Source organism: Myxococcaceae bacterium JPH2, assembly GCA_016458225.1.
Classification (GTDB): Bacteria; Myxococcota; Myxococcia; order Myxococcales; family Myxococcaceae; genus Citreicoccus.
Map to the genome: position 1 here is coordinate 57672 of JAEMGR010000005.1, position 56798 is coordinate 114469.

The following is a 56798-nucleotide window of genomic DNA, read 5'->3' on the forward strand; positions in this document are numbered from 1 at the left end:
GCAAGGTCGACCGCAAGGCCCTGCCCGCCCCCGTCGCGGAGCGCGCGAGCACGCGTCCGTATGAGGCCCCGAGCACACCCACCGAGGAGTTGCTCTCGGGCCTCTGGAGACAGGTGTTGGGCTTGGAGCGCGCGGGACTCCAGGACCACTTCTTCGAGCTGGGTGGTCACTCCTTGATGGCCACCCAGGTGGCCTCCCGACTGCGCGCGTCGCTGCATGTCGAGCTGCCCCTGAGCGCCTTCTTTGAAGCACCCACGCTCGGGGCTCTCGCGCGGCGAGTGGAGGCGGTTCGGGAGCAAGGCGACGCGCGCCCCATCGTGCCGCCCCTGCTTCCCGTGCCGCGTGGCTCCAGGGTGCCGCTGTCCTTCGCGCAGCAGCGCCTGTGGCTGCTCGACCAGCTCGAACCTGGCAGCACCGCCTACACCATCCTCGCGGCGCTGCGCCTGCGAGGTCCTCTCAATCCCCGCGCGCTCGTCCGTGCCTTCCAGGCCCTCCTCCAGCGACATGAGAGCCTGCGGACCCGGTTCCTCGCGGACGAGGCGGGGCCGCATCAGGTCATTCACGAAGACGCTGCACCGGACATGCGGCTCATCGACCTGCACGACCTGCCTGAGTCGGAACAGGAGCGCGAGTCGCTTGCCCTGGCGAGCGACGAGGCGGAGCGGCCCTTCGACCTCACGCGCGGCCCGCTCGTGCGTGGACTGCTCATCCGTCGCGACGACACACATCACCTGCTCGTCGTGACGATGCACCACATCATCTCCGACGGCTGGTCCTCCGCCGTGCTCATCCGCGAGCTGTCCTCGCTGTACGCGGCGTTCACCGCCGGGCAGGACGCACGCCTGCCTGCGCTGTCGTCGCAATATGCGGACTACGCACTGTGGCAGCGCCAATGGTTGCGCGGCGACGTGCTGGACTCCCAAGTCGACTACTGGCGCCGGCAGCTCGCGGGAGCCCCCACGGCCCTGAACCTTCCCACCGACAAGCCCCGGCCCGCCGTCCAGACCTTCCGAGGCGGACGCGTGCCGGTGAAGTTGGGCGCAGAACTCACGCGAGGCATCTCGGCGCTGTGCGCACGCGAGGGCGTCACGCCGTTCATGGCGTTGCTGACGGGACTCCAGGCATTGCTCTCACGCCTCTCGGGACAGCCCGACGTGGTGGTCGGGTCTCCCATCGCGGGGCGCGGAGACGCGGAGCTGGAGGGCCTGATTGGCTGCTTCGTGAACACGCTCGCGCTGCGCACTCGGATGGACGTCGCGCTCGACTTCCGCGCGCTGCTGAAGCGGGTGCGCGACGTCACGCTGGGCGCGTACGCGCACCAAGACGTCCCCTTCGAGCGCGTCGTGGAGGCCGTGTTGCCCATGCGCGACGCGAGCCGCTCTCCCCTCTTCCAGGTGCTCTTCGTCCTGGAGAACGCCCCGGTGTCACAGCCCATGGGCCCGGGGCTCTCGCTCGACTTCGTGGACGTGGAGCGCCACTCGGCGAAGTTCGACCTGACGCTCGCGCTGTGGGACGAGCCCGGCGGCCTCACCGGCGTGCTCGAATACAACAGCGACCTCTTCGCACCGTCCTCGGCATCACGCATGGCGGAGCAACTGCGCGCGCTGCTGGCCTGGGGCGTGGCGAATCCCGAGCAGCCGCTCTCGGCGTTCCACCTTGGCGCGGTGCAGTCCGAGGTGCTCGTTCCCCTGCGCCCGCAAGGCTCGAAGCCGCCACGCTTCTTCGTCCATGCCATCGGAGGCACCGTGCTGGGCTACACGGAGCTGGCGCGTCAGCTCGAGCCCGAGCGTCCCTTCTACGCGCTGCAAGCCCGCGGGCTCGAAGGGGGGCATCCGCCGCTCGACACGGTCGAGGCCATGGCAGCGCACTACGTGCAGGCCCTCCAAGCCGTGCAGCCCGTGGGGCCCTACCACCTGGGAGGCTGGTCCATGGGCGCCATCGTTGCCTTCGAGATGGCTCGATTGCTCCAGGCCCGAGGTGAGCGCGTGGAACCCCTCCTCTTCATCGAGCCGAGTCCAAGCGCCTACGCGCAAGGCATCCGCATCGAGGACGCGGCGACGCTGGGCAGCCTCTTCGCGGCCAACCTCGCGCAGACCACCGGACTCTCGTTGGAGCTCCCCGCCCACGTCTCGCCCGAGGACTCCGACGCGCTGCTCACACACTTGCTGGAGGATGGACGCCGCACGGGCGTCTTCGGCCCCGACGAGGGAATCGACCATCTTCGGACGCTCCAGCGAGCCTTCACGACTTGCGCAACCGCGCTCTATCAGCACACCCTTCGTCCGCTGAACCTCCCCGTCACCCTGCTCCGAGGGACCGAAGCAGACGTGGACGAGGGAGCGGACCGAACCCGGGGGTGGAGCAAGCTCGCCTCCCAAGTCGAGGTGGTGGACGTGCCTGGAGATCATTTCAGCATCCTGCGGTCCCCCCAGGTGGAAGCGGTGGCGCGAGCCCTGGCGTCCCGCTCGCGTGCAGGTGACCTCACGTGACGGCGGCATCGACCTCCGGCACGCGCGGCATCACCCACCCCTCGAGCGTCTTCTTCATCACCTGGGCGGGGCTCGCGGTGTCGTGGTTCGGCTCGGGGCTGATGAGCTTCGCCATCGGCACCGTCGTCTACCAGCGCACGGGCTCCATCACCGAGTACTCCCTCTTCAGCTTCTTCTACTTCGTGCCCCTGGCGCTCGTATCCCCCATCGCCGGAGCACTGGTCGACCGGTGGGACCGGCGCAGCGCCATCCTGTTGAGCGACGTGGGCGCGGGGCTCTCCTCCGCGCTCATCTGGGCGATGCTCGTGGCCAGCGACGCGGGGCACTGGAAGTTGGAGACCTGGCACTTCTACGTCCTCATCGCGCTGAGTTCCGCCTTCGTCGCCCTGCACGGCCCGGCGTATTACGCGACGACGTCGCTGCTCGTTCCGAAGAACCAGCTCGGCCGCGCGAACGGCCTCATCGAGCTGGCGTTCGGCGCCGGGCAGATCCTCTCGCCCATCGTCGCGGGCTCGTTGGTAGGGCGCATCGGGTTGAAGGGCATCGTGTTCATGGACGTGATGTCCTTCGCGTTCTCCATCGCCACCCTGCTCATCGTCCGCCTGCCTCGGCCTCCCCCGCTCGCTTCGGATCAGGTCGGTACGCACAGCCTCCGACGTGACATCGGCGAGGGCTGGCACTTCATCCGGCAGCGGCGCGGCCTGTTCCAGCTCGTGGTGTTCGTCCTCTTCCTCAACCTCAACGTGGGGATGGTCGCCTCGCTCATCACGCCGCTCGTGCTGGCCTTCTCCGACGTCTCGACCTTGGGTCGCGTCATGTCCTTCTCCGGCCTGGGCATGGTCGCGGGTGGAATCGCCATGAGCGTGTGGGGAGGCCCCAAGCGCCGCATCCACGGCATCCTGGGCTTCTACCTGTTGTCTTCGTTCGTGCTGCTCGCCGCCGCCATGCCGCCCACGGCGGTCGTCATCGCGACCGCGGCGTTCTTCTATCTGTCCTGCTCGCCCATCATCGTGGGGTGCCTGTCCTCGCTCTGGCAGAGCAAGGTGCCGCCCGCGCTCCAGGGGCGCGTGTTCTCTGTCCGGCGGATGATCAGCCTCAGCGCGCCGCCTCTCGCCGCGCTGCTGGGAGGCCCCATCGCGGACAAGCTGTTCGAGCCCTGGCTCGCGCCCACGGGCTTGCTGGCGAACAGCGTGGGGCGGGTGATTGGCACCGGCCCCGGCCGTGGCATCGCCCTGCTCTTCCTGTTGATGAGTCTGGGGATGATGGTGCAGAGCGTGCTGTCGTACCTGTCGCCGCACATCCGGAACCTCGAGGACGAACTCCCCGATGCCCTCCCGGAGACGGTGAGCGAGGCGACACCCGCGCAGGTGACGCCAGCCGCTTGAGGTCGCGACTCAGACCTCGCGCTGCCACAGGTGGCGCAGGTCCTCAGGGAGCTGGGCCATCACGTCCTCGGCCTCGCCTTCGCTGATTTGATGTCGCAGCGAGTCCAGCACTGCGCGGACCACGGGCTCCACCGCATCAGGATTCAGGGCGAGATCCTCCCCCACCCAGCGCAGCATCTCTTCGCGACCGAACTTCGCCGGACGCGCCTCGCCCTCATGGCGCTCGCAGCGATGGAGCAACTCCGTCAGGCGGCGCGGGAGCTGCGCCTCCAGGTCGCTCGCCTCTTCGCTGTAGATGCGCTGTTCGAGCGCGCACAACACGGACACCGCCGCCTGCTGGGCCACGCTGGGGGACATGCCACCGCGCTCGCACAAGCGCTTGAGGAAGGCGGCGTACGTCTGGCTCGACCGCATCTGACTGCGACGCGCTCGGCGCTCCTCCAGAGTCGGCTCGCGCCGCGTCTCCGTGCGCTCCTCGCCCGATTCGATGTCCGGACGTGAATCCTCGCGATGGTCGGCCATGGAATCCGCTCCTGTGTTTGCCCTCTGTGGGCATCAGGTTGCCCATGGCCTCCCCCGAGGGCACGTCGGGCCGAGCCGCCCGCCAGGCCCTCGGAGTCCCGCCCGCTACGCGGCCACGCGCACGTACGTTTCGTAGAGCGCACCGAAGAAGAAGCTCCCGAAGCGAGCCACCGCCGCCAACCGCTGCGACGTGTCCCGCGCGTTCGTCACGCGCAGGGTGGTGAGCTGGCGGGCGAACTCCTCCGCCGTGAGCCGCAGATAGCCCTTACCGATGCAAGGCGCCGAGGGCCCTTCGCCGCGATGAAGCGTGACGAACAGCGTCGTGGTGTCCGACCACAGGTCGAGGCCCGGGTCGTCGTGCACGTCCTTGAAGCCCTGGAGGTAGTAGCGCGCGCCCGCCTCGGACTGCAGATGCAGCAGGTACACCATGCGCCGTCCGCCGGGCTGCGCATCCTCGCGCGTCATCAATTGCAGCTCGCCGCCCGTCACCATGAGCGGACGGGAGTCCAGGCCCGGAGCGCTGACGGTGCCCGCGAGTCGCAATGCGTGGCGCGGCTCGCGCAACGTCGCGTCCAGGTCGTCGGTGCGCACCGTGAGGATGAACCGGAACGGCGCCGCGTCCGAGCGCTCGGGGTCTCCCGCCTCGCGGTAGTCCGCGGAGATGGCTGGAGACACATAGCCGTGCATGGTCTCCGTGAACTGCACGCCCACGGGCAGGACCCTCGCCGGTGCCGGGGCCTCGGCCAGCGGCGTGTAGTCGATGTGCCAGCCATTGCGCCGAGCCATCAGCGCGCACGCGCGCTCAGCGACCGCGGAGATGGTGAGCAGCGGATTCGTCCCCAACGCGCGGGGAATCACCGAGCCGTCGCACACATAGAGCCCCTCGTGGACGCCGACACCGGAGTCGCCGGAGAACAAGCGCCCCTCGTGGTCCACCACGCCCTCTTCCGCGCGGTCCGCCATCACGCAGCCGCCCAGCGGATGGGTGCACAACAGCTCATTGCCAGTCAGCTTGGACCAGAGCGGATAGCGCACGAACGTCCCACCGAGCGCCTCCGTGGCGCGCCGCAGCCGCTCGTCCACGCGCGTGAAGACAGGCTGCTCGCCCACGCGCGGCCAGTGCACACGAACCTTGTCTCCCTCCAAACGCAGCTCGCCCGAGCCGTCATCGTGCGACATGACCAACAACGTCTGCGTGTTCTCCACCGCGCCGTGGTCCGCGCCGCGAACCAGGCTGTCCACCTGGCGCAGCCGCTCCTTCACCCAGTCCACCATGCCGCTGTCGGTGTCCTCGCCCACCAGCGCGGCCACTCCCGCGAGCAGCCCAGGCATGAGCGACGCGAACGCACCGGGGATGACGCCATCCTCGATGACCATCCCGTCTTCCTGCCGCACCGTGTCCCGCTGGTCGATGATGCCCGCGATGCAAGGGCCCACGGGCTCGCGCGTCGAGGGGTCGCGCGCGCCATGCCCCACGGCGTGCACGCGCTCGTCGAGGTTGTAGCCAAACCCCATCACGTCGCCGTTCGCGCTGAAGTGCTGCCCCAGGCGCTTGGACATGCCCAGGCCCAGCGCATGGGAGCGCAGGAGGATCTCCGCCGTGCCCATGGTCCCCGCCGAGAGGACCACCCGGTCCGCGGTGAGCGACAGGTCCGGCGCGCCGAACTTCTCTCGCCCCGCATTCAAGGGGCGGTAGTAGATGCGCCAGCGCTCGCCATCCCGCGCGACGTAGCGGACCGCCACCTCGGTGAAGATGCGAGCCCCGTGGCGCTGAGCGTCCGGGAGATAGTTCATCAACACCGTGTTCTTCGCGCCGGTGTTGCAGCCCGTCGAGCAGTCCCCGCACAGGTTGCACGCGGCCTGCCTCACGCCCGCGGGATTCACTCCCTCCTCGAAGGTCACGGCCAGGGGCGGACGCACGAGCCGGCCGCCCAGATGCTCCGCCGACCGAGCCAATGTCCGCAGCTTGGGCAGCGCGGGCGCGTCATGCGGATACGGCGTGGGCCGGAGCATCTGCTCGGCATGGTGGAACCCATCCTCCAGCAGCCCCGACACATCCGCGCGCACCGCGGCAGGCCACTTCGCGTCCTCGAAGACGCGAGGATCCGGCCGCAGCACCACGTTCGCGTTGATGAGGGACGTGCCACCCAGACCGCAGCCCGTGATGACAGACAAGTCACCGTTGCGGTGCAGCTCGAACATCCCGGTCGGAGACCCCACGTCCATGTCCCCCGAACCCGGAGGCAGGTGGAGCTGGAACTCGCCCAGCGCCTGCGTGGCCGTGGTCGGGTAGTCGCCCGGACGAAGCTCCTTGCCTCGCTCCAGCACGCAGACCTGCTGACCGGCGCGCGACAGGCGGCTGGCCGCGATGGCGCCGCCATAACCGGACCCCACCACCACCACCGGGTAGTGCGGTTCCAGTTCATTCCACGGTGAAGACAACTTCTGCATCGCGCGTTACTCCTGTTTCTAGTCCACCAGCCGCAGGCCACGTGGCGCCGCTGGCGCGGGAGGATGCTGCGCGTCCCGCGGAAGGAGATCCACTTCATGAAGCGGGGAAGGCTCCCGAGGCGCCGTCGGCTCCGGGAAGCGCCGCGCCTCGTACCGAGCGCATGCCACGTCCAGCTCGGCACCCACGCCCGCCGTGCGCTCCGCCACCTGGGACGCCAGCCCCTCGCCGGACTGGAACACCAGCTCGCAATAGCGCCGTGAGGAGTCGCCCTGCCCCAACATGCCCGAGCGAACGGGCAGCACCGTCACGCGCAAGACCGAGTCCCCCCGGTCCGCGCAAGCCCGCCGCAGCAGGGGAAAGACCGCCGACAACAGCTCGCCATAACGCTCCGCGGGCACGAGGAGCCCCACGCCATCACACGCCCCCACGGGCACCTGCTCCACGTCATGAATGGATGCCAGCCAGGGATGTAGCAACCCACCCGCGAGCCACAGGCCCGCGCGAACCCGCCCCTCCCCGCGCGAGCCCCAACCCGCGAGGCGACGGGCTCCCGTCCACGCGCGTTGAGCCCAGGCACGCGTCAGCAACCCCAAGGAGCGCGGCGGCACGTCTCGGTACGTCGAGAAGCGGCCCCACCCCCAGCGGCGCGTCGCGGTGCCGCCCTCCGCGTACACGCCCAGGGCCATGCGCGCGTCACCTGGCTCTTGGACTCGCGCGAGCGTTCCGCGTACGAAAGCCTCCAGGCCGCGCGCGCTCACAGAGGTTCGCAGCAACCGCGCCTCCTGCTTGTCCCCAGGCTGGATGTCGAGCATCAGCCGGACGAGCACGCCGTAACGACCCGCTCCGCCCAGGAGCCGCTGGAACACGCGGGGCTCGTGTGCACGCCCGCAGCGACGCAGGACCCCTTCCCACGTCACGTATTCAAGCTCGCGCACGTTGTCGATGAACAACCCCTGGCGCAGCGAAGCCGGGCCCGCTCCGCCCATCGACGCCCAGCCCCCCGCGGTGGTTTGCGCATCCCCACTTCCGATGGGCAGCCCGAAGCCACGCGCCAGCAAGTAGGCGTCCACGCGCTCCAGCCGCGCGCCCGCCTCCACCGTCACGGTGCGCGCCCCTTCATCGAGCGCCACGACGCGCTCCAGACCTGCCAGGGACAGCACGGCCCCACCCGGAGGAACACGTTCCTCCCCATTCGACTCGCCCCCCCGGAGGGTCAGAGGCTGCGCCAGGGAATGGGCCTCGCGCACCGCCGCCACCACCTCATCGAGGGTGCGTGGCCGGTAGACCTTGCACCGGGCGGCCACGGCGTGGGCAGGCCCACGGGAGCGAGAGTGAAAGGACGTCATCTGAGCCAGGCCCCGCGAGGGCGGGATCTCCATCGCTCAGGCAGAACGTCCGGATTCCGAATCCTTGAGTCCGACCCCGGGGTGGGCCAGCACACCCCGAGGGCAGGGGCTAGATCCGCCGGAGAGGAGGACACGTGAGATCCACGGGAGGACTGCTCGTGGTCGCAGGCGCGGTGCTGATGCTCATCGGCCTGCTGGTAGGTACCGGTGCGCTGTCATGGTTCGGGCGCCTGCCCGGCGACCTGCGGTTCGAGACCGAGCACACGCGGGTATACATCCCGCTTACATCCATGCTGCTGCTCTCCCTGGTCTTCAGCCTCGTCGCCTACGTGGTGCGTCGGTTGCTGTAGTGGGCCCGGAGGCGCCCGACTTCCGCCCAGAAGGCTCCGCCTCGGCCGCCTCCCCGCGCGCACGGCGGAACGCATTGACCAGGCGATGGGCGTGGCGTGTCGTCTCCGGCTCGCGATAGCGCGGACTCAGCTTCAACACCCACTCCACTGCGGTCTCCAGGTCCATCAAGTGACCGGGGGAGACATAGACCGGCTGGACGGACGCGCGGGTGCGCACGGCCGTGCCCACGACCTCGCCCTTGTGGGTGATGGGCGAGGTTGCGCCCCGAGACTCCTTCAACTTCCCGAAGCTGCCCACCAGCAAGGACTTGGCGCAGCCGATGGAAGGGATGTCGAAGAGCAGCCCGCCATGGCAAGCAAGGCCCACGCGGCGCGGATGGGCCGTCCCTTGCCCATCGAACACGAGCAGCTCTGGCTTCGGGTCGAGCCTTGCCCACGCTTCCGCCACGATGGGCAGCTCACGAAAGGACAACAGCCCTGGCACATACGGGAAGCGCAGCGGGACCGCGGCACACGATTGAGTCACGGGCTCCAGGGATGGCACCTCCAACACGACGACTCCGCCATAGCCCGTGTCGTTTCCCTTCTCGGTCGAGATGTCCGCGCCGCCCACACGCTGGACGCGCAGGCCGGGAGGAGGATGCAGGACGAGCCGCTCGCGGAGCTTGCGCTGAAGCTCCACCGCTTCGGTGGGAGTCACATCCCAGCGGAACAGCTCGTGTGTGGAGGGAGTCATCCCCATCCTCCGTGGCGCGACGCGGCGACGCGGAAACAAGTGTGCACCGGGTGCGAGCCAGGGACCTCGCGCGTCGCATGCGAGACAAGCCTCCGTCGGGCACACGACGCTCTGGGTAGGGCGATGCCGGGCCCCGACCTGAATTCTCGCGGGGGCGGGAGTAGAGTCTCGCGGCCCAGGCAGCAGTGTCGATTCACGCTCGAGCCCGCGCCACCATGGCCGCGCCTGGGAGTCTTCGCGGAAGGGGCCGGGACCCGAGCGGTGCCCGTTGGGGGGAGGTCGTGATGCGTCGTGTCCTTGCAGGCTGTCTCGCGGTATCCGCGCTGGGGTTCGCGGCGCCCGCTGCCGCATCCGAGTGCGGCTCCACCAGCGCGGGTTGGAACGCACCCAACGGCGCCGTCGTGCTCTCTCGGAGCGACGGGCCCATCAAGGACGTGCTCAACGCCGTCGGCGAGTACCGCACACACTCCATGCTCTCGCATGGCGCCAACGGCGGCGTGACGCACGCGACGATGAAGGATCCCGCGCAGAACGGGTGGCCCACGGTCTGTGGAACGCCGCTCAATGCCACACAACTCCAGTATGGCTATCCGGGCCTGGAGCAGATCAACCAGGGTGGCATCTATCATTATCTCTATGACCCGGACGGCTCTGGCCCCGAGTTCATCGCCTGGCAGTTGGGTGATGCCACGGGTGCCGCCACCGTGGCGGACACGATGTGGTTCAACCACCCCTACACGAGCGATGCCTCACAGGTGGATTCCAGTCAGATCATCGACCGGCCGCTCCGCAATGGCGATCGCGTCAGCTACTCCCTCTATCAATACCGAGACCTGGAGTCGGTCGCGTCCCTGCCCGGAAACTCGGTGAACAACGGCATGGTGTGCTCGACGTTCCTCGCCTATGCCCACAACTACGCGGGGCGCGGCTTCGTGAGCGCGTATACCTATCCCCACGACCGCATCGCCTCCGCGGCGGATTCGCTCTACACGGGCATCTACAACCACTGCAAAGAGTCGCTGGGCTGGTTCGAGAACGCGGCGCTGACGGTCATCTGCCCTGTCTTCTGGAACGTCTGCGGTAACGCCGGCAACCAGGTGGCCAACTGCATGACGAGCAACCGCTGCGACACCAGCACCAGCGTCATCTGGCGCGCGACGAAGAACGACGGCAACGCCACCGCCACGTCCATCAGCCCGGACCGAATCGGCGGATGGGGCGTGCACCCCGTCAACACCACGCTCTGGGCCACGGACTATTCGCACCAGGTCCAGTGGAACTCCGGCGGCAACGTGTACGGCTGCTGGCAGTAGGCCCACCCCCAGGGAAAGTCACGCATGTCCGAGACGGACCGAACCCGGCGCCGAGCCCGCCTCGGCGGCCTCGTGGTGGGATTCCTCGCGGTGGTTCTGGGGTTGGGATGGCTCTATGCCTCCGGCCCCGAGTCGCCCCACACCGCGCCGCCACCTGTCGCGGCGCTCACGCGTGAGCCCGCGCGAAGCGACGCGCCACCACCGGGTGCGCAAGCCGCACTTCCCACCGGTGCGCCGGTCGCCACGCCTGCGGCACCCGAGGCGGAGATTCCGCCACCCGTCATCGACTCGGTGAGCGTGGAGAAGTCCGAGGTCTGCTCCGGCGAAGACAATCTCATCAGCGTGAAGGCCCACTCCCCGGATGGGAATGACGCCTACCTGCACAGCACCATCGGCAACGGATCGGGCGCGCGAGTGCCCTTGCGCGTGTGGCTCAATCCCGACGGCACGTTTGAACCCCAGCACGTGACCGTGTTTGGAAAGAACAACGTCGCCACCTCGGTGGAGGTGCCGCACTACACCGTCAAGGACTGTCAGCCCCAGCGCATCGTGGAGGTGTTCTCGAGGCAGCTCCCCAACAGCGAGGAGGACTACGAGTTCCTCGCGAGGCTCATCGAGCTTCCCGGAAGCGAGACCCAGGGCGCGCGCAAGCCCTTCGTCCCGGCTCGGTTTGTCTGGACGTTTGATGATGCGGAGACGGTGACGACGACCGTGCCGGTGGTGTCCCATCCGCTCACGTCCGTGCCGGGTCGCCCCTGGGCCATGTATGAGCAGCACCTGGTGCGCGTGGAAGTCTCGGACGGGGCGGGACGCAAACTGATGGGACGCTCGTCCCTCCAACTGCTCAACCCCGCCTTCGAGAACTTCGACAAGAAGGGCATCGTCACGGTGTTCGCCACCGGGACGCCCCGATTCCCCGTGCAAGGCGATGACGGCGTGGTGCGGCAGACCTTCCGCCTGTTTCACCGCTGGAAGGGCTCGGTGCGGGTGGACAAGGTCACCGCGCTGCGCGCCCTCGCCGCGCCCGGAGACGCGCCTCCCCTCCCAGAGCAGTCGGACGAAGTCTCGCTGGGAGTCAGCTCCATCCCCGAGGGGCGCGGAGTCGAGGTCCCCGTGAAGCTCGACACGAAGGCGGACCCTCAGGTGGTGTCCGTCACGTATGTGCTGGAAGGCACGAGCGCGGATGGACGCCCGGCTCGCGGCACCTTCTCCGTGATGCGACCGCCGCCACGCCCCACGAAAGACAACAGCACTCCGGTCACGGATCCCCTGCTGCTGGCGAAGATCAAGCGAGCGCGGGAGCTGCTCCATCAGGAGTTCGTCACCGACGAGGACCTCTGGCGCCTGGAGCGCGAGGGCCGCTTCGCGGACCTTCAGGTGAAGCGCTGACCTCCCACACGGGGGCACGCCGCCTTCGGTCAGGATGAGGTCGGGGCTCGCGTCCCGCCCCGGGCCCTACCGCCCTGCCCTCACGGCGGATGGTGGGAATCCCGCACAAGGAGACGCGAACCATGGCCATCCTCAACATCACCTATGACGGCATGTCCGCGGACGTGTCGCTGGAGCTGGACCGACCGGTATCCGACGGCGACCTGCGGCGCATCGCGGTGGAGTTGGTCCGCTCTGGCGAGGTCCCGGGAATGCAGCTCACCCAGATGCGCCCGGACGCGTTCCAGCACTACGTGGTCGACCGCTTCCGCGGTCCCCGTGGCGAGGAGCGCATCTATCTCCGTCCGAAGGTTCCCTTCGGCGCGCGCTGAGGTCTCGCATGCGAATCATCTTCTGTGGCGTGGGCGCCATCGGCTCCACGACTGCCGTGCTCTGCCGCAACCTCGAGGGCTCGCTCGTGTTCGTGGACTTCGACCGCGTCGAGTCCAAGAACCTGCTGGCACAAGCCTACGTGAAGCCTTCGGTGGGAAAGAACAAGGCCGAGGCGCTGAAGCTCCAGTTCCTCAATCTCCATGGCGTGAAGACCGAGTCCTTCGGCGTCCGACTCACGCGCGACAACGTCGCGACGCTCTGCGGGGGCGCGGACCTGCTGGTCGACGCGTTCGACAACCAGGACAGCCGCCGATTGCTGAGCGACTTCGCGCGCCAGGCGAACAAGCCGCTCGTCCATGGCGCCGTGGCCGCGGACGGAACCTTCGGGCTGGTGCGCTGGGATGAGCACTTCGTCCCGGACGCGGAGGACACTCCCGGGCAGCCCACCTGTGAAGGGGGCGTGCATCTGCCGTTGCTCGGCCTGCTCTCCGCCACGCTCGCCCGCGCCATTCAAGACTTCCTGAAGCATGGCGTGAAGCGAGACTCCTTCGTCACGTTGGGCGCGGTGACGCCGACGCCCTACGCCGCCAGCTCGACTTGATCCAAGCCCGCCTCGGACATGAGCGCGGCCAACTCGGCCTTGAGCTTGTCCTTGGCGCGAATCTCGAGCTGGCGGGCGCGCTCCCGCGAGAACCCGAAGTGGTCCCCCAACTCGCTGAGGGTCATCTCGGAGTCGCTCATCACGCGCTGCTCGATGATGAAGCGCTCGCGCGGATCCAACCGCATCAGCGCCTGCTGAACGAGCGCGCGGGTGAGGTCCGCCTGCTGGCGGTCCGCCACCTCATCCGCCTGGGACGCGGCCTGTGACTCCACGAAGTCCAGGTGGGTGGCATCGCCGTCCTCGCCCATGGGGGCATCCAGGGACAAGTCCCGGCCGCCCATGCGCTGCTCCATCTCCCGCACCTCGGACGCCTTCACGTTCAGCTTGCGGGCAATCTCCTCCGCGTTGACGAGGCTCGCGTCTCCCGCGCCCAGCTTCTCCAGCTCGCGCCGCGTGCGCGACAGGCTGAAGAACAACCGGCGCTGGGCCTGCGTCGTGCCCAGCTTCACGAGGCTCCAGCTGCGCAGGATGTAGTTCTGGATGTACGCGCGGATCCACCAGACCGCGTACGAGATGAGGCGAATGCCCTTGTCCGGATCGAACTTCTGCACCGCCTTCATCAGGCCGATGTTCGCCTCCTGGATGAGGTCGGACATCTTGAGCCCGTAGGAGCGGTACTCGTAGGCAACCTTCACGACGAAGCGAAGGTTGCACGTCACCAGCTGGTGCCCCGCCGCGAGGTCACCCTGCCGATAGAGCCGTGACAGGGATTGCTCCTCCTGCTGCGTCAGCAGGGGGTGCTGGTTGATCTCCGACAGGTAGGTGGAGAGGGAATCAGCAGAAGAGAACGAAGAGGAAGCCGGCATGGTGGTTCTCGGGGGAAGAGGACGCTGGGACCACGGAGGCGGTATGCCTGGGACCATTAGCAACCCGCACGCCAACCCCGAGAACTGGCATTTCCAAGTGACTCCGGAGACTTGCGCCGAACCCCACTCATGCCTAAGGGAGAAAGTCGGTCGTTTTTACAGACACGATTTCGAAGACTCTTCCGATGCTTCCTCGCTTGCAGTGAGTTCAACGTAAGCGCATTTCCTGAGCCAAAGTGTGTCTGAGTGGGGCTTTGGCAAACAGGGTGCGAGTGGTCGTCCACTCAGCGGACACATAGGGTGCCAGCCCATGTCCACTGGAAGACTCTCCCCCCGTCCTCGCGTCGGCCTCTCCCTTCTCCCCGCGCTGCTGAGCCTGCTCGCGAGTTCCGCCGCGTGGGGCCAGGCCTCACGCACTTGGGTCTCCAGCGGTGGAGATGACATCAACCCCTGCAGCCGCAGCGCGCCCTGCAAGACCTTCGCGGGGACCTTCGTCAAGACGGCCACGGGCGGAGAGATGGACGTGCTCGATCCCGGTGGCTTCGGCGGGCTGAACGTCACCCGGTCCATCACAGTGGATGGCGGCCCCAACGCGGGTGGCATCCTGAGCGCGGGGGTTCACGGCATCTTCGTGAATGCTCCCGGTGCAGTCGTCATCCTGCGCAACCTGGTCATCCAGGGCGCGGGCACGGGGCTCGATGGCATCCGCATCTTTGCCGCGAGCCAGGTGCACGTGGAGAACTGCACGCTCATGGGCTTCACCGGCTCGGGCATCCACGTGCTGCCGGATGCGGGGGCCGTGCAGCTCTTCGTGCGGAACAGCTCCATCAACGGCGCCTCTTCCAAGCCGCCCGCCGCCCCCACGGACATGACGGCGGGAATCCATATCGAGAGTGGATCAGCGGTCATCGACCATGTGCAGGCCGCCTCGGCCATCACCGGTGTGGGCGTGCTGGGCACCGCGCAGGTAACCGCACATGACCTGACGCTGGCGGGCAACACCGGCGAGGGCATTCACGCGACGGGCAGCGCGAAGGTCACCCTCGAGCGTGGCGTGGTCGCTCAGAACGGCACAGGCATCAAGGCAGATGCCCCCGCGCTCGTGCGCATCTCGGATGTGATGGTGGGACACAACCAGGGCAAGGGCCTGGATGGCAACGTGGCGTCCTATGGGAACAACCGCGTCGCCGCCGGGAACGGGACCGACGGCTCGCCCGCCACCCTCCTGCCGCAGAACTGAGGCGAGCGATGTCCGCTGCCTTGCACCGACTCATTCTCACCGCTTTCATGTTCGCCTCGGCTCCCGCGCTCGCCCAGGCGAGTCGCACCTGGGTCTCGGGCCTGGGCGATGACGCGAACCCATGCGTCCGCACCGCGCCCTGCAAGACGTTCGCGGGCGCGTACGCCAAGACCGCCCCGGGTGGAGAAATCGACGCGCTCGACCCTGGGGGCTTTGGCCCGCTCACCATCACCCACGCCATCACGATTGACGGTGGCCCGCAGACGGGCGGAGTGCTCGCCTCGAGCACCGCGGGCATCACCGTGAACGCCGGCCCGCTGGACGTCGTGATTCTTCGCCGGCTGAACCTCAACGGCGGAGTCACGGGCGCTTCTGGAGCCACGGGCATCCAATTCAACAGTGGCCGCGCGCTCTACGTGGAGCGCTCTCGAATCCACGGCTTCGCCCAGGATGGCATCCGCTTCTCACCCGTGGAGGGAGGCCAGCTCTACCTCGACCAGTCCTCGATCTTCGCCAACGGTGGCGCGGGGCTGTCCCTGGGCTCGACAACGTCGAGAGCCTCCGCTGTGCTCTCTCGCAGCACCCTGTCGCGGAACCAGCGCGGCCTCGCAATGAGCGGAGGTGCGTTCGCCACCCTCTATGACGACACGGTCTCCGGAAACACGGAGGCAGGGCTCTGGGTTCGCGCCGAGACGGGCACCGCCGCGGAGCTCAACGTGGAGAGCCTCCAGTTGACGGGCAATGGCGTGGGAATCCATGTGGCCTCGCTCGGCACGGACAGCCGCGCCCTCGTCCGCTTGTCGAAAGCCGTGGTGCAGGCCAATACCAATGCCAGCACGCGCCTCCTCGGCACGGGGGCCATCCTCTCGTTCGGAAACAACCGGATGGAGGGCACCACCACCCCGGCCTGCGCGGCGGGCACCTTGTCGCTGGAGCCCTCCTCACTGGCGCCCCCCCTGCGAGGCAGCCCCTTCGCGCCCGTGGAGTTCGCGACGCTCGGCGCCCTGGGCAGCGCGCGCGTCTCCGTGACGGGGGCGCTCCCAAGAGGCCTCACGCTGACGGGAGGCGTGCTCTCCGGGACCCCCGAGGAGGGCGGTGACTTTCCCCTGACGCTCAGCGCCACCGACGGCAACGGATGCACCGTGTCCCGCGCCAGCACCCTCACGGTCACCTGCCCGCCCATGACCCTCACTCCGGACACGCTGCCCGAGGCCACGACGGGACAGCCTTACACGGTCCCCGTACTCACCCTCTCCGGCGGCGTTGGCACCAGCACCTTCAGCCTCGAGGGGAAGCTCCCCGTGGGCCTGGCGTTCAAGAACGGCACGCTCACGGGCATGCCCACGCAGTTCGGCGAGTATCCGCTCACGGTGAGCGCGACGGATGAGGGCCGCTGCTCGGCGAGCCTCGCCTACACGCTGAAGGTCATCCGGTCGGCCGACTTCCAGGAGACGCAGGCGCAGCTCACGGCCTCCGCCAACCCCGTCCATGAGGACGAGTCGCTGACCTTCACCGTCCAGGTCCAGGGCGGCACCGGAGAGCCCACTGGAACACCACCCTGATGATGGGCAATCAGGTGCTCTCCACGGTCGCGCTCCAGGGGCGCCAGGCACGCCACACCGTCACGGGGCTCCAGCCTGGGCACTCCGCGTTCACCAGCATCTACAGCGGAGACACGCGCTTCGGCGGGAGCGTGAGCCCCACCGTGGAGATGGAGGTCCTCAAGAAGGCGCCCGCGGCACCCGGTGTCCCAAGCACGACGCAGGACAAGGGCTGTGGCTGCAATGAGTCCGGTGCGTCGGGAGGCGTCGCGTTGTTGCTGCTCGGCGCCCTCCTCGGCAGGCGTCGCCACGCCGCCTGAGTTGTGCCACCAGCCCCACGCGGAGGTGCTGCCTCAGCCTCTCCGCGTGTCAGGGCGGAAATTCCAGGTTCGTCGCTCTCGCGCGAAAGGAGCGGCGACCATGAAGTCCTCGACAGCACAGAGCCCGATGAATCCAACCCATCCACCGTACGCTGACACTGGCATCGGCACGCAGCGACTGCAGCGGTCCGCCGCTCCTCATGGGTGTGGCTGGGATTCCGTCCCCCTGCCTGACCCTCCGCCCGGTTCCTGACGATTCACGTCCCGTCGAGTGGCGGGCGTGCTTCGCCAGAGGCCGGGCTCCCGCGCGGAGACCCGGCCTCTGTCGTTCCAGGGTCTCCCGCCTCCTCCGCGCAGTTCCCCACCTGGGTGTAGCTCAGCTTGGCTAGAGCGCACGGTTCGGATCCGTGAGGGCGCAGGTTCAATTCCTGCCACCCAGACTCCGGCGCATGTGGACACCCTCCCTTGCGCCAAGGACGTCGTGACATGGAGACCTTGGTCCTCAGTTCATCCTACGAGCCCGTTGCCCGAGTCCCCTGGCAACGCGCTGTGATGCTCATCTTCCAGGGGAAGGTCGAAGTGGTCGAAGAGTACGAGGACCGCGTCGTCCGCTCGGTGACCGTGGCCATCCGCATGCCGTCGGTCATCCGCTTCGTGCGGGGCCTGCGCCGGGGCCCCCGAGGCATCAAGTTCAGCCGCGAGAACGTCTACATGCGCGACGGCTGCAAGTGCCAGTACTGCGGCCGTCGTGTCTCCCGCGCCGAGGCCACGTATGACCACGTGGTGCCGCGCGCGCAGGGTGGGCGCACGAACTGGGAGAACATCGTCATCGCGTGCGTGCGCTGCAATCAGCGCAAGGGGAACCGGACGCCCACGCAGGCCGATATGGCGCTGCGAACGGTGCCGGGCAAGCCGAGGAAGCTGCCGGACTCGGTGCACCTGACGTTCCTCTACGAGAAGGGTGTGCCCGTCTCGTGGCGCAAGTTCCTCCGGGACATCGAGTACTGGCACATCGAGCTGCTGGCGGACTGACGTCGCGTGGGACGCCCAAGGTGTTCCACGCGACGGCAGCCCCGTCCCTCGAAGCGGAATGGTTCGCGTGCACGGAATCCTTAGCGTCTGGCGAGCCGGGCCCTTGCGGACTCGGCGCTGAGAAAGGCCACACGCATGCCGCTGTTCCGCACCCGTCCTCGTGCCCTCGCGGGCTTCCTCCTCCTCGCCTCCCTCGTCCCGCTGGGCGTCGGCTGCGGCGCGTCGGACCCCGACCCCGACCCGGCGACGCATCCCCAGGACGTCCCCCTCCCGACAGACGCGGAGCGAGAGCGCATCGAGAAGGGCCTCGCCGTGGCACCGGTCACCGTCAACCTGACCGGGTTGGATCGCGACCTGGTGGGCCTGGGCAGCTACATCGTCAACGCCCAGGGGGGCTGCAATGACTGCCACACCAATCCGCCCTATGTGGCCGGTGGCGATCCCTTTCACGGCGAGCCCACGCAAATCAATGCCGCGAACTACCTCGCGGGCGGAATGGTCTTCCCGGGTGGCATCACGTCGAGAAACATCACGCCGGACAGCATGGGGATGCCGGCGGGGCTCACCGTGGATGAGTTCCTGGGCGTCCTGCGCACCGGCAAGGTGGGAGGCACCCTGCTGCAAGTGATGCCCTGGCCCATCTTCTCCAACATGAGCGAGCACGACATGCGCGCCATCTACGAGTACCTGCGCGCCATTCCTCACGCCGAGCCAGGCGCCAGCACCATGCCCTGACACACACCTTCCTCGTCGACGGTCCTGGCAGCGCTCGAAGGTTCTCGGGATTGCCAGCTCACCACCACGGTTCAGTGGGGGTAGAGTATCGCGGCGCTTGGGGGCGCCCTGACCGACATGGCGACGAGGAAGAGCGAGGACCAGGAGAGACTCATCGACCGCGACCTCACCGCGCAGGCGCGCGACGGCAAGCTGCCGGCCGCGCACGGCGTGGATGCGGCCGTGACGGAAGTGCTCGCCCTGCTCACCCGGGGCGGCAAGCATCCCCTGCTCGCGGGTGAGGCCGGGGTCGGAAAGAGCGCGCTCGTGCAGGAAGTGGCCCGGCGCATCGCCGAGGGGCGCGTGGACGCCGAGCTGACCCAGGCTCGGCTGGTGGAGGTCTCCGTCGCCAACATCCTGGCGCGGAGCACCCAGCGTCAGGCGGCCGAGAGCTTCGAGGAGCTGCTCTCACACCTGGGCCGGCACCCCTGCCCCATCGTCTACATCCGCGACCTGCCCGCCGCGCTGGGTGGCCCCTTGGCGCCCGTCGCGGTCCGCGCCCTGCGCACCGGCGGACTGCGCTTCATCTTCGAGACCGAGCCCAAGCGCGTCCAGGAGCTGCTGCGCGCCGATGAGGCCTTGGCCGAGCGCCTCCACCTGTTGCCCATGCACGAACCACCGCTCGAGAAGGCGCGGTGGGTGGTGGGACGCGTGGCGGAGGAGCTGGAGCGAGAGCTGCGGCTGCCCATCGATCCCGCCGCGTGCGACATGGCACTGCGCCTGTCCGCCAAGTTCCTCCTGGCCCAGCGCATGCCGCGCAAGGCCATTGAGCTGCTCAAGGAGACCGCCGCGGAGGCGGCCGGCGCCGCGCGCGACCACGTCGGGCCCGAGGACGTGCTCACGCGCTTCTGCGCCGCCACGCGCCTGCCTCGCTTCGTGGTGGATGACGCCCTGCCGCTGGACCTGGAGGAGACGGAGCGCTTCTTCGGGGAGCGGCTGCTGGGCCAGACCGATGCGGTGGGCGCGGTGCTGCGCTCGGTGGCGTTGCTCAAGGCCGGACTGAACGACCCGCGCCGACCGCTCGGCGTGTTCCTGTTCGCGGGCCCCACCGGCGTGGGCAAGACGCAGTTGGCCAAGCTGCTCGCCGAGTACCTGTTCGGTTCGGCGGACCGCCTCGTGCGCCTCAACATGGCGGACTACCCCAACGACGGCGACGAGAGCGTTCCCTTCGGCGCGGCGTGGGCGCCGGCGCTGGAGACGCGGCGAGGGGAGCTGTCCGCGCTGCTCGACGGCAAGGTGTTCTCCGTGCTGCTGCTCGACGAGTTCGAGAAGGCCGCGCGCAGCGTGCACGACCGCTTCCTCCAGCTCTTCGACGAGGGCACCTTCGTCAATGGCGCGGGCGAGACGGTGTCGTGCAACAACACGCTCATCGTGGCCACGTCCAACGTGGGCGCGGAGGTCTACCGAGAACCCGGTCTGGGCTTCTCCAGCCCCAAGCGCGCCGAGGAGCAGGTCCACGAGGTGGATCGACGCATCGCCGAGGCGTTCCGCCCTGAGTTCCTCAACCGCTTCGACGCCCTCTGCCACTTCCGTCCGCTCTCCAAGGTGGACATCCGGAAGATTGCCCAGCGCGAAGTGGGACGCGTGCTGGAGCGCGAGGGCATCCGAGCACGCGCCCTGGACGTCGAGGTGACACCCGAGGTCGTCGACCTGCTGGTGGAGCGTGGCTACTCGCCGCAGTTCGGTGCTCGCTACCTGCAGCGAGAGATTGAGAAGACGCTCACCGCCGCGCTCGCGGTGGAGATTGCGCGCCGTCCCCTGCCGCCCGGAACGCCCGTGCGCGTGGAGGCCCGGGTCCAGGGCAAGGTGGTCGCGGTGGCCGAGCCCATCCCCGCCCCCCGCGAAGTGACGGCGCAATTGCTCCTGCCCACCGCCAAGGCCGCGGCGGTCAAGCGCCGCCTGGACCGCAAGTCCGTCCTCAGCGAGATGGACCGGATGGTGGGCCGCGCGCGCGAACTCGCGACGTCCTCGGGGCGACCGGAGCTGGAGGTTCGTCGCTCGGCCCTCCTCGCGGAGACGCAGGCCCCGGACCTCTGGGACGACCCCACGCACGCGGCCGAGGTCATCCGCGCCTTCCGCGCGGTGGAAGCGCAGATCAACGAACTGGAGCGCCTGGAGGCCGCGTGTCTCTTCGCGCGGCGACTGGTGCGCGAGGCGAAGAACGAGGTGCAGCTCGCCTCCGCCGCGAAGCAGGTGGAGGACGTGGCGCGCGAGGTCCAGATGGCCGAGGCCATGCACGCCTCGGGCGCCACCGCGCGCGACAACGAGGCGCTGGTGGACATCTGCGCCAGTGACTCGGCGGAGGCGCAGGAGCTGTGGGTGCAGGAGCTGGCCAGCATGTACCTGGGCTGGGCCCAGCGCCGAGGCTACGAGGCCATGGCGGTGGCCGAGGCAGAGGCCCCCGCGCGCGTGGTGGTGCGCATCGCCGGTCCGGGCGCGTTCGGGTTCCTGTCCGGCGAGGCCGGCATGCACCGGCGCATCGAGGAGGAGAAGCGGCAGCGCGCCTATGTCCGCGTGCACCGCGGCGGTCCCTTGGAGGCCGAGGAGGAGGAGCTGCTCGACTTGGGAGGGCGCCCCATCAAGAGCCACGAAGGGGCCTATCTCCAGCGCGTGCGCACCGAAGTGACAGCGCGCGATGAGTCCACCGGCCGGGTCATCACGCTGGCGGGCTCCAGTGAGTTGGATGAACTCAAGGGCATCGCGGCCCGCGTCGTGTCGGGCCAGGGCGGCAGCACCGAAGAGGTGCGGCGCTACTACCTCGGCCGAGGCGCGCGGGTGGAAGACCCTCGCACGGGTGCCGGCACGCCTCGGGTGAAGGATGTCCTGCGCGGCGAGCTGGACGTGTTCATCGCGGCTTGGATCTCCCGCCCTCCCGCCGAGCCGCCCGCCACGGGGAGCTGACGGCTTCGCGCTCGCTCAGGGCATCAGTCCCTGGGCGAGCCCCAGCCGCATCACCTCCGCCAGCAAGTCCAGGCCTTGCGCCGTGTTGACGCGGGAGTGCGAAGTGCCGCCGCTCGTCACCTGCACCGAGCCACCCATGACGAACGGCACGGGCCGCTTGCCCAACCGCATGAGGCGCTCGTCGTGGAAGGCCTGAGGCGCGCGCTCCCGCAACATGCGCGTGAGCATCACCATGTTCGCGGTGCGCACCGGTTGGAGCGCGGAACCCAGGCACGAAAAGTCCAACGCGTGCTCGCGCAACACCGCGCCACGTCCGTCCCGAGCGAAGACGAAGATGACCTGGGACGTGTCCTCCTCCGTCGAGCGGACCTGGGTCTGCGCGGTCCGAGTCATCTTCAAGCCGCCCGTGACGAGCGCCGTGCCGAGAGCGAGCTGACGCGACTTCTCCGTGTGCTCGCTCTGCGTCCGGACCAGACTGAGTCCGCGGAAGATGGCGACCACGTCCTCCCATGCCATCTCCAGCGAAGGACCCGAGCGAGGAGAGAACGTCACCGAGGCGTCCGCGAAGGTCACGGTGCGCACCAGCGTGCGTCCTTCCTCGACCGAGTGCTCGTCCACGGAGAGGGCCGCGAGCCCCGCCCCGCGCAGCTTCGCGACCAGCGTGTCCGCGGCGTCGGGGGCGAGGCGGGCCAACAGGGCGGGCGGCTCGGGAGCCAGTCGCATGCGGGCCTCGGCGGGCGCCATGCCCGCGGCGGAGGCGAGCAATGCCGCCGCGGAAGAGACATCACTCACGGGACGGACGAGCGCGACGATCTTCATGGCATCCCACCCCTTCGTGCGACCGCGCCCGCATTCTCGCTGAAAACACGGGCGTTCGCGCGCGCCCTGCGCTCGCTCAATCCAACAGGTGGGGATTGCGCAGGATGAGGAGCCCGGCCTGCACGGTGCTGACGTAGTCGTTGAACCGACCGGTGCGCGCCAGCTCGCTCGCGTCGCGCGTCCCGGACTTGGCCAGCACGCCGTCCACCAGCGCCTCGCCCTGGTTGTAGGCCGCCAGGGCCAGCCGCCAGTCGCCATACCGCGCATGGAGGCTGGTGAAGAGGGCCGCAGCGGCCTCTGTCTCGCGCTCCACGTCCAGTCGCTCATCCTTCGTCGCGTCCACCGTGAGGCCGTACTGGCGCGCGGTCTCGGCGATGAACATCCACACGCCGGCTCCGCGCGGTCCGCGGGCCATCGACGGCTCGCGGGACGTCTCGGGCAGGTTGCTCACCGCGGACTCGACCATCGCCACCGCCACGAGCCCCTCGGGCAGCGAATGCTGGCGCAGTGTGCGGGTGAGCGTCTCCCGGCGCGGGCCCAGGTTGGTCAGCGCCTTGCGCATGAAGTCGCGCCCCTTGGGCACCGTCACGAAGGCATTGAGCTTCTCCAATACCTGCTCGTCCACCACCACCGGCAGGTCTCCCTCACGCGCGGAGGACTTCGCGAGCGCTCGAGCCTCTTCCAGGTTCAGGGCTCGGCCACGCGAGGCGCTCTGTGCCCACAGCGCCAGCGGCGTGAGCACCAGGGCCACGCTCGCGACGAGCGCGGTGGCGCGGAAGGGACGAACGGGACGCGACTGGAACAGCATGTGAATCCTCCTGACGGTGGGGTGAGACATTCCGGTGACACCCGCGGCGAGCGGGCGCGAGTGAGGGATGCGGAGCGAGGCCTGCAACAGGCACTCGGCATAGGGGCCGGGTTGCGCCTTGCCTGTCGTCACGAGCGCCTCGTCGCAGGCCATTTCCTGCAGCGAGGCCAGCCACCGGCTCGCGGCGAGCATGGCGGGGTTCCAGAAGAAGACGCTGTCGAGCACGACGCGGGCATAGGCAAACACCGTGTCACGCTGTCGATGGTGTTGAAGCTCGTGCAGCACCGTCATCCGGAGCGACTCCGGCTGCACGAGCAGGCTCGCGGGCACCACCACCCAGGCCCCGGGTTGAGTTCCACGAAAGGGAAACCAGACGGAGTACGCGGAGCCATCCGAGTCATCCACCGCGATGGCCACGCGGCCCACCCTGCGCGCGAGAGGCAACGACCCCAGTCGTCGCAACAGCCGGCGCTGCTGCGCCAGACGCCAGACCAGACACCCCGCCACGCCAATCCCTACCGTGAGCCCCGCCAGAGCACCCCAGGGGAGCACCGGCGTGGAGTCTTGCGCTTGAGCAATGCGACCGCCGCCAACAGGCTCGCGCGAGGGCTCAGGCAATCTCGCGGTGTGCCGCACGACGGACCGCTCAAAGGAAAACAGCGGTCCCACGGGCACGAGCCCTCGTAATGCCAGACATGCCAGCGGCAAGCCCACCGCCACTGCCAAGGTCAGCCGCCCCGCTCGCAAGGCCTGCCGTGAGGAGAGCGGCAACCGGCCTCGCTCGCTCAACCACAGTCCAGCGCGCAGCAGTCCGAGCCCCAACGTGACGAGCAGCGCCACGATGGCGTAGGTCGCGAACAGCTCACGCCACAGCGCGCTCACGACTTCGTCCCCTTGCGACCCAGCAGCTTGCGCAGCTGCTCCACTTCCTCGGCCGACATCGGCACGGCTTCCACCAGGCGCGCCACGAGCGCGGACGCCGTGCCGTCAAAGAGCGTGTCCACGAGGTGGCGCACGCTGTGCGCCTCGTACGACTCTCGAGGCAGGAGCGCCGAGTACAGGTGGCCGCGCCCCTCCTTGCGGCTGCGCACCACCTCCTTCTGCTCCAGGATGCGCAGCACCGTGGACACCGAGGTGTACGCCAGCTTGCGCTCCGGAGGCAGCGCCGCCAGGACGTCCGCGACACTCACCTCGCCCAACCTCCAGACGATGTGCATCAGCTCCAGCTCCACGGGCGTGAGCTGCCGCGACTCCTCGGCGGGCAATGACTTGGACACGGGTGAGACCTCCTGGCCGCGAACAACTAAGAATTTAGTTCTCACAGAACTAAACCCTTAGTTGAACCGCGTCAAGTCGCCCACGCGTACCGGGTCCGAGCACCCGTCAGCTGACAGGATGGGCTGTAGGCCTTCGCCGCACCCACGGCGGGCGGGCGGGCGCGAGGGTGCAGGGCCGCTCGCCGGACGTACCAGGAGGGTGAACTTTCTCACGCACCCCACGGGCTGAGTCCCTAGACTGCCCCCACATGCTCCACGTCATACCCCTGGGTGGCCTCGGCGAGATTGGCCTCAACGCCATGGTGCTCGCTTGTCGCGGGGAGATGCTGCTCATCGACGCCGGACTGATGTTCCCCTCGGAGGGGATGCCGGGCGTCGACATCATCATTCCGGACTTCACCCACCTGAAGCAGAACGCCTCGCAGCTCAAGGGCATCCTGCTCACGCACGGCCATGAGGACCACGTCGGCGCGCTCCCCTTCCTGCTGGGAGAGGTGCCCGTACCCGTCTACGGCACGCGCTTCACCCTGGCCATGGCGCGCCAGCGGCTCAACGAGCTGGGCATCGCCGCGGACTTTCGGGAGATCGAACCGCGCACGCCCTTCACCGTGGGCACCCAGTTCACCGTGGAGGCCAGCCGCGTCACGCACACCGTGCCGGACGCGGTGGGCTACATCGTCCGCACGCCCGAGGGCACCGTCATCCACACGGGTGACTTCAAGTTGGATCCCGACCCCATCGACGGGCTGCGCACCGACCTGGAGCGCTGGGGCGAGGCCGGCGACGAGGGCGTTTTGTGCCTGCTGTCGGACTCCACCAACTCCGAGGTGATGGAGGAGACGGGCAGCGAGCGCGTGGTGGAGCAGACCTTCGAGCGCCTGTTCCGCGAGGCCACCGGCCGCATCGTCGTGGCGATGTTCTCCTCCAACGTCCACCGCGTGCGGCACGCGCTGACCCTCTGCGAGAAGCTGGGACGCAAGGTCGCGCTCATGGGCCGCAGCATGATTCGCAACGTGGAGCTGGGCCGCGAGCTGGGCTACCTGGACTTCCCAGACACGCTCTTCATCCACCTCGACTCGGTGTCGCAGCTCCCCGCCAACCGGGTGCTGGTGCTCACCACGGGCGCGCAGGGAGAGCCGCGCGCGGGCCTCTCGCAGCTCGCCAGCAACGAGGGCGCCTTGCGCCTGGAGTCCGGCGACCTGGTCATCCTCAGCTCCCGCCCCATCCCCGGCAACGAGCGCTCGGTGGGCGCGCTCATCGACCAGCTCCACTGGCGCGGGGCGCGCGTCGTCTACGCGCAGGTGGAGCCCGGGGTGCACGTCTCGGGACACGCCAGCCGGCCGCAGCAGAAGCGCGTGCTGGACATCGTGCGGCCTCGCCACTTCATCCCGGTGCACGGCGAGGTGCGCATGCTCCACCGCCACCTGGCCACGGCGCGCGAGGCGGGACTCGAGCCCGCGCGGCTCCTGCTCGCCCACGACGGCGACGTGGTGACCTTCGAGGACGGCCACGGCCGCTTCACGGGCAGCGTGCCGGCGGGCCGCATCCTCCGGGACCGCTTCGGCGGGGGCATGGTGACGCCGGACACCCTGCTGGAGCGCACCCGGCTGGCCGAGACGGGCCTGGTGGTGGCGGTGATCGTCATCCAGCGCGACACGCTCAAGATTGCCGGCGGGCCGCAGCTCTCCGGCCAGGGACTGTCCGCCGAGGAACAGGCCGCCCTGCCCCGCGTGGCCGAGGAGGCCCGCGCCTTCTTCTCCGAGCTGTCCCCCCAGCTCCGGGGCGACGATGCGCTGGTGCGCGAGGAACTGACACGGGCGGTGCGGCGCGCCTTCAAACCGTACACCGCCCGGCGCCCCCTCGTGCTGCCCATGGTCGTCCGGGTGTAGGTGTGGTAAGGGCGCGCGAAGCCCCCCATGCCATCCTTCGACGTCGTCTCGAAAATCGACCTCGCCGAGCTCGATAACGCGGTCAACCAGGCCAAGAAGGAGCTCAGCACGCGCTACGACTTCCAGGGCACCCAGGCGGACATCGTCCTGGCCCCGGACCAGACTTCCCTCACCGTGAAGGCCAACAGTGAGGACCGCGTCCAGGCAGCCAAAGAAGTCCTGCTCACCCGGCTGGCCAAGCGCGGCATCAGCCTGCACACGCTGGAGTACGGCACGGTGGAGAAGACCGGCCTGCACAACGTGAAGCAGCCCATCAAGCTGCAGCAGGGCATCCCGGTGGAGAAGTCCAAGGAGCTGATCAAGCTGCTCAAGGACTCGAAGCTGAAGGTGCAGGCCTCCATCCAGGCGGATCAGCTCCGCGTCACCGGCAAGAACCGGGATGACCTCCAGGAGGCCATGGCCCTGTTCCGCCGCGAGCAGGACCGCCTGAAGCTGGACATGCAGTTCACCAACTTCCGGGACTGACACCTTCGAACATGCGCACTGTCCTGACGCCGCTGTGCCTGCTGCTGCTCGCCCTGCCCGCCTCGGCGCAGGATGACCGGGCCAGCCGCCCCGTCCCCACGCTGAAGAAGGCGCCTCGCCTCGAGGCCGGCCTCAAGGACTTCGTCCCCCCGCTCATCATCAAGCCCGAGCCCGTCCCGGGCGCCTCGGCGGCCTTCACGGCCAAGGTGGGCTGGCGCAAGGACATGCTGTTCGTGGGCGTGGAGGCCACGGATGATCAGCTCCTCGCAGGCGACGTCCTCAACCTGACGCTCTTCTTCCCCGGCGCGGGCACCACCGCCACCGGCTACACGTACCGCTTCGCGTTCGATGGCAAGCGCGCCTCGGGCTCGGACAGCGGGACGCCGCGCTTCGCCCAGGACCTGGTGAACGCGGGCGTGCAGCGCCGCGGCGACACGCTCATGGTCATGGCGGCCATCCCCGTGCGCGCCCTGCCCCGCTTCCCCGCGCACGACCCGATGGTGATGGAGCTGTGCCTCACCTTCGAGGACCAGGACCAGGTGGGCAGCAAGGCCGTGCCGGTGTCCAACTGCAAGGGCGGCACGACCATGGTGGGGGACGCGCTCCGCCTGCCGGACGAGCTGCGCAAGAACCTGAAGCTCAAGCCCCCCGAGGCCGTCACCGCGCTGGAGTCCGCCGCGGGAGGCTGGCTGGGGTGGGACCTGCTCAGCTACCCGGCCTGGGTGCAGGCGGATGAGCCGCTGACGCCCAGCACGCTGAAGCCCCTGGTCGCCCCGGGCGCGGTGGACCCCGCCAAGGCGGACCTCAACGTGCCCGAGACGCTCAGCCTGCCGGACGGGCGCCCCATCGTCCTCGTGGTGTCCGGGAAGAATCCGTATGCCGTCGCCGGTCAATGCGATTCGGACGACGAGCTGCGGGTCGCGCTGTATGTCGTGACCGGGAAGACGGCGCTGCGGGCGCTCGAGTGGCCGGTTGCCACCTGCGCCCTGGGACGCGCCAGCTCGGTGGTTCTCGAAGATGAAGGCGCGCTGACCATCGGTTACTCGAACGGCGCCACCATGAACTTCGCCTGGAGTGGAGACCACTTCGAGCGGACCGAACTCGGAAAGCGGTAGGACGCAGTGGAAGACACCAAGAGCCTCTACATGATGACCCTCGGCTGCCCGAAGAACCGGGTGGACTCCGAGGTGATGCTGGGCACGCTGAAGAACCGCGGCTACTCGCTGGTGCAGGACCCCGCCGCGGCCCAGGTCATCGTCGTCAACACGTGCGCGTTCATCGGGCCCGCCAAGCAGGAGTCCGTGGACTCCATCCTGGAGATGGCCGAGCTGAAGAAGTCCGGAGCGTGCCAGACGCTCGTCGTGACGGGCTGCCTGTCCCAGCGCTATGGCGCGGAGCTGTCCAAGGAAATGCCCGAGGTGGACCACTTCCTGGGCACCAGCGCCTACGCCCAGATTGGCGACCTGCTCGCCGCCGAGGCCTCGCCCCGGCAGGTCATTCCGGATCCGGACTACATCCACGACGCGAACACGCCGCGCATCAACTCGATGCCGAAGTACACGGCGTACCTCAAGATTTCCGAGGGCTGCGACAACGCCTGCGCCTTCTGCATCATCCCCACGCTGCGCGGCGGACAGCGCTCGCGGCCAGTGGCGGACATCGTCGCCGAGGCGCGGCAGCTCGCGGACAGCGGCGTGCAGGAGCTGAACCTCGTCGCGCAGGACCTCACGGCGTACGGGCATGATCTGCCGGGGAAGCCCAAGCTGCACGAGCTGCTCAAGGAGCTGGTGAAGGTGGACGTGAAGTGGATCCGCCTCCACTACGCCTACCCGCGCGTGTTCCCCGACGAGCTCATCGACGTGATTGCCACCGAGCCGCGCATCGCCAAGTACCTGGACATGCCGGTGCAGCACGCGAGCGACAAGCTGCTGCTGTCCATGAAGCGCGGCCGCAACTCGCAGTTCCTCAAGGAGCTGCTGACGAAGCTGCGCGCGCGCGTGCCGGGCCTGGTGATGCGCACCTCGCTCATCGTGGGCCTGCCGGGCGAGACGGAAGAGGACTTCGAGCTGCTGAAGGAGTTCGTGAAGGAGCAGCGCTTCCAGCGGCTCGGCGTCTTCCAGTACTCGGACGAGGAGAACACGGCCGCGTACGACCTGCCGAACAAGGTGCCGCAGAAGACCATCGAGCGCCGCTGGCGCGAGGTGATGGCCATCCAGAAGCGCATCAACCGCGAGCAGAACAAGCAGCTCATCGGGCAGCGGCTGACGGTGCTCGTCGAGGGCCCCAGCGCGGAGTCCGAGCACCTGCTGGTGGGCCGCCACGAGGGCCAGGCCCCGGAAATCGACGGGCAGGTCTACATCAACGACGGCCTGGCGTACCCGGGCGAGTTCGTCACCGTGGAGGTGACGGAGGCGCACGACTACGACCTGGTGGCGCGCGTGGTGGAGCGCCCGGACCCCAAGCAGCGGGAGCACATCGCCCGTGAGGCGCACCCCGCGCCCGTGCCGGCGAAGGCAATGGTCCGCCCCCCGGAGCCGCGGCCCGAGTAGTCGCGACGACTAGCGTGGATCCTCGGGCTCCAGCTCGCGCTCCTCGACGGGAGGCGGCTGCGGGCCCGAACCTTTTGTGGGCGCCGCCACGCCCTCGCCCAGCGGAGTGGGCTGGCACTCGCACGCCGTGCGGCGGGAGGCCGTCTCGGTGACGAAGGCGCAGGTGGTGGGGCACTCGGGCTGACGGCCCTCCTCCACCAGCGACAGCGCATACCCGCGCGCCGCGCCCAGGGCCGCGTGGCACGCGGGCAGGGACTGCGCCAGCGAGGGCCACGGCAGGCGGTGCTGCGTGTTCGCGCCGCGGCTCGTGGTGGGGAAGCTCAGCCCCACCTGGCAGCCCGTCTCCAGGCGCTTGCCGTCCTCGCCCAGCGGCTCCGCGTACAACCGCACGCCCTCGGGCACGTCGCGGTACACCGCGCCAGAGATGGCCACGCCCTGGTCAGGCTCGCGGCGCACGAAGAAGCCGTAGCAGGCCTCCTCGCTGAACGCGCCGCTCGCATCGGCGCACTGCTGTCGTCCGCCGCCCTCGGGCGCGCGCACGCGCGGACGGCGCAGCACCAGCGCCCCGCCCTGCGCGTCCACCGTCGCCGAGAAGCGGCCCCACACGTCCGGCCCCAGACGACCCAGGCTGCTCTGCGAGGACCAGCGCCCCGCGGCCTCCAGCACCAGCGGGCGCGCGCCCAACCCTTCCGCCACGTCCATCGCATCCACCGCGAAGGTCCGAGGGGGCAGTCCCGCCGCGGTCTCCAGCGGCTGCAGACCCACGCCCATCGCAGGCTCCACCGCGAGGCGCGAGAAGGGCTCGCGAGTCCCCAGCACGAAGGGCCCGGTGAGGCTCGCCTCGCCCTGCGTCACACGCGCCGCGAGCAGGGGCCAGTCGCCCACGGGCTCTCGGCTCAGCTCCAGCACGCGAACCTCCTGCGCGGTGCTGCTGCCACGCACCTCCGCTTCATGGGTCGCGAGGGGCCGCGTCGCGGAGAAGGTCACCTCGCGGAGCAGCGGATCCACCGTGAGGGCATAGGGCGCGAGCGCGTCCTGCCCCAGCGTCACCGCGCACGCCTTCTCCCCGGACAACGTCACGGTGCGCAGCGGAGGAGTGATGGCGCCCATGGTGAGCGGCGGCGCGGGAATCTCCGGCCACGCACGAAAGCCCCCCGAGGGCTCAGGCACGCGCGCCGTGCCTCGCGCCTCGGGAAGGCCCCCGTCGAAGCAGCCCACCGACACCATGGAGAGGGGCCGAGACACATCCAGCACCACGGGTACGGAGCGTCCACTCAGTCGCCCCGCCACGGTGAGGCGCAGCGCCGGCGAGGCGAGCAACGGCAGCGTCTGACCGTTCAGGCTGGTGGGACGCGGGGGCGCGGCGGGTGCGTGCTGGCACGCCGCGCCGCTCAACAGGAGCATCGCGAACAGCGAACGTCGCATGCGCCGAACCTACTCCCTCCCTAAGGCTTCTTCGCGGCCTTGGTGAAGTCGTCCACGCGCGTGCCCTCGGGAGGGTTCAGCTTGAAGCTGTCCGCGGACACGCCCACGTTCGTCTTCAGGTCGAGGAACGCGACGGTGTTCTCGCTGCCATCCGGATCCACCACGGTGCTCTTGAGGACCTGCGCCGTAGCGGGGTCTACCTCCAAGCGGACCTGCCGGAAGCGCGGCTCGGTCTTGAGCGGATCCAACACCAGCAGCGTGCCCTTGCAGTCCTTGCACTCGCCCTTGGTGATGGCGAACTCGTCGGCCAACTTGCCCTGCCCGAAGAGGAACGTCACCGACGCGGAGAGCTGGCTGGTGTCGATCGCCGCCACGGTGAGCGTCTGCGCGGCAGGCTCGTACGAGTACACCTTGTTGCCCGCGAGCACGAACGTGCGCTCCGAGGGCACCAGGTACTCCCAGCGCATCAGCCCCGGCTTCTTGTAGGTGACCGTGCCCGTGGAAGTCTGCGTGCGGCGGAAGGCCTTGTACTTGTAGTCCTGCTTGAAGTTGGCCTTGAAGTCGCCCGTCTTCTCGTAGAACGCCTGCATGCGGTCCACGAGCGACTTCACCTCGGGGGCCATCTTCGGGGCGGGGCGAGCCGCGGGAGTGGCCGGGGTGCCCGCATCCATCGGCGTGGCCACCGTCGCGCCGGCCTTCGCATCGGCCACGGCCGCGGGGGGCTGCGGTGCCGCAGGGGTCGTGGCGGCCGTCGGGGGCGCGGCGAGGAGCGAGACGAGCAGGGATTCCAGCAGCATGGCGTGCGGCCTCCGAGAGGCGGGGGCAACGGTCCCCGCCAGCGACCATCTAGCGCATCCCGACGCGGGCCGGGGGTGCGGCATTCACCGTTGCGTGGCCTTGAACAGCCGCTTCCGCTGCTTGATGGCCAGTTGGTAGAAGCGGTCTCGCAGCGCCGCCGCATCCTCGGCGGGCAGGTCACCCGAGGCCCCCAGGTGCTCATCCCGCCAGGCGATCGCCCGGCTGACGCACGCCGAGGCAGCCGCGGAGATGTTGAGGCTCTGGCTGAACCCGCGCATGGGCACCCAGAACGTCCCGTCCACGGCGGCGAGCACGTCGTCGCTCACGCCCTGGCGCTCGTTGCCGAACACCATGGCGAACTTCGTGTCGAAGCGCAGGCTGTAGAGGCTGGTCGCGCCCTCGCGAAGGGCCGAGGCGTAGATGCTGAAGCCGCGAGCCTTGAGGTGCTCGCGGCACTCGCCGAACGACTTGTACTGGTGCACGTCCAGCCACTTGTCGCAGCCTTGGGCCACGCGGGAGTTGGGCAGGAACGGCGCCTCGGGGTTGATGACGACGTGGACCTCTTGGACGCCCATGGACTCGCAGGTGCGGAGCACCGCGGCCATGTTGAAGCTGTCCTCGAGTCGGTCGAGCACCACCGTGAAGTTGCGCGTGCGCTGACTGACGACGCGGTCGATCTTCTCCTTGCGCACATCGAGCAGGAACTGCTCGGCGGCGAGGGGCTCACGTTCGAAGCGCTCGTATCGAGATCCACCACCCGACATCGGATCAGCGCCTCCCGCCAGACCGAGACCGGGTGGCCTTCTTCGCCGCGGCCTTCTTCACGGGCGTCTTCTTCGCCGCGGCCTTCTTCGCGGGTGTCTTCTTCGCCGCGGCCTTCTTCGCGGGCGCCTTCTTCAGCGCAGCCTTGGCCGAGGCCTTCTTCGCGGCGACCTTCTTCACCGGCGCCTTGGCCACAGGCTTCTTCGCGCCGGCCTTCTTCACCGGCGCCTTGGCCGCAGGCTTCTTCGCGCCGGCCTTCTTCACCGGTGCCGTCTTCGCGGCAGGCATCTTCTTGGCGGGCGACTTCGTGGTCGACGGCTTCGCCTCGGACGCAGCGCTCGCCTTCTTCGCGGCGGGCTTCGCGCTCGGGTTGGGCTTGCGCGTGGACTTCGCCTGGGGCGGCGGCTCGACGTGGAGCTTGTCCGTCCGTCCCGTGAAGAGCACCTCGGCCACCGAGTCCATCAGGGACTGCATCCCCTCACCCGTGGCGCACGACACCGGATACACGCGGATGCCGCGCGCACGGAGGGCCTCGGTGAACTCCGCCAGGCGCGCCTGCGCATCCGGGAGATCCAACTTGTTGGCGGCCACGACCTGGGGCTTCGAGGACAGCTCCGCGCTGTACTTCGCCAGCTCCTCGTTGAGGACGTCGAAGTCGTGCAGCGGCGAGCGGCCCTCGCCCTCCACGCCCATGTCGATGAGGTGCACCAGCACCTTGCACCGCTCCACGTGCCGGAGGAACTGGTGCCCCAGGCCCACGCCCTCGCTGGCCCCCTCGATGATGCCGGGGATGTCCGCCATCACGAAGGACAGGTGATCCTTGTACTGGACCATGCCCAGGTTCGGCACGAGCGTGGTGAAGGGATAGTCCGCGATCTTCGGCCGAGCGCGGCTCACGCGAGAGATGAACGTGCTCTTGCCCGCGTTGGGGAAGCCCAGAAGCCCCACGTCCGCCAGCAGCTTCAGCTCCAGGCGCAGCGTGTGCTCCTCGCCCTTCGTGCCTTCCTGGGCGAAGCGCGGCGTCTGCCGGGTGGAGGTGGCGAAGTTCATGTTGCCCAGGCCGCCTCGGCCACCCTGCGCCGCGACGAACTGCTCGCCGGGCTCGCTCAGGTCCTTGAGCAGCTCCCCGGTGTGCTCGTCGCGGATCAGCGTGCCCACGGGAACCTTGAGGATCATGTCCTCGGACGCCCGACCGTTGCAGTCGTTGCCCATCCCGTGCTCGCCGTTCTTCGCCCGGTGGTGCTGCTGGTACCGGTAGTCGAGCAGCGTGGTGAGCTGCGGATCCGCCACGAAGATGACGGAGCCACCATTGCCGCCGTCGCCCCCGTTGGGCCCTCCGCGCTCGATGTACTTCTCCCGCCGGAAGGAGACGGAGCCGTTGCCGCCGTCCCCGGCCTTCACAAAGATGCGAACCTCGTCAACGAACTTCATGGCGGGAGAATCCTCCTGGAAACGCAAAGCGGGCCGCCCTCAAATCCAACCGCCGAAGAGGACGGTTGGACTGGGAGCGACCCGCTCATGACGGCCTGGTGAGTCCGGAGCCGAGGCCCCGGAGCAACCACCTAGGCGCTCGGCTGCTCGGCCGGGTAGACCGAGACCTTCTTCTTGTCGCGGCCAAGGCGCTCGTACTTCACGACGCCGTCCACCACCGAGTACAGCGTGAAGTCGCGACCGAGCTTCACGTTCGTACCGGCGTGGATGACCGTGCCGACCTGGCGAACCAGGATGCTGCCGGCGGAAACAGCCTCGCCGCCATACACCTTCACGCCACGGTACTGCGGGTTGGAATCACGCCCGTTGCGCGAAGAACCCTGTCCCTTTTTATGGGCCATGACACCTGCTCCTGAAATTGCCTACAGCGAAAGTGGACCGGACTAGCCGGAGATGGAGGTGACCTTCACCTCGGTGTACGGCTGACGGTGGCCGCGGCGGCGCGTCCAACCCTCCTTCTCCTTGCGGAAATGGAGGACGCGGCGGTGCTTGTCCTGGGCAAGGACCTTGCCCACGACCTTGGCGCCCGACACCGTCGGCTTCCCCACCTTGGGGGACTCGGAGCCGCCCAGCATGAGGATCTCGTTGAAGGTGACCTCGGCGCCGATGTCGCCCGCGATCTTCTCGATCCGGAGCACATCGCCCTCGGCGACGCGGTACTGCTTCCCGCCCGTGCGAATGACTGCGTACATCGTCGAACCCCTGTCAGCTTCGGGTTTGGGTCAACCCGTGGATTCCAACGCGCATTTCGGACGGCGGACCGCCCGGCGCGCTAAAGGACGGCGGGACTTACGAGAAACAAGGTGGGGAGTCAAGACTGATGGCGGATCATCCCGCCCCGACACCCACATTCCGTGATCCAGGAAAGGAAAGGAAGCTGGAAACCGTCCGCCCGATCAGTAGGATGCGCCCCCGTTTAACACCTGCACCTCGAAACGAGGGGGAACATAACATCATGAAGAACATCCTGATGGGTCTGGCTGCGGCGGCGATGCTCGTGGGCTGTGGTGGCAACCTCTGCGACAAGTCCGAGGACGCGGGCAAGGACTTCGCCGACAACACCAAGGAGTGCAGCATGCTCCACCACGACTACCAGGAGCCCACCCAGGCGGAGAAGGACTCTTGTAAGACGAACCTCGACAAGTGCTCGGACTCCGACAAGGACAAGCTCCAGGCGTTCATCGACTGCACCAACGATCTGGGCGTGTGCAAGGCCTCTGAGCAGGATGCCTACACGCTGAAGCTCGTGGCGTGCACGACCAAGCTCAAGGACCTGAGCGACGCCTGCAAGGGCATCGTCGACAGCGGCAGCTAGTCTCGCCCCAAGCTCACCCCGTGGGCTTGCGAAGCCCGGCTCCCTGTCCAGGGGGTCGGGCTTCTTCATTTTCGCCCTTCGCGTCCTTCTTCGCGGCCAGGGCCCGCCGGACGACGCGGTAGCGCTGATGCAGCTCCAACTCGAGCGGATCACGCGCCAGCCCGCGCTCATAGGCCTCCAGCGCCCGCGCCAGCTGGCCATCGCGCTCCAGCGCGCTCCCGATGAGGAAGTGGACCCGGGCGGCGCCCGCCGCGTGGGGGTACTGGGCCAGGTGCTCGCGCCTCAGCGCCTCCAGCTGCGTGGCGGTCAGCCCGGCTTCCAGGCAGCGCGCCACGCCTCGGGGGTTCCCCAGCCGCGCGTCGTACAGCGCCCGCCGGACCGGCAGCCCCAAGGTCTCCCCGGCCTCCCGGACACGCGTCTGGATGGTCGCCAGCCGGGTGAGCTGCGTGCGCGACAACGGCCGATGGCGGAGGGCCTCCAGGGAGGCCCACGCTCCGCGCGCCCGGGCCCGGGTGGCATCCATGTCCGCGTCCGGGGCGAGCCCCAGCACGGTGTAGTGGTCTCCCGACAACCGCCGCTCGTGGATCGCCAACACGCGGTCCGCATCGCCATCGTCCCCGGGCAACTGGAGCGCGGGGCCTGACTCGTCTCCCCTCAGGAGCCGCTCCACTCCAGCCCGCAGCCCCGGCGAGGGCGCGGTGAACTGGACTCCGAATCCCGGCGGCATGCTCCACGCTCGCGCCTGCTCCGAGGACACGTGGCGCACCACCTCGCACAGCACCGGAACCGGCTCGCCCCCCAGCGGCAGCAGCACCTCCACCCGCGAGAACATCGCCGGCAGCGCCCCACCCGTGTGGAGGAACAACCCGCCCCGCGACAGGTCCGAGCCCGTCAGCACCATGGGGGTCTCCCCAGGGCGCAGCACCACCCGCAGCGACATCTCCGTGGCCCGGGCCCGCGCGGGCGTGGAGGCCATTGCCTGGGCCTCCTCGGGCTTGTTCCAGGGCACCAGGGAGGCATCTCGCGCCGCCATCAAGCCCGCCAGCGGCGACGCCGGCCCGGACACACCACGCAGCACAGGCAGGGGCGGGCGCGCTCGCGCGGGGCCATCCGAGAACGCCCCAGGGGCCTGGGCAGGCGATGGACGAGGCTGCGCGGGCGGTGCGGAGGGAATCGCCTGGGAGGGCCGCGCGGCGGGCGGTCCCGCGTCGGAGAGCGCCTGCTGCAAGGCCGCGCGCAAGGCGGAGGCCGTGGGGTAGCGATCCTCGGGGGCCTTGGCCAGCGTGCGCAGGATGACCCGCTCCAGCGCGATGGGGACGCTGGGACACAGCTCGCGCGGAGACGGGGGAGACCGCACCTGATGGGCCACGAGCTGGGCCGCGAGCCCCTCGTCCGGAAAGGGCAACTGCCCCGTGACGAGTTGGTACGCGATGACCCCCAGCGAGTACAGGTCCGCGCGCCCATCCAACCGCCGGCTGGAGGCCTGCTCCGGTGCCATGTACTCCGGCGTGCCCACGATGATGCCCGCGTGCGTCTCCGGGCCACCCGCGTCCGCCAGCTTGGCGATGCCGAAGTCCAACACCTTCACGAACGGCGTCCCCCGCCCTCGTCGCGCCATGAAGACGTTGTCCGGCTTGAGGTCGCGGTGGACGATTCCCCGCGCGTGGGCCGCGTGCAGCGCATCACAGACCTGCGCCAGCACCGGCACCACCGCCGCGCACGGCAAGGGCGTGCCCACCCACGCGGACAGGGGCGCACCCTCCAGGTACTCCATGATGAGGTATGGGCGCGGCGGCTGCGCGTTCAGGTCGAAGATGCTGACGATGTTCTCGTGGCCGATCAGATTCACCGCCCGCGCCTCCGCGTGGAAGCGCGACACCAGCTCCGGATAGCGGGCCAGGTGCTCGTGCAGCACCTTCACCGCCACCCGGCTGCCAATGGAGACGTGCTCCCCCAGGTACACGGACCCCATCCCGCCGCGCCCAACGCGACGTGTCAGCCGGAAGCTCCCAAGCTGGGTGCCCAACAACGGATCCGCCTCGGGGAGCACGGGCTCCCGGGGCGTTCCTGCGCCTCGCTCGCCCTCTGGCCGCACCAGGGTGTCACATGACGTGTCCAACCCGTGTCGCCAGCCGCACGCCGCACACGCGCGGTCGCTGCTCACCACCTCGGCCATGTCTGTTCCCCCGGCCTATCCGTTCAATCTGGGGAGCGACGGAGCCAGGGGCCACTGGGCGGGCAGGGCAGATGTCGCAAAGTGCGGCTGAGCCCAGGCCTCAAGTCCCGGGTGGGGGTCCGGCACAAGACGGGCCTGTGTCGGGAAGGTGTCACGAGGCTAGAGTGTGCGGCCATGTCCCGCTCCGCACGACGCATCCCTACCGTGAACCTGTCCCACTATCGCTCCGGAACGCCGCAGGAGCGGGCGCGCTTCGTCCAGGTCTTTGGCGACGCCATCAAGGAGTTCGGCTTCGTCACCGTCGAAGGCCACGGCATCGAGGACGGGCTCATCCGCCGCACGTACTCGGACGTGGAGAAGTTCTTCCAGCTCCCCGAGGACGTGAAGACCCGCTACGCCGTCCCCGAGCGCCCCGGCCAGCGCGGCTTCATGGCCTTTGGCCAGGAGCACGCCAAGAACCGCAAGGTGGGCGACCTGAAGGAGTTCTGGCACGTGGGCCGTGAGCTCGACGCGGGCCACCCGTACCTGGCGGACTACGGCGCCAACGTGTGGCCGAAGGAAGTGCCCTCCTTCCGCGAGCACACCCTCTCGCTCTACCGCGAGCTGGATGGCGCCGCGACGGTGATGCTCCAGGCGCTGGCCGAGTACTTCGAGCTGCCGCGCACCACCTTCAGCGACATGACCGTGGACGGCAACTCGGTGCTGCGGGTCATCCACTATCCGCCGCTCAAGGACCGCTTCATCCCCGGCGCCGTGCGCGCCGCCGAGCACGAGGACATCAACTTCATCACGCTGCTGTGCGAGGGGACCTCGGGCGGACTGGAGCTGCTCACCCGCGATGGCGAGTGGATCCCCGTGGACACGCTGCGCGGGCAGATTGTCGTGGACTCGGGCGACATGCTCAGCCGCGTGACGAACAACGTCATCCCCGCCACCACGCACCGGGTCGTCAATCCGCCGAGCCCCGCGGAGGACACCGTGCGCTACTCGATGCCCTTCTTCGTGCACCCGTACTCGGAATGCAGCCTCAAGCCGCTGCCCAGCATGGAGACGCCGGACAACCCCGCGCGCCACCCGCCCATCACCGCGGACGCGTTCCTCAAGCAGCGCCTGCGCGAGCTGGGCTTCTTGAAGTAGCCCCGCGACGGCGTGCCCCGAGAGAGCATCCCTCGGGGCGCTAGTCTCCGAGCTTCTTCTTCAGCAGCTCGTTGACGAGGGTGGGGTTGCCCTTGCCCTTCATGGCCTTCATCACCTGGCCCACGAAGAAGCCATACATATTCTTCTTCCCCGCCCGGTACTTCTCCACCTCGGACGCGCTCTTCGCGAGCACCTCGTCCACCACCGCCTCCACCGCGCCCACGTCGCTCACCTGAGCGAGTCCCTTGCTCGCGATGATCTCCGCGGGCGCCGCGCCAGTGCGGAACATCTCGCCGAAGACGTCCTTCGCGGCGTTGATGGACACCGCCCCCTGCTCCACCGCGCCCAGCAGCTCACCGAGCTGCGCCGGCGTGAAGCGCACGGAGGACACGGTCGTCCCCTCCTCCTTCAGCAGCCGGCTCAGCTCGCCGAGGAACCAGTTGGAGAGCTTCTTCGCATCCGGCGCATGCGGCGCGCATGCCTCGAAGAAGTCCGCCAGCGGGCGCTCGGACGTGAGGATCTTCGCGTCGTAGGCGGGCAGGCCGTACTGCGACATGAAGCGCTGCCGCTTCGCCCGGGGCAGCTCGGGCAACGCGCCGCGCGTCCCCTCGATGAGCGCGTCCGCCACATGCAGCGGCGGCAAGTCGGGCTCCGGGAAGTAGCGGTAGTCGTGCGCCTCTTCCTTCGAGCGCATCGAACGCGTGACGCCCTTGTTCACGTCCCACAGGCGCGTCTCTTGCGACACCTTGCCGCCGGACTCGATGACGTCCACCTGCCGGGCAATCTCGTAGTCGATGGCCTGCTTGAGGAAGCGGAACGAGTTGAGGTTCTTCAGCTCGCAGCGCTGCCCATAGACGGTGGAGCCCTTGGGCATCACCGACACGTTGGCGTCACAGCGGAAGCTGCCTTCCTCCAGGTTGCCGTCGTTGACGCCCAGGTACATCAGCACGTCGCGCAGCGACTTGAGGTACTCCACCGCCTCGTCGGCGTCGCGCAGGTCCGGCTCGCTGACGATCTCCAGCAGGGGCACGCCCGCGCGGTTCAGGTCCACCAGGCTCTGGCCCGCGGACGCCGTCGCGTCATGCACGCTCTTGCCCGCGTCCTCCTCCATGTGGATGCGCCGCACGCGCACCCCCTTCTCACCCGCGGGCGTGTCGATGACCAGCCGGCCCCACTCGCAGATGGGCTGATCGAACTGCGTGATTTGGTAGCCCTTGGGCAGGTCCGGATAGAAGTAGTTCTTCCGGCTCCACACGCTCGTGCCCTTCACCGTGCACTCGAGCGCGAGCCCCGTGCGCACCGCGAACTCGACCACGCGCTGGTTGAGCACCGGCAGCACACCGGGCATGCCCAGACACACGGGACACGTGTGATGGTTGGGTTCGGCGCCAAACGCGGTGGAGCAGCCGCAGAAAATCTTCGACTGCGTCAGCAGCTGCGCGTGCACCTCGAGGCCAATCACCGGCTGGAAGTCACTCAGGGGCATGGCGGGGTCCGGCGGAAGAAGTCGTGCTCGCGCTCGAAGGCCCGGCCGATTCGCAGCACCCCCGCTTCGTCGAAGGGGCGGCCCAGCACCTGGAGGCCCACCGGCAGCCCCGCCTTCGTGAAGCCACAGGGCACTGACAGGCCGGGCAGGCCCGCGAGGTTGCACGGCAGGGTGAGGATGTCCGTGAGGTACATCGACAGCGGGTCATCCACCTTCTCTCCGAGCCGGAAGGCCGGCACGGGCGAGGTCGGGGACAGGATGGCGTCCACCTGCTGGAAGGCGCGCGTGAAGTCCTCGCGGATGAGGGTGCGGACCTTCTGTGCGCGCAGGTAGTAGGCGTCGTAGTAGCCAGCGGACAGTGCGTACGTCCCCAGCATGATGCGGCGCTTCACCTCGGCGCCGAAGCCCTGCCCTCGCGTCAGTCCATACAGCTCTTGGAGCCCGCGGACGTCCTTGGCGCGCAGGCCGTAGCGCACGCCGTCGTAGCGAGCCAGGTTGCTGGACGCCTCGGCGGGCGCGAGCAGGTAGTACGTGGCCAGCGCATGGGACGTGTGTGGCAGCGACACGTCCACCAACGTCGCGCCCAGCCGCTCGTACTCCTTCAGCGCGGCGAGCACGCTCGCCTCCACCTCGGGGTCCATGCCCTCGGTGAAGTATTCGCGCGGCACGCCCAGCTTGAGGCCGCGCCCCCCGCCCTCCAGGTCCGCCAGGTAGTCCGGCGTCTCCACCTGGGCGGACGTGGAGTCCCGCGGGTCGTGGCGCGCAATCACTTGCAGCAGCGCCGCGGCATCCGCCACGGAGCGCGTCATCGGCCCCACCTGGTCCAGCGACGAAGCGAACGCGATGACGCCGAAGCGCGACACCCGGCCATACGTGGGCTTGAGCCCCACGGTGTTCGTGAGCGCGGCCGGCTGGCGGATGGAGCCACCCGTGTCCGTGCCCAGCGCGCCGAACACCTCGCGCGCCGCCACCGCCGCGGCCGAGCCACCCGACGAGCCGCCCGGCGTGCGCGTCAGGTCCCAAGGGTTGTGCGTGGGGAAGTAGGCGCTGGACTCGTTGGACGAGCCCATCGCGAACTCATCCATGTTCAGCTTGCCGAGCAGCGGCAGTCCCGCCTCGCGCAAGAGCCGCACGACGGTGGCGTCATACGGCGGGACGAAGCCCTGCAGGATGCGCGAGCCGCACGTCGTCTCCAGCCCCTCCGTGAGGAAGATGTCCTTGAGGCCGAGCGGCACTCCCTCCAACGGGCTGGCGGGCCCCGAGGTTCGGCGGCGCGCGTCGCTGGCCTCCGCCGCTCGCAGCGCCCCCTCCTCATCCACGCGAAGGAACGCGCGCACCTTCGAGTCCACCTCGGCGATGCGCGCCAGGCTGGCGCGGGTGGCCTCCACCGAGGAGACCTTCCCGGCCGCCAGCGCCGCCGCCAGCTCCAGCATCGTCAGGTCCGTGAGCGGCTGCGACATGGCGGGCTACTCCAGAATCTTCGGGACGGAGAAGCAGGTCCCCACGCTCGCCGGCGCGTTCGCCAGCGCCTTCTCGGGCGGCAGCGACGGCCGCATCACGTCCTCGCGCAAGAGCGAGGACGCGAGCGTGGCATGCGAGGTGGGCTCCACCTGGCTCACGTCGAGCGACTGCAACTGCGCCACCGCGTCCAATACGGCGGACAGCTGCGTGGCGTAGCGCTGCTCCTCCTCCGGCGTCAGCGTGAGCCGCGCCAGCGTGGCCACGTGGCGCACCTGCTCGAGCGTGAGGGCCATGACTCGCGTCCCCTGGGGGCGACTACTTCTTCTTGAAGAGGTTGAGGATGGCGCCCATCACCTTGCCGCTTCCCTCGTGCCCGTGCTGCGCGATGAGCTGGTCCAGCTCGCCCGCGTCCAGCCAGACGCCGTGGCAGTTGAAGCAGCTCTCCAGCTCCACGTTGCCCTGCTTCAGCGTCTGCAGGTCCATGCCGCACTTGGGGCACTTCATGTAATGCAGCGCCTTGAGTTCCTCGCGCTGACGGGCGGCAAGCGCCGTGGCCTGCTGGAGCGCCAGCTTGCGCTTGGCCTCGATCTCCTCGCGGGCGAAGTACTCGTCTTCGGTGTTCGACGGCTTGTCCAGGTGGTTGGACATGTAGGCATTCTCCTTGCGAGCGGCACCATACCCTCTCCCCCGGAGGGCGCAGCCGAAATGTAGGCCGCTGGGGAGGCGCGCGCGGCAACTGCTGGAAAATTGACCGCCCCCCCTCTCTCCCTACACTCGCGGCGGGCATTGCTACAGCCCGCTACGCGGCTGGAATCGCGCAGAGGGAACGGGGACATGACTGCGGCCAAGAAGGGCGGACGGGCGGAGAAGGCGGTCCTGTCCCGCCAGGAAATCGCGACGCGCAAACGCGCGCTGCAAGACAAGCGGATGAAGGCTTCCGGGGGCGGAAGTCCCGCCAGGCGCGCCCTGGTGGGAGTCGTCCTCCTGACCGGCTCGCTGCTCTCCCTCCTGTCGGTCGCGACGTTCGACGCGCACGACCGCGTGGGCCCCGGCTTCCGCAACGCGGTGGGCCCCATGGGGCACCTCATCGCCGAGACGCTCCGCGGGATGCTGGGCGTGTGCGCCTATCTGGTCCCCCTCGCCGGCCTCTACGCCGCCGTCGTGCTCTTCGTGGGCAATCGGGACCGCAAGCGGCTGCCGCAGATCATCTCGCTGGCACTGCTCACCTGCAGCGTGGCGGTGCTCGCGCAGCTCCTCTTCGCCAAGGACCCGGGCTGGGCGCATCCCCCGGGCGGAGCGCTGGGCGCGGGCCTGGGCGGCGTGATGGAGGGCCTCTTCTCCACCGTGGGCACCGTCATCATCGTGACGGCGGTGAGCGCCGCGGCCCTCATCGTCGGCACGCAGTACACGTTCTTCAAGCTGTGCTCGCTCGTGTGGGCCGGGATGAGCGTCCTCGGCCGCCGCATCGCCGAGTCCAGCCACACCTTCTGGGAGGCCCAGAAGGTTGCGTACAAGGAGCGCCAGGAGCGCGTGGCGCAGGAGAAGCTGGAGGAGGCGGCCTTCCTCGCGCAGATTGAAGCGGACGAAGAGGAACTCGCCGAGGCCGAGCGTCTGGTCGAAGAAGCAGAGGCCGCCGAGGCCGAGGCCATGGCCGAGGAGGCCGTGCGCCTCGCGCGTCAGTCCGAGAAGGAGCAGGCCGCCGCCGCGAAGCAGGCACTCAAGGAGGGCCGCGAGCGCGCCAAGCTGGAGAAGAAGCTCGGCCGAGGCGAGGACTCGCCCGAGGAGACGGACGCCGAGCTGTCCACGCCCCCGGTCGAGACCCGTCCGGTGGAGAAGCGCCCTGCCCCGGGTGCCGACCCCGCGTGGGCCGCGTCGTTCCTCGCGCCGCAGCCGAACCCCGTTGCGACCGACGCTGGCGAGCCGCCTCGCAAAGGCCGCAAGGGTCCGCAGATCGTCACCGCGCCCACGGCTGCTTCCACGCCGCCGCCTGCCGCCCCCGCGCCAGTCGCGCCCATGGTCGCGGAGCCGCAGCTGCCGCAGGCCGCCGCGCCCACGGCGGGAGCCATCGTGCCGGCGCCGAAGTCGGAGCTGGCGCGCATGCCGCTCATCGTGGAGCCCAAGGCCCCGCCCAAGCCCACGGCACCGCGCAAGAACCAGGATCAGTTCGAGTTCATCGGAGACCGCAAGAGCTTCTCGCTGCCGCCGCTCGACGTGCTCGAGTGCGACAAGAAGGAGCGCTCGGCGCTCGACAAGGACGCCTTCCTCGTCACGGCGGAGAAGCTGCGCGCGAAGCTGGCGGACTTCGGCATCGTGGGCGAGGTGGTGGAGATCCGCCCCGGCCCTGTCGTCACCATGTACGAGTTCCTCCCGGGCCCGGGCATCAAGGTCAGCAAGATCGCCGCGCTCCAGGACGACCTCGCCATGGCGATGGAGGCCATGCGCGTGCGCATCGTCGCGCCCATCCCCGGCAAGGGCGTGGTGGGCATCGAGGTCCCCAACCGCGACCGCGAGACGGTCTTCCTCAAGGAGATCGCCGAGCAGGACACCTTCCAGAAGGGGACGAGCAAGCTCACCATGTGCGTGGGCAAGGACATCGAGGGCATGCCCTACGTCTTCGACCTCGCGAAGGCGCCCCACCTGCTCATCGCAGGCACCACCGGCTCGGGTAAGTCCGTGGCGGTGAACTCCATGATCATGAGCATCCTCCTCAAGGCCACGCCCGAGGAGGTCCGCTTCATCATGGTGGACCCGAAGATGCTGGAGTTGTCCGTCTACGAGGGCATCCCGCACCTGCTCCTGCCCGTGGTGACGGATCCGAAGAAGGCGGCGCTCGCGCTGCGCTGGGCCGTGGAGGAGATGGAGCGCCGCTACCAGCTCCTGTCCGAGGCAGGCGTGCGCAACATCGCCGGCTACAACAAGCTGGTGGAGAGCAGCGCCTCGGAGGTGAAGGCCGCGCTCTCGCCCGAGCCCGCGAAGAAGGGCAAGCCCAAGAAGATGCTGGTGCTCGACGTGGAGGGCGCCGAGCAGCCCGTCCCCGCGGGCATCTCCAGCGAGGGAATGGGCGTGGCGGCACCGCGCGAGGATGAGGAAGATCTGCGCGAGGCGGTGATGTCCGCCGACCCGTCCGAGGTCGACGCGGAGTTCGAGGAGGACGGAGCGCTGCACGTCGCCCCCGCGACGGATGCCTCCGCTGCGACGCCGGAGAAGAAGGAGCTGAAGAAGCTGCCGTACATCGTGGTCATCATCGACGAGTTGGCGGACCTGATGATGGTCGCCAGCCGCGAGGTGGAGACCTACGTGGCGCGGCTCGCTCAGATGGCGCGCGCGGCCGGCATCCACCTGATGGTCGCCACCCAGCGCCCGTCCACGGACGTCGTCACCGGCATCATCAAGGCGAACTTCCCCACGCGCATCAGCTTCATGCTGCGCTCGAAGCCGGACTCGATGACGATTCTGGGTACGGTGGGCGCGGAGGCGCTGCTCGGCATGGGCGACATGCTCATCATGCCGCCCACGAGCGCGCACCTGCAGCGCGTGCACGGCGCCTTCGTGTCGGAGAACGAAATCAAGAAGGCGGTGGACCACCTCCGCGCGCAGGGCAAGCCCGTCTACGACGAGTCCATCCTCAAGCCGCGCGACGAGGACGTGGAGGGCGGAGGCGAGGAGGACGAGCTGTCCGACGAGCTCTACGACCAGGCGCTCGCGGCGGTCAGCGAGATGCGCTCGGTGTCCATCTCGATGCTCCAGCGAAAGATGCGCATCGGCTACAACCGAGCGGCGCGCATGATTGAGCGGATGGAGCGAGACGGAATCGTGGGGGCTGCGGACGGAGCCAAGCCGCGAGAGGTCCTCATCCGAGGCCTGGGAGACATGCCCGGCGCGGGAGCCATGTAGCCGCCGCACCCGAAGCGGTCCCCACGGGGGTGCTCCAGACGCAAGTCTGGGTCACCCCCGTTTCATTTGATGGAAACGCCGGAGGCAGCGGCTCCCCCATCGATACCGCCCCCAAGCTCCTTGCGAAGCCACTGTCCCCTGGCGCGAAAGACTCGCCCGCCCTACGTGCGAGTGGCGGTGCACGACGACCATCGCCTCCCGACGAACGCCGCAGTCAGCGCGCGATGCGCCATGGCATGGGCCACGCCCAGCACCGAGTCCAAGCGAGCCCAGCACCCATCCTGGGACCGCTCGGCATCACGACAGCCCGGGAACCAGGCTCCGAGCATCCCCCGACCTCGTCACCTCGAAGTGGCTCCGTGCGGCCAGCCGAACAGCCGATCCCACCTTGCAGGTTCCCAAGCGGCCCAGGGTCGCGTAAGGGCGAGAAACCATGGCTGAACGCCTTCTCCTTTTCGCCACCACCGCCCGCGGTACCGAGGACCTGCTCGCCGCCGAGCTGAAAGACCTCGGCGCGAAGCGCATCCGTCAGGACCGCGGCGGGGTCCGCTTCCTCGCGTCCCTCGACGAGGCGCTGCAAGTCTGCCTGTGGTCGCGCATCGCCATGCGAGTCCTCTACCCGCTGGGAGAGTTCAACGCTCCGGGCGCGGACGGGCTCTACGAAGCTGCCGCGAGCGTGGCCTGGGAGGAGCACCTCACCACGAACCACACCTTCGCCGTGGACGCCACGCTGAAGGACACCACGCACGCGCACTCGGGCTTCGTGGCGCTCAAGGTCAAGGACGCCATCGTGGACCGCCTGCGCGAGAAGCTCGGGGCCCGTCCCGACGTGAACACGCGCGACCCGGACGTGAGCGTGGTGGCGCACCTCGTCCGAGACAAGCTGTCGCTCTCCCTCGACCTCTGCGGCGATCCCCTCCACCGCCGGGGCTATCGCGTGCGGCCCACCGCCGCGCCCATGAAGGAGACCCTCGCAGCCGCCATCCTGCGCGCGGCCAGCTACACGGGCGAAGAGGCCGTGGTGGATCCCATGTGCGGCTCGGGCACGCTGCTGATTGAAGCGGGCCTCATCGCACGCCGCCGAGCCCCAGGCATCGCGCGCAGCTTCGCCGTCGAGCGCTGGCCCGGAATCGGCCCCCGAGCGCGCGAGCTGCTCACCGACATGCGCGCGGACGCCCGCCGCAACGAGCGCAAGGTCGAGGTCCCCCTCCTGGGCTTCGACAAGAGCGATGAGGCCCTGGAGGCCGCCAGCCGCAACGTCAAGGCCGCGAAGCTCTTCGAGGAGATTCGCCTGGCCGAGGGCGACGCCACCCATTCCCTTCCCATTCCCGAGGGAGGCGGCCTGCTCGTCACCAACCCGCCGTACGGAGACCGACTGGGCTCCGGCGGACAGAAGGGCATGAAGACCTTCTACTTCAAGCTCGGCGAGTCCCTCCGCTCGCTCCAGGGCTGGCGCCTGTGGGTCCTCTCGGGCAACCCCGCGTTCGAGAGCGCGTTCCACCTGCGCCCCATCGCACGCCGAGAGCTGTGGAATGGACCCATCGAGTGCGAGCTGCTCGGCTATCGCGCCCAGGGACCGCAGTGGGCCATGGAGCGGGACGAGTCGCGCTCGCACACGAGCCCCACGAGGGGCCCGGTGACGCGGCCCGCGCGCTCAGAAGCGGCGCTCGGTCCGGCGCATGAGCCGTCCGATGTTGCTCCGATGCGTCCACAGCATGAGGGTGAAGAGGACGCCTGACAGGATGGCGTACTCCTGAGCGCGCGCGGTGAACACCGCCGTCAGGATGGCGACGATGCCCGCGGTGAGCGAGCCCAGAGAGCTGACTCGCCACTTCGCGACGACAAGCACGTAGACGGCCGCGCCCGCGAGCGCCGCGGTCGGAATCAGCACACACAACACGCCGAGCGCGGTGGCCACGCCCTTCCCGCCGCGCAGCTTGAGCCACACGGGATAGACATGGCCGAGCACCGCGGCCAACCCCACGCCCGCGTGCACGAGCGGCTCGCCCGGCACAAGGGCCAGCGCGAGCACCACGGGCAGCGCCCCCTTGATTGCGTCGAGCAGCAGCACCACCAGGCCCAGCTTCTTGCCAGCCACGCGAGTGACGTTGGTAGCCCCGATGTTGCCGCTCCCGCTGTCGCGCACGTCCACGCCGCGAAACCAGCGCGTGAGCAGCACGCCAAAAGGAATGGAGCCGGCGAGGTAGCCCAGCAGGACGAGCGCGAGAGTCACGAGAGGAGGCTCTACATCAACCAGTGGGGGAAGCGCGTGTGCACCACGACATACGCGTAGTTGACGAGGACGACGACGGGAAGCGCGATGCGCGCGGCGATCCACTCGCGCTCGGTCAGTCGGACCTCCGGGATGGGCAGCTTGAAGGCCATGTGCAGCACCATCGCCACGGCCGCGAGCCCGAACAGCACGGCACACACCGTCCCGAGTGGGTTGGCCTCCCACGCGCCGGCGAAATTGAGATGGGCCACGCGGTCCGCGACCCGGGTCAACCCACATCCCAGACAGGGCCATCCGGTCCGCTGCCGCAGCACACAGCCCCAGAACGGAATGAGCTTCGCGACCGGGATGTACCGGGCGATGAGCAGCCCCAGCAGACCGGTGAGACCGATCCAGTCCAGGTTGCCGAAACGCCGATTCGGAGGAGACAGGGTGACCTTCATGCGCGCCGGGCGGGAAGTGTGCGGGATGCGCCGCTCGGATGGAAGGGTGCCTTGCCGTGGCCGAGACGATTGGGCTAAGCGAACAGCTCATGAGAACGCTCCGCACTGCCCTGCTGGCCCTGGCCGTGGTCCCCCTGGTCGCGCTCGCGGAAGACAAGGCGCCCGCCAAGGCCGCCTCCGCCGAGCAAGACTGCCACCACCCCGCGCAAGCAGCCGCGGCCCCTGCCCCCGCTCCGGCGGCGGCAGGCTGGACGCTCACCCGTGGCGAGGCCCTCAAGGGCGCGCCGGTCGTGAAGCTGGCGGACCTGCTCGCCAAGCCCCAGGCCCATGACGGGAAGACCGTCCGCGTCGAGGGGCTCGTCCGCAAGGCGTGCGAGCGCAAGGGCTGCTGGATGGAGCTGGCCTCCGCGAACGACAAGAACCCGGGCGTGCGGGTGACCTTCAAGGACTACGGCTTCTTCGTTCCGCTGGACTCGGCGGGCTCGCAGGCGCGCGTGGAGGGCGTGGTGAAGGTGGCGGAACTCACCGACGCTCGCGCGAAGCACTACGAAGAGGAAGGCGCGGTCGTCCCGCGCGGCGCGGACGGCAAGCCCCGCGAAATCCAGCTCGTGGCGACGGGCGTCGAGCTGCGCCGGTAACCCATGGCTCGCAGTTTCAGCATGCGCGGCGTGCAGGGCGCGGCCGATCGCGCCGTGCAGCACGCCCGCGCCTGGTTGTTGGAGACGGAACCCGGTTCACGGGTTCACGACGTGCAGCTCGATCCACGCTTCCAGCACCGGGGCGTGGACCTGCTCTGGGAACTCCCCACGGGAGAGGTCCGCGGCATCGAGGTGAAGGGCGACCGCAACGCGAGCCGCCGCCGCTACTTCTTCGAGCTGGTATCCAACCTGGAGAAGGACACGCCGGGGTGCTTCCTCTACAGCGGCGCGGACCTGATGGTGTACGTCTTCCTCACCCAGGGAGTGCTCCACGCCCTGCCCCTCCGGGCGGTGCGAGAGTGGTTCCTGCCTCGGGCGAAGGACTACGCGCTGAAGCACGCCTTCACCCAGACAGGCGCCATTCGCTACACCACGGTGGGCGCCGTGGTGCCCGTGCGCGACGTCGCCGAGGGAGTGAGCGGCGTCAAGCACGTGCCCCTCAAGCGAGCCGCCGCAGTGAGTGACGACGCCACGGCAACCGCCCCGGAGCCCGCCGTCCAAACAACCCCCGAGCCCACCGAAAAGCTCCGCCGCTCCGAGTAGGGCAAGAGCGCTCCGCAGAGCCCAGCCCAGGCTCAACCATGACATCGCGGCGCCACCACGGGCGCCGCGAGTACAGCCGCGCCGAACTCAGTGCGAGTGGCGGTGCCTCCGATGCCCAGGGTGCATCTTGTCGTGGGTCGCTTCCAGACGCTCCGCGGTGCGGACCAGGTCCAGGAGCGCGGCGCGATCATTCTGCTGCTTGAAGATGTGCTCCAGGCGAGGAACCAGGTCCAGAGCGAGGTGCAGATCGCCCTCCTTCTCGGCCGCCGCCAACAACTCCTTCGCCCGAGCAGCAGCCTGCTCGTTGGCCTGGAGGTGGATGAGCCCATCCACCGCAAGCAGGCGAGTGATGGGAGCGCGAGCAGTGTCGAGGGTGATGTTCACCAGGTCCTGCACCGCGGGCTCCCGCTCTCCCCGAGCCGCACGAGCCACCGCGCGGGAGATACCCTTCCGGTCGGGAAGGAGGAACTCCTCGAGGTCGGCGAAGGACTCCGCGTCCTCCGCATAGCCCTTCGCCGCAAGGGACTCGGCGAGCCCATCGAACAGCTCCGCGTCCCGCTCCGAGAACGGGGCCAGCGCCTCCTGGAGGAAGTTCCCCTTCAGGCCACCCTTCTCGTCCACGGGAAGCTTGGTCCGCAGCGCCTTCATGCGCTCGAACGCAGGCGCGACCGGCGCATCGGCAACACCCGCGAGCCGCTGGCTCAGCACCGCCATGAGCCCCGCGATTCCCTCGGTCAACTCAATGGGCGACACCAAGTCCGGCGTCCACCGCCGCCACAGTTCCACCGCCGCGGCCACCACGAAATCCTTGAAGGGACCGGTCCCCTTCCATTGGGCACTCCACTGCTGGGCAATGCCCAGGGGATAGGCCGACTCCGCCAGTTTGCGAAAGTCAGCCTCGCTCATGGGGATGCCGTAGTGCCCGAGCGTGCCCTGCAGGGCCTCCGTCGAGTAGCCCCCCAGGCCCTTCTGCTGCCAGCCCTTGTCCACGCGTTGCGTGCTCACCGCTCGCTCTCCGATGCCAGGGACGCCGCCATCGGCGCCGCAGGGCGCCTTCTAGCGGAAGACGGGGCCAGCATGCACGGGCAGGGTGAACTCCCTCGTCAGGCGGCCGACGCAGGCGGCCCAGAGGAAGGCACGACCGGCCACTTCGTCGGGTTGCGCCGTCCGTCCTCCACCCGCCGAGCAAGGTAGGGGACACAGCCTCGCGCATCGAAGGCCTTCTTCCAGGCCGCGAAGCTCCCCCCTGCTCGCCAGGCATCCATCGCGGCGAGCCCCGCCTCGGGGCCGCACTGGGCCAGCATGTACTCCACCCAGGCCCAGCGAGCGGATGTTGGCCGCACCTCGGCCCGGCCTCGCAAGCCTCGCCGCAGGCGCTCCAGCCGATTCTCGACCTCGCGCACCCCCGCGAAGGGAGCTCCATCCAGGGGCGTGTTGCGCTTCGCGACAAAGGGCGCCACACCCAAGGCCACAGGAAGGATGCGGGAGAGCTCCGTGGTGAAACGGATCAGCTCATCCACATCGACGTCCTCTTCGAAAGGCAGACCAACAACGTTGTAGACCTTGAGCTGCCGCATGCCCGCCGAGCGAGCGTACTGAGCGGCCCGGACGATCTGCTCCTCCGAGTGCTTCCGGTCCACGAGGTCCCGCATGCGCTGAGACGCACCATCCGCCGCAACGGTGAGGTTCGTCGCGCCACCTCGACGCAGTTGGTCCACCAGTTCCTGGGTCAACCGGTCCGCACGCAATGACGAGACACCCACTTCGCGTCCCGAGTCCGCGAGCGTCCTCAGCAGTTCGACAATTTTCGGGTGATCCGTCACCGCCGCGCCCACGAGCCCCACCCGCCGAGCATGGTCGGGAATCAACGACAGCACTCGCTCGGGAGGCACTGTTCGCATCCCGCCGTTCGTGGTGCGCCGCATGACGCAGTAATGGCATCCGCGCGAACACCCCCGCTCTGGCTCGATGAGGAACATCGAGCGCAGCTCGGTATGGGGCGTGATGATCTGCGTACGAGCGGGGAGCCGAGCATCCGTCGCCTTCGCGACGTGATACCGGGCACCGCCTCGCCCAGGCACGAGGAATCCGGGAGTGCGTGCCAAGAACTCCAACAGAGGCTCGCGCTCCATCGACTGCGCCGCATCCAACAGCACATGGATGAGGTCGTCCGCCTCCCCCTGAACCAGGACATCGACGAAGGGCTCGAGGGGATCCGGATTGGAGAAAGTGAGAGGACCGCCCGCGACCACCAGCGAATGGTGGGCGCCTCGCTGCTCTCGGAGCAGGGGGATGCCCGACAGCTCCAACATCGTGAACAGGCCGGTGAGTTCCAGTTCGTAGGCGACCGAGAAGGCCAGCATCGGGAACTCCGACACTGACGCCTGCGACTCCCATGTGAACAGCGGCGTTCGCGTTCGGCGGAATGCCTCCACATCATCAGGGAGGAAAACCCGCTCAGCCGTGGCGCCCGGCCGAGAATGAATCTCCCGGTAGATCGCCTGGTAGCCCAGTGAGCTCATCCCCACGTGGTAGGGGCTCGGGTAGCAGAGAGCCACCCGGTAGGGCGCCTCCTTGTGAAGCGTGCCTTGCTCATCCGCGAGCAGCAAACGGACACGTTCAATCAGCGCGTAGCGGCCCTCCAATGATCCTCCCAACCAGGTCGACCCAAAGCTCCATAAACACTGCGGCCCCGGACCGCCACTCCCATGAGGGAGGGCCGCCGGGGCCGCAGCAGGCAAGCGATGCCCGTTCAGTCTACTTCTTGAACGACGGGATCGCCTTGGCCGCCACGCACTTCTTGACGGTCGCGTCGCAGACCACGTCGAAGTCCGGGTTCACGCCCGAGCCCTCACCGCACGTATCGATCGCATTCGCCGGGTCAGACGCATCCGCCGTCGGATCGCAGGGCGTCGACGGCCAGATGGCGCGCACGACGTACGTCGACTTGCACCCGTTCTTGATGTAGGTCAACTCGCCCGTCAGCTGCGTACCAGGGGCGCTCGGAGCGGAGTAAACCCGCACGTTGCTGAACTGGTACGAAATCGCCGTGGTCGACGCCCCATCAACAGCATTGACCTTCGCCAGGTTGAAGTCGGTCGCGTTGCAGAACTGGTTCGCGTCGACGTCATTGGTGATGCCGCCCGTGCCCTGCAGATCCGAGTACTTGTTGTTCGGATCCTTGGAGCCCAGCGAGGCGAGCCCGCGGGGGCGAATGGTCAGTGCCGCCTTGTTCGTGCTGACGTCGTAGAACTTCCAGACGCCAAGGTCCTCACCCGCCGGAGCCTGCGACGCGGCAGTGCAGGTGACGCCCGCTTCAACCGGGACAGGCCCTTCCACCAGGTCGTACTTCCCGAACCAGGGGGCGGAGGCCGAGTCCTGGACCACGCAACCCGGCGTCGGCTGGTCCGAGTCACAAGCGGACACGGCCATTCCGATGCCGAGCATGACCACCGTCGAAAGAATGTTCTTGCGCATGATACTCATCTTCCTCACGTGGTCTGGTGACTAGAACGTGTACCGCACACCGAGACGAATCTGACGCGGCGGCTGGTAACGATCCGGGTTCTTGTAGTTCTTGTTGACGTCGTCGTAGGTGAGGTTGCTGCCGTCCTCAGCAAGCGTAACCGAGCCACCGTTCGGATTCTCCTTGGTCGGCAGGTCGCTGGCGCTGCCGCCCTTGACCGGAAGAACCTCGGCGAACGTGTAGGATTCGTCGACGCTGTCCACTCCCTGGAAGTTGAACAGGTTGAAGACATCAAGGGTCACGGACACCACGCTGTCCTTGCTGACGCGGTAGTTCACACCCAGGTTGGAGTCGATGCTGTTGATCCACGGGGTGCGGCCACCCGTGCCACGGGGCAGGATGAACGTCTCGTCCTGGCCGTAACCGGGGTAAGCGCCCATGTAGTTGATCGGCGTACCGGAGTTGCCGCGGTACGACAGACCGATGTTCGCGGAGAGCGCGTTGGTGAGGTTGAACTCCTTCGCGCCGAACACCTTGATGGCGTGCGTACGGTCGAACGGGAGCAGACCCGTGCGGTTGTCCAGGAGGCGGATCAGGTCGAAGTCCGAGAGGATGTTCGGATCGAGCTGGTTGTTCTCCGGGCGGAACAGACCGGGGTAGTTACCGTACAGACGCGACCACGTGTAGCTCGCCTGGGCCAGCCAGCCGTCAGAGAACGTGCGGTTCAGGTAGACGGTGACGGCGTCGTAGTTACGAACCGGCTTCGGGAACTCCTTGGCGAAGCCCGAGCCCGGGTTGCCGAGGAAGTAGGTGTTGCCCTCATCGCGGCTCATGTCCTCGATGACCGAGTTCATGTCGCGGTGGGTGTACGTGGCACCCGCGCGGGTGTTCGCGAGAAGTTCATACTCGCCGCCAACCACGAACTCATCCGACGACTGCGGCTTGATGTCCGGGTCAACCGGCTCGCTCTCCACCTTACCACCGGAGTACAGCTGGTTCGCGTTCAGGCTGCTCTCGGCGCGCGGAACAATGAAGTTCGGATCGGCGCACTCGTTGCGCTGCCCCTCACGCGTCGTGGGATCGCAGCCACCGGTCTTGCCCGGCTCGGCCAGACGGCGCTGAGCGCTATAGCGGCGCTCGCCCGGGAAGGCCCGGTCCATCATGTCCAGTGCGACCTGCTCGTAGTAGCGAGCGAAGTTCACGAACAGCTTCGCGCGGCCGTTACGGAGCGGGTCCACGATGGCACCCAGGCGAGGCGACCACTGGTTGCCAAGCACGAGGGCCTTCTGGCCATTGCCGCCGTACATCATCTGCATGTCATAGCGCACGCCCAAGTTCAGCGTGACCATGTTCGCGATGGACCAGCTGTCCTGCAGGAAGCCGCCCACCGTGTTGCTCTTGGTGTGGGACTGCTGCGTCAGCTCGGTCACCGGGCTGTCCGGCGCCGTCTGATAGCCGTAGCGACGCGAGTCGCTCCAGTTGCCATTGGAGTTCTCCTGCCAGAACACGCCACCGCCGTAGGCCTTCGTCTGATCATAGACGAGGAACTCGGTGTCCACGCCGCCCTTGAACACGTGGTTACCCAACGCGTTGTTCAGGATGTACGTGGCCTTAGCGTTGATCTGGTAACGATCCAGCTTCGCGTCCGAGAGGAACGCGGGACCTCCGACCGTGTAGTTCGTCACCGGGCAGCGCAGCAGCCTCTGCTCAGGCGAGTCGCCGCAGTACTGATCCTCATTCGGCACATGCTCGAAGAGGGAGAGCGGGCGCTCGGCCACGTACTGCGCCTGGGACAGACCCGCCAGACCCTGATCGGAACCGATCTTGGAGCCGTCCGCCGGGAGTCGCGAGTCGGTCTGGTGGAACCAGCCGAGGTTCGCGTCGACCAGGACCTTCTTCTCCATGAAGGCACCGGCGTACTTCAGGCCGAGCGCCGTCGTGTTGGTGTCACGCGAGATGAGACCGAAGTCTCCGGGGCGCGCCACCTGGGCCACCGGCAGACCACCCGTCTGGGGGTTGATCTGCAGCTTGCCCAAACCACCCGTCGTCGACGGCGTCCCGTTGAGGGACAGCGACACGTTGTGGTCCTGGTTGATGAGGTACGTCAACTTACCCATGTACTGGATCGTCCGAGCATCGGCGAAGTACTTGCTCTGGGACCCAGGGATCTCGTTGACGACGCTGAAGCCGTTCGCGTCCTTCTTCACCGCGCCCGTGTCATCCAGCTCGAACGAGTTCAGAGCGCGGGTGTGGGTGTAGCGGGTGAACGACGGCGCGAAGCCGGCGAAGAACCACAGCTTGTCCTTCAGGATCGGACCACCGAGGGTGGCGCCGAAGTCGCCCATGTTCTTCAGGGCGTTGTTGCCCGTGACCGTGGTGCCGTCCTCGACGACCAGCTTCCGGTTGCCTTCGAAAGCGCCCGGGGTCCAGTTGCCGAACACGGAACCGTGGAACTCGTTCGAGCCCGAGCGGGTCACCGCGTTGACGACGCCGCCCGTGGAGCGACCGAACTCCGGCATGTAGCCGCCGGTGATGATGTTCACGTCCTGCACGAACTCGATGCTCATCGGGCTCGCGTTCACGCCGTAGGCCGGGTCGTTCGTGGACAGGCCGTCCACCACGTAGCCGTTCTCAGGCGAGGTCGTGCCGTTGATCGAGACACCGTAGGCGTCCGCCTGCGCGCCAGGCGCCAGCTCGGCCAGGGACTCGAAGGAGCGCGCCGCGCCACCCTTGCCACCCGGACGGGCCACCGCGATGCGGTTGATGAACTCCTGATCGACGTTCACGCCCGTGTTGGTCGACCCAACGTCGATCGTCGGCGGGGTGCCGATGACCGTCACGTCCTGCGTGAAGGAGTCAGGCAGCAACTCCACGTTCACGCGGATCGTACGGTTGAGCCGCAGCTGAACATCCGACCGAGCGAACGGCTTGAACGACTCCTTCTCGAACCGCAGGGTGTACGTACCCGGCGGCAGCTGAGGAATACGATAGTTACCCTGTGCGTCAGTAACCACGGTCTGCTCGCCCTGAAGATTGGGCGAGGTAGCAGTCACAACGACATCAGCAGCAGGCTGCTTGCTTTCGGTATTGAGAACCGTACCGATGATGACGCTGGACTGTGCGAAAGCCGCAGATCCATAAAGCAGACCTGCAGCCAGGACAACTCCGGTTTCCCGGAGCACTCGGCTCACTTGCATACCAAACCCCTCCAAGGTGGGCTGCAACCGAAAATGACTGCGGAAAATATCTGAGGTCGGCCAGTTGTCAATAGACCGTTGCTTTTTGGTGACCAGTGGGGCATTGCGCGATCACGCTGGAGGCTTCCCGGCAGGGTCGCTTGAACCCGGTCCACGTTTCTGTATGGTAGCACGCCCTTCAATCCGGGCAGGGCGTGACGGGTGTCCACTGGTGAAGAGGAGTAAAGTGCATGTTCGATTCAGTCCTTGACCGCGGGCAAGGACCCAGGTCGCGCTTCGGCGTTGGAGCCGTCGTCTCGGCGTTGCTCCACCTCGGCCTGTTTGTCCTGGCGGTCTACCTGTCAACGCGGCCGCCTCCCGTTGAGGAGAAGGAGGTCGAGGTGACGCTGAAGGCCACCATGGCCCCGCCGCCTCCCCCTCCGCCGCCTCCTCCTCCCGCGTCGAAGCCCAAGACCGAGAAGAAGGTCACGCCCAAGAAGCCGAAGGACGTGATCGTGCAGCCCAAGGAGATCCCGAAGGAGAAGCCGCCCGAGGCCGAGCCTCAGCAGGAGGCTGAACCTGAGGAGGCTGCTACTGAGGAAGAGGTCGAGGGCGGTGTCGAAGGTGGCGTCGCTGGAGGCGTCGTCGGCGGTGTTGTCGGCGGTGTGATCGGCGGTGTGGTGGGCGGCCAGCTGGGCGGCACGGGAACAGATGTCCTCCCGTTTGGTTCAGGCATGTCGCGCCCCGAGAAGGTCGGCGGCCCAGAGATCACCTATACGCGCGAGGCGCTCGAGGCAC

49 protein-coding genes and 1 tRNA gene (2 of these 50 cut by a window edge) are annotated in these 56798 nt (G+C 68.5%); 25 read left to right on the top strand and 25 right to left on the bottom strand.

All coding sequences use genetic code 11. The annotated features are described in order from the left end of the window. Window positions 1-2489, top strand: partial view of an amino acid adenylation domain-containing protein gene (locus JGU66_09145; protein MBJ6760929.1) — the end only. Its footprint begins 4849 nt before the window's first position; the window shows 2489 of its 7338 coding nt (coding positions 4850-7338); the start codon falls outside the window, past its left edge; the stop codon is at window positions 2487-2489. After that, a complete protein-coding gene (locus JGU66_09150; GenBank protein MBJ6760930.1) occupies window positions 2486-3874 on the top strand; it encodes an MFS transporter in 1389 nt (462 codons plus the stop codon). Before JGU66_09145 ends, JGU66_09150 begins: the two co-directional genes overlap by 4 nt. A gap of 9 nt (window positions 3875-3883) precedes the next feature. Here the strand turns inward: JGU66_09150 and JGU66_09155 are convergent, their stop codons facing one another. The 3 genes from JGU66_09155 to JGU66_09165 form a co-directional block, all read right to left on the bottom strand. After that, window positions 3884-4396, bottom strand: a complete 513-nt coding sequence (locus tag JGU66_09155) for a DUF2267 domain-containing protein (GenBank protein MBJ6760931.1) — start codon at window positions 4394-4396, stop codon at window positions 3884-3886. Between the two features lie 105 nt (window positions 4397-4501). Then, window positions 4502-6847, bottom strand: coding sequence for a GMC family oxidoreductase (locus JGU66_09160; GenBank protein MBJ6760932.1), 2346 nt, complete (start codon window positions 6845-6847; stop codon window positions 4502-4504). An 18-nt stretch (window positions 6848-6865) separates the two neighbouring features. After that, on the bottom strand, window positions 6866-8194 hold the full coding sequence (locus JGU66_09165; protein ID MBJ6760933.1) for an FAD-dependent oxidoreductase: 1329 nt from the start codon (window positions 8192-8194) through the stop codon (window positions 6866-6868). Between the two features lie 134 nt (window positions 8195-8328). On the opposite strand from JGU66_09165, the gene JGU66_09170 reads away from it, so the two are divergent. Next, the gene (locus tag JGU66_09170) at window positions 8329-8544 is read left to right on the top strand and encodes a DUF2905 domain-containing protein (GenBank protein ID MBJ6760934.1); all 216 of its coding nucleotides are present in this window, start codon (window positions 8329-8331) and stop codon (window positions 8542-8544) included. Here JGU66_09170 and JGU66_09175 read toward each other — a convergent pair. Continuing rightward, on the bottom strand, window positions 8507-9280 hold the full coding sequence (locus JGU66_09175; protein MBJ6760935.1) for an endonuclease V: 774 nt from the start codon (window positions 9278-9280) through the stop codon (window positions 8507-8509). The two genes, JGU66_09170 and JGU66_09175, sit on opposite strands and share 38 nt — an antisense overlap. 284 nt (window positions 9281-9564) lie before the next feature. Here JGU66_09175 and JGU66_09180 point away from each other — a divergent pair, with 284 nt between their 5' ends. The 4 genes from JGU66_09180 (at window position 9565) to JGU66_09195 (ending at window position 12955) form a co-directional block, all read left to right on the top strand. Next, on the top strand, window positions 9565-10593 hold the full coding sequence (locus JGU66_09180) for a hypothetical protein (protein MBJ6760936.1): 1029 nt from the start codon (window positions 9565-9567) through the stop codon (window positions 10591-10593). Between the two features lie 297 nt (window positions 10594-10890). Continuing rightward, a complete protein-coding gene (locus JGU66_09185) occupies window positions 10891-11982 on the top strand; it encodes a hypothetical protein (protein MBJ6760937.1) in 1092 nt (363 codons plus the stop codon). A 122-nt stretch (window positions 11983-12104) separates the two neighbouring features. After that, the gene (locus JGU66_09190) at window positions 12105-12353 is read left to right on the top strand and encodes a hypothetical protein (GenBank protein MBJ6760938.1); all 249 of its coding nucleotides are present in this window, start codon (window positions 12105-12107) and stop codon (window positions 12351-12353) included. Window positions 12354-12361: 8 nt separating this feature from the next. Further along, the gene (locus JGU66_09195) at window positions 12362-12955 is read left to right on the top strand and encodes a ThiF family adenylyltransferase (protein MBJ6760939.1); all 594 of its coding nucleotides are present in this window, start codon (window positions 12362-12364) and stop codon (window positions 12953-12955) included. Here the strand turns inward: JGU66_09195 and JGU66_09200 are convergent. After that, on the bottom strand, window positions 12934-13821 hold the full coding sequence (locus tag JGU66_09200; protein ID MBJ6760940.1) for an RNA polymerase factor sigma-32: 888 nt from the start codon (window positions 13819-13821) through the stop codon (window positions 12934-12936). The genes JGU66_09195 and JGU66_09200 overlap by 22 nt on opposite strands. Window positions 13822-14131: 310 nt before the next feature. Between JGU66_09200 and JGU66_09205 the strand changes: the two genes are divergently transcribed. The 7 genes from JGU66_09205 (at window position 14132) to JGU66_09235 (ending at window position 21629) form a co-directional block, all read left to right on the top strand. Continuing rightward, window positions 14132-15061 carry a right-handed parallel beta-helix repeat-containing protein gene (locus JGU66_09205; GenBank protein ID MBJ6760941.1) on the top strand — a complete coding sequence of 310 codons (930 nt, stop codon included), beginning with the start codon at window positions 14132-14134 and terminating at the stop codon, window positions 15059-15061. 20 nt (window positions 15062-15081) lie between these two features. After that, window positions 15082-16623 (top strand): right-handed parallel beta-helix repeat-containing protein, encoded by a 1542-nt coding sequence (locus JGU66_09210; protein ID MBJ6760942.1) that lies wholly within the window; start codon window positions 15082-15084, stop codon window positions 16621-16623. Beyond that, window positions 16623-16922: an Ig-like domain repeat protein gene (locus JGU66_09215; protein ID MBJ6760943.1), complete on the top strand. Its 300-nt coding sequence runs from the start codon at window positions 16623-16625 to the stop codon at window positions 16920-16922. Before JGU66_09210 ends, JGU66_09215 begins: the two co-directional genes overlap by 1 nt. A 365-nt stretch (window positions 16923-17287) precedes the next feature. Further along, window positions 17288-17362, top strand: a tRNA-Pro gene (locus JGU66_09220). A gap of 46 nt (window positions 17363-17408) precedes the next feature. Further along, complete coding sequence (locus JGU66_09225) at window positions 17409-17954, top strand: HNH endonuclease (protein ID MBJ6760944.1); 546 nt, start codon at window positions 17409-17411, stop codon at window positions 17952-17954. 135 nt (window positions 17955-18089) lie between these two features. Then, window positions 18090-18689 (top strand): cytochrome C, encoded by a 600-nt coding sequence (locus JGU66_09230; GenBank protein ID MBJ6760945.1) that lies wholly within the window; start codon window positions 18090-18092, stop codon window positions 18687-18689. Window positions 18690-18806: 117 nt separating this feature from the next. Next, window positions 18807-21629 (top strand): AAA family ATPase, encoded by a 2823-nt coding sequence (locus JGU66_09235; protein MBJ6760946.1) that lies wholly within the window; start codon window positions 18807-18809, stop codon window positions 21627-21629. A 15-nt stretch (window positions 21630-21644) separates the two neighbouring features. On the opposite strand, the gene JGU66_09240 is transcribed toward JGU66_09235, so the two are convergent. From JGU66_09240 to JGU66_09250, 3 genes are all read right to left on the bottom strand, one after another. Next, the gene (locus JGU66_09240; GenBank protein ID MBJ6760947.1) at window positions 21645-22448 is read right to left on the bottom strand and encodes a hypothetical protein; all 804 of its coding nucleotides are present in this window, start codon (window positions 22446-22448) and stop codon (window positions 21645-21647) included. Between the two features lie 76 nt (window positions 22449-22524). Next, window positions 22525-24138: a transglycosylase SLT domain-containing protein gene (locus JGU66_09245; GenBank protein ID MBJ6760948.1), complete on the bottom strand. Its 1614-nt coding sequence runs from the start codon at window positions 24136-24138 to the stop codon at window positions 22525-22527. After that, window positions 24135-24533, bottom strand: a complete 399-nt coding sequence (locus tag JGU66_09250; protein ID MBJ6760949.1) for a BlaI/MecI/CopY family transcriptional regulator — start codon at window positions 24531-24533, stop codon at window positions 24135-24137. The genes JGU66_09245 and JGU66_09250 overlap by 4 nt, the downstream gene beginning before the upstream one ends. 248 nt (window positions 24534-24781) lie before the next feature. Between JGU66_09250 and JGU66_09255 the strand changes: the two genes are divergently transcribed. From JGU66_09255 to rimO, 4 genes are read left to right on the top strand one after another with little or no spacing between them, the layout of a single operon-like run. Beyond that, complete coding sequence (locus tag JGU66_09255) at window positions 24782-26422, top strand: ribonuclease J (protein MBJ6760950.1); 1641 nt, start codon at window positions 24782-24784, stop codon at window positions 26420-26422. A 27-nt stretch (window positions 26423-26449) separates the two neighbouring features. Further along, the gene (locus tag JGU66_09260) at window positions 26450-26947 is read left to right on the top strand and encodes a YajQ family cyclic di-GMP-binding protein (GenBank protein ID MBJ6760951.1); all 498 of its coding nucleotides are present in this window, start codon (window positions 26450-26452) and stop codon (window positions 26945-26947) included. Window positions 26948-26958: 11 nt separating this feature from the next. Continuing rightward, on the top strand, window positions 26959-28062 hold the full coding sequence (locus tag JGU66_09265; protein ID MBJ6760952.1) for a hypothetical protein: 1104 nt from the start codon (window positions 26959-26961) through the stop codon (window positions 28060-28062). A 6-nt stretch (window positions 28063-28068) separates the two neighbouring features. After that, window positions 28069-29496, top strand: a complete 1428-nt coding sequence (gene rimO, locus JGU66_09270; GenBank protein MBJ6760953.1) for a 30S ribosomal protein S12 methylthiotransferase RimO — start codon at window positions 28069-28071, stop codon at window positions 29494-29496. A gap of 9 nt (window positions 29497-29505) precedes the next feature. Here rimO and JGU66_09275 read toward each other — a convergent pair whose 3' ends face one another. The 6 genes from JGU66_09275 to rplU form a co-directional block, all read right to left on the bottom strand. Next, a complete protein-coding gene (locus JGU66_09275) occupies window positions 29506-30921 on the bottom strand; it encodes a hypothetical protein (protein ID MBJ6760954.1) in 1416 nt (471 codons plus the stop codon). Between the two features lie 20 nt (window positions 30922-30941). After that, window positions 30942-31718, bottom strand: a complete 777-nt coding sequence (locus tag JGU66_09280) for an outer membrane lipoprotein carrier protein LolA (protein ID MBJ6760955.1) — start codon at window positions 31716-31718, stop codon at window positions 30942-30944. Window positions 31719-31802: 84 nt separating this feature from the next. Next, window positions 31803-32483 (bottom strand): RNA methyltransferase, encoded by a 681-nt coding sequence (locus JGU66_09285; protein MBJ6760956.1) that lies wholly within the window; start codon window positions 32481-32483, stop codon window positions 31803-31805. A gap of 4 nt (window positions 32484-32487) precedes the next feature. Beyond that, the gene (gene obgE / locus JGU66_09290) at window positions 32488-33912 is read right to left on the bottom strand and encodes a GTPase ObgE (protein MBJ6760957.1); all 1425 of its coding nucleotides are present in this window, start codon (window positions 33910-33912) and stop codon (window positions 32488-32490) included. 131 nt (window positions 33913-34043) lie between these two features. Further along, the gene (rpmA, locus tag JGU66_09295) at window positions 34044-34313 is read right to left on the bottom strand and encodes a 50S ribosomal protein L27 (protein MBJ6760958.1); all 270 of its coding nucleotides are present in this window, start codon (window positions 34311-34313) and stop codon (window positions 34044-34046) included. Window positions 34314-34355: 42 nt separating this feature from the next. Then, the gene (gene rplU / locus JGU66_09300; protein MBJ6760959.1) at window positions 34356-34664 is read right to left on the bottom strand and encodes a 50S ribosomal protein L21; all 309 of its coding nucleotides are present in this window, start codon (window positions 34662-34664) and stop codon (window positions 34356-34358) included. A 263-nt stretch (window positions 34665-34927) separates the two neighbouring features. Here rplU and JGU66_09305 point away from each other — a divergent pair, with 263 nt between their 5' ends. Further along, the gene (locus JGU66_09305) at window positions 34928-35287 is read left to right on the top strand and encodes a hypothetical protein (GenBank protein ID MBJ6760960.1); all 360 of its coding nucleotides are present in this window, start codon (window positions 34928-34930) and stop codon (window positions 35285-35287) included. Between the two features lie 13 nt (window positions 35288-35300). Here JGU66_09305 and JGU66_09310 read toward each other — a convergent pair whose 3' ends face one another. Then, a complete protein-coding gene (locus JGU66_09310) occupies window positions 35301-37463 on the bottom strand; it encodes a protein kinase (protein MBJ6760961.1) in 2163 nt (720 codons plus the stop codon). Between the two features lie 174 nt (window positions 37464-37637). Here JGU66_09310 and JGU66_09315 point away from each other — a divergent pair, with 174 nt between their 5' ends. After that, a complete protein-coding gene (locus tag JGU66_09315; GenBank protein MBJ6760962.1) occupies window positions 37638-38600 on the top strand; it encodes an isopenicillin N synthase family oxygenase in 963 nt (320 codons plus the stop codon). A gap of 40 nt (window positions 38601-38640) precedes the next feature. Here the strand turns inward: JGU66_09315 and gatB are convergent, their stop codons facing one another. Genes gatB through JGU66_09335 form a run of 4 tightly spaced genes read right to left on the bottom strand, consistent with a single transcriptional unit; the run spans window position 38641 to window position 42195 of the window. Next, window positions 38641-40086, bottom strand: coding sequence for an Asp-tRNA(Asn)/Glu-tRNA(Gln) amidotransferase subunit GatB (gene gatB, locus JGU66_09320; GenBank protein MBJ6760963.1), 1446 nt, complete (start codon window positions 40084-40086; stop codon window positions 38641-38643). Then, a complete protein-coding gene (gene gatA / locus JGU66_09325; GenBank protein MBJ6760964.1) occupies window positions 40077-41546 on the bottom strand; it encodes an Asp-tRNA(Asn)/Glu-tRNA(Gln) amidotransferase subunit GatA in 1470 nt (489 codons plus the stop codon). Before gatA ends, gatB begins: the two co-directional genes overlap by 10 nt. A gap of 6 nt (window positions 41547-41552) precedes the next feature. Beyond that, on the bottom strand, window positions 41553-41840 hold the full coding sequence (gene gatC, locus JGU66_09330; protein ID MBJ6760965.1) for an Asp-tRNA(Asn)/Glu-tRNA(Gln) amidotransferase subunit GatC: 288 nt from the start codon (window positions 41838-41840) through the stop codon (window positions 41553-41555). A gap of 22 nt (window positions 41841-41862) precedes the next feature. Continuing rightward, a complete protein-coding gene (locus JGU66_09335) occupies window positions 41863-42195 on the bottom strand; it encodes a zf-TFIIB domain-containing protein (GenBank protein ID MBJ6760966.1) in 333 nt (110 codons plus the stop codon). Window positions 42196-42381: 186 nt separating this feature from the next. Between JGU66_09335 and JGU66_09340 the strand changes: the two genes are divergently transcribed. Then, window positions 42382-45441 (top strand): DNA translocase FtsK 4TM domain-containing protein, encoded by a 3060-nt coding sequence (locus tag JGU66_09340; GenBank protein ID MBJ6760967.1) that lies wholly within the window; start codon window positions 42382-42384, stop codon window positions 45439-45441. Between the two features lie 433 nt (window positions 45442-45874). After that, the gene (locus JGU66_09345) at window positions 45875-47179 is read left to right on the top strand and encodes an RNA methyltransferase (GenBank protein ID MBJ6760968.1); all 1305 of its coding nucleotides are present in this window, start codon (window positions 45875-45877) and stop codon (window positions 47177-47179) included. Here JGU66_09345 and JGU66_09350 read toward each other — a convergent pair. Further along, window positions 47096-47674: a glycerol-3-phosphate acyltransferase gene (locus JGU66_09350; protein MBJ6760969.1), complete on the bottom strand. Its 579-nt coding sequence runs from the start codon at window positions 47672-47674 to the stop codon at window positions 47096-47098. The two genes, JGU66_09345 and JGU66_09350, sit on opposite strands and share 84 nt — an antisense overlap. A gap of 11 nt (window positions 47675-47685) precedes the next feature. Then, complete coding sequence (locus tag JGU66_09355) at window positions 47686-48117, bottom strand: DUF2752 domain-containing protein (GenBank protein MBJ6760970.1); 432 nt, start codon at window positions 48115-48117, stop codon at window positions 47686-47688. 89 nt (window positions 48118-48206) lie between these two features. Between JGU66_09355 and JGU66_09360 the strand changes: the two genes are divergently transcribed. Next, window positions 48207-48755 (top strand): DUF4920 domain-containing protein, encoded by a 549-nt coding sequence (locus JGU66_09360; GenBank protein MBJ6760971.1) that lies wholly within the window; start codon window positions 48207-48209, stop codon window positions 48753-48755. A gap of 3 nt (window positions 48756-48758) precedes the next feature. Continuing rightward, entirely contained in the window at window positions 48759-49358 is a 600-nt protein-coding gene (locus tag JGU66_09365) for a hypothetical protein (GenBank protein MBJ6760972.1), read from the top strand. Window positions 49359-49445: 87 nt separating this feature from the next. On the opposite strand, the gene JGU66_09370 is transcribed toward JGU66_09365, so the two are convergent. The 4 genes from JGU66_09370 to JGU66_09385 form a co-directional block, all read right to left on the bottom strand. Continuing rightward, window positions 49446-50363: a hypothetical protein gene (locus JGU66_09370; protein MBJ6760973.1), complete on the bottom strand. Its 918-nt coding sequence runs from the start codon at window positions 50361-50363 to the stop codon at window positions 49446-49448. 98 nt (window positions 50364-50461) lie between these two features. Continuing rightward, a complete protein-coding gene (locus JGU66_09375) occupies window positions 50462-52003 on the bottom strand; it encodes a radical SAM protein (GenBank protein ID MBJ6760974.1) in 1542 nt (513 codons plus the stop codon). A 112-nt stretch (window positions 52004-52115) separates the two neighbouring features. Further along, window positions 52116-52835, bottom strand: coding sequence for a hypothetical protein (locus JGU66_09380; GenBank protein ID MBJ6760975.1), 720 nt, complete (start codon window positions 52833-52835; stop codon window positions 52116-52118). Between the two features lie 30 nt (window positions 52836-52865). Beyond that, window positions 52866-56021: a TonB-dependent receptor gene (locus JGU66_09385; GenBank protein ID MBJ6760976.1), complete on the bottom strand. Its 3156-nt coding sequence runs from the start codon at window positions 56019-56021 to the stop codon at window positions 52866-52868. Between the two features lie 230 nt (window positions 56022-56251). Here JGU66_09385 and JGU66_09390 point away from each other — a divergent pair, with 230 nt between their 5' ends. Continuing rightward, on the top strand, window positions 56252-56798 hold the 5' portion of the coding sequence (locus JGU66_09390) for an energy transducer TonB (GenBank protein MBJ6760977.1). The gene runs 203 nt beyond the window's last position; only the first 547 of its 750 coding nucleotides appear in the window; its start codon is at window positions 56252-56254; its stop codon lies beyond the right edge, outside the window.

What these genes read in the sequence shown, in the direction of transcription:
- JGU66_09335 (MBJ6760966.1), bottom strand. Translation starts at nt 42,195, where the DNA reads ATGTCCAACCACCTGGACAAGCCGTCGAACACCGAAGACGAGTACTTC.
- JGU66_09315 (MBJ6760962.1), top strand. Translation starts at nt 37,638, where the DNA reads ATGTCCCGCTCCGCACGACGCATCCCTACCGTGAACCTGTCCCACTAT.
- JGU66_09365 (MBJ6760972.1), top strand. Translation starts at nt 48,759, where the DNA reads ATGGCTCGCAGTTTCAGCATGCGCGGCGTGCAGGGCGCGGCCGATCGC.
- JGU66_09340 (MBJ6760967.1), top strand. Translation starts at nt 42,382, where the DNA reads ATGACTGCGGCCAAGAAGGGCGGACGGGCGGAGAAGGCGGTCCTGTCC.
- JGU66_09285 (MBJ6760956.1), bottom strand. Translation starts at nt 32,483, where the DNA reads ATGTCGGGTGGTGGATCTCGATACGAGCGCTTCGAACGTGAGCCCCTC.
- JGU66_09275 (MBJ6760954.1), bottom strand. Translation starts at nt 30,921, where the DNA reads ATGCGACGTTCGCTGTTCGCGATGCTCCTGTTGAGCGGCGCGGCGTGC.
- gatB (MBJ6760963.1), bottom strand. Translation starts at nt 40,086, where the DNA reads ATGCCCCTGAGTGACTTCCAGCCGGTGATTGGCCTCGAGGTGCACGCG.
- rplU (MBJ6760959.1), bottom strand. Translation starts at nt 34,664, where the DNA reads ATGTACGCAGTCATTCGCACGGGCGGGAAGCAGTACCGCGTCGCCGAG.
- gatA (MBJ6760964.1), bottom strand. Translation starts at nt 41,546, where the DNA reads ATGTCGCAGCCGCTCACGGACCTGACGATGCTGGAGCTGGCGGCGGCG.
- gatC (MBJ6760965.1), bottom strand. Translation starts at nt 41,840, where the DNA reads ATGGCCCTCACGCTCGAGCAGGTGCGCCACGTGGCCACGCTGGCGCGG.
- JGU66_09345 (MBJ6760968.1), top strand. Translation starts at nt 45,875, where the DNA reads ATGGCTGAACGCCTTCTCCTTTTCGCCACCACCGCCCGCGGTACCGAG.
- JGU66_09175 (MBJ6760935.1), bottom strand. Translation starts at nt 9,280, where the DNA reads ATGACTCCCTCCACACACGAGCTGTTCCGCTGGGATGTGACTCCCACC.
- JGU66_09155 (MBJ6760931.1), bottom strand. Translation starts at nt 4,396, where the DNA reads ATGGCCGACCATCGCGAGGATTCACGTCCGGACATCGAATCGGGCGAG.
- JGU66_09305 (MBJ6760960.1), top strand. Translation starts at nt 34,928, where the DNA reads ATGAAGAACATCCTGATGGGTCTGGCTGCGGCGGCGATGCTCGTGGGC.
- JGU66_09225 (MBJ6760944.1), top strand. Translation starts at nt 17,409, where the DNA reads ATGGAGACCTTGGTCCTCAGTTCATCCTACGAGCCCGTTGCCCGAGTC.
- JGU66_09260 (MBJ6760951.1), top strand. Translation starts at nt 26,450, where the DNA reads ATGCCATCCTTCGACGTCGTCTCGAAAATCGACCTCGCCGAGCTCGAT.
- JGU66_09380 (MBJ6760975.1), bottom strand. Translation starts at nt 52,835, where the DNA reads ATGCGCAAGAACATTCTTTCGACGGTGGTCATGCTCGGCATCGGAATG.
- JGU66_09160 (MBJ6760932.1), bottom strand. Translation starts at nt 6,847, where the DNA reads ATGCAGAAGTTGTCTTCACCGTGGAATGAACTGGAACCGCACTACCCG.
- JGU66_09235 (MBJ6760946.1), top strand. Translation starts at nt 18,807, where the DNA reads ATGGCGACGAGGAAGAGCGAGGACCAGGAGAGACTCATCGACCGCGAC.
- JGU66_09240 (MBJ6760947.1), bottom strand. Translation starts at nt 22,448, where the DNA reads ATGAAGATCGTCGCGCTCGTCCGTCCCGTGAGTGATGTCTCTTCCGCG.
- JGU66_09215 (MBJ6760943.1), top strand. Translation starts at nt 16,623, where the DNA reads ATGATGGGCAATCAGGTGCTCTCCACGGTCGCGCTCCAGGGGCGCCAG.
- JGU66_09360 (MBJ6760971.1), top strand. Translation starts at nt 48,207, where the DNA reads ATGAGAACGCTCCGCACTGCCCTGCTGGCCCTGGCCGTGGTCCCCCTG.
- JGU66_09280 (MBJ6760955.1), bottom strand. Translation starts at nt 31,718, where the DNA reads ATGCTGCTGGAATCCCTGCTCGTCTCGCTCCTCGCCGCGCCCCCGACG.
- obgE (MBJ6760957.1), bottom strand. Translation starts at nt 33,912, where the DNA reads ATGAAGTTCGTTGACGAGGTTCGCATCTTTGTGAAGGCCGGGGACGGC.
- JGU66_09310 (MBJ6760961.1), bottom strand. Translation starts at nt 37,463, where the DNA reads ATGGCCGAGGTGGTGAGCAGCGACCGCGCGTGTGCGGCGTGCGGCTGG.
- JGU66_09265 (MBJ6760952.1), top strand. Translation starts at nt 26,959, where the DNA reads ATGCGCACTGTCCTGACGCCGCTGTGCCTGCTGCTGCTCGCCCTGCCC.
- JGU66_09180 (MBJ6760936.1), top strand. Translation starts at nt 9,565, where the DNA reads ATGCGTCGTGTCCTTGCAGGCTGTCTCGCGGTATCCGCGCTGGGGTTC.
- JGU66_09165 (MBJ6760933.1), bottom strand. Translation starts at nt 8,194, where the DNA reads ATGACGTCCTTTCACTCTCGCTCCCGTGGGCCTGCCCACGCCGTGGCC.
- JGU66_09200 (MBJ6760940.1), bottom strand. Translation starts at nt 13,821, where the DNA reads ATGCCGGCTTCCTCTTCGTTCTCTTCTGCTGATTCCCTCTCCACCTAC.
- rpmA (MBJ6760958.1), bottom strand. Translation starts at nt 34,313, where the DNA reads ATGGCCCATAAAAAGGGACAGGGTTCTTCGCGCAACGGGCGTGATTCC.
- JGU66_09205 (MBJ6760941.1), top strand. Translation starts at nt 14,132, where the DNA reads ATGTCCACTGGAAGACTCTCCCCCCGTCCTCGCGTCGGCCTCTCCCTT.
- JGU66_09190 (MBJ6760938.1), top strand. Translation starts at nt 12,105, where the DNA reads ATGGCCATCCTCAACATCACCTATGACGGCATGTCCGCGGACGTGTCG.
- JGU66_09255 (MBJ6760950.1), top strand. Translation starts at nt 24,782, where the DNA reads ATGCTCCACGTCATACCCCTGGGTGGCCTCGGCGAGATTGGCCTCAAC.
- JGU66_09230 (MBJ6760945.1), top strand. Translation starts at nt 18,090, where the DNA reads ATGCCGCTGTTCCGCACCCGTCCTCGTGCCCTCGCGGGCTTCCTCCTC.
- JGU66_09195 (MBJ6760939.1), top strand. Translation starts at nt 12,362, where the DNA reads ATGCGAATCATCTTCTGTGGCGTGGGCGCCATCGGCTCCACGACTGCC.
- JGU66_09385 (MBJ6760976.1), bottom strand. Translation starts at nt 56,021, where the DNA reads ATGCAAGTGAGCCGAGTGCTCCGGGAAACCGGAGTTGTCCTGGCTGCA.
- JGU66_09355 (MBJ6760970.1), bottom strand. Translation starts at nt 48,117, where the DNA reads ATGAAGGTCACCCTGTCTCCTCCGAATCGGCGTTTCGGCAACCTGGAC.